Raw genomic sequence first — 56,248 nt, 5'->3', positions numbered from 1 at the left:
ACCGAGGCGGCGACGCAGCTGGAGACGGCGCAGAAGAACGTGTTCGTGCCGCCGCTTGCAATTCCCGAGGTCGACGCGGCCATCGCCGCGCGCAGCCCGGTCCAGGAGGGGCTCTTCCAGCCCAAGGTCGTCGAGGAGACCCGGAACAACGCGGTCGCGGCCTGGCGTGCTCCGATCGTCCCCACCACAATCGTCAACACTCCCTGGGGCAGGATGACGATCGAAGCCTATGTCGCGCGGGCCACCGAGGAGAACCGGAAGGTCTGGGTCACGCTCAACGACGAGGTGACGGCCCAGTCCGACATGACACCGCCCGGGCCGACCGCACTGCCGCCCGCGACCACCGGCGCCGGCGCGTCCTCCCTCGCCGTGGCGGGTCCCACCGGCGGTCCCGCTGTCCCGCCGCCCGCGCTGCCGGGCGCGGGTGCTCCCCCGCCGGGCGCGACAGTTCCTCCGTCGGAGACGGGCACTTCCGCGCCGGGCACCGGCGTCCCATCGCCGGGCACGGGCGCCCCGGCCACGGACGAGGACGGTGCGCTTCGGGGCGGTGGCACGCCGTCGCTGAACGCCGACACCGGCGGCTTCGACCCGGCCGTCTCCCCGGCCGTCCCGGCTGCCGGCGCATTTGGCCCTGGCACGGCCGGTGCCGCCCCGGGTGCTGTCGACCCGCCCGAGTTCGCCGGTACCGGCCTGGCCGGTGCGGGCGCCGGTGCGGGCCTTGGCGGTGTGAGCGGCGCCGGCTCCTCGGGCGGCATTCCGGGCGGGCTCTCCGGCGGCGCCCCGGCCGGCGCCACCACCGGAAGCCCGGCCGGTTCGGTCGGCGGTCTGCCCATCGGCGCCGGCGGTGCGCCCCTCAGCGGCGGCGCAGGTGGCGCACCCGGCCGGCGTGGCATCCCCTCGGTGTCCGCGGCTCCCGGCGTCTCCCCCGTCGCTCCTGCTCACGGCGCGGGCGGGGCGGGCGGCGCCGGGCGGGGCGGAAAGCCGGTCCTGGAGGGCGGCGTCCCGCACGCGGGCGGTGCCGCCGGCCGGCCCGGCACACCCGGTGCCGGCGGTTTCGGGGGCGCGGCCGGGTCGGGTTTCGGCGACGAGGACGAGCACACCACCTGGCTTGAGGAGGACGACGAGAACGTGTGGGGCTACGGCAGCGGCGTCCCCGGCGTGCTGCGCTGAGTCCCGGGCCACCGTTCTGCGGGATGTGGCCGCCAGGGAGGCGCGCGTCTGCGGCCGCTGCCGATCACCCGAGGACCGGCAGCGTACGGGTGGCGCGCAGTGGAGAGCACAGCGCGGGAAGGCAGGCCGCGGTCATCCCGGCCGCGCCGATCCACAGCACCGCGGGCGCGCCGAGCAGGCCACCGAGAGCGCCGCCGAGCAGCCCTGCGACCGGCATCGTTCCCCATTGGATAAAGTGGACGGTGGCGCTCATCCGGCCCAGCAACCGGTCCGGCGTGACCTGCTGCTGCACGCCTGCCTGAGCGATCAGTCTGACCACCCCACCGGCGGAGAGCAGCGCGAGCCCGGCGCCGGCGACCCAGATCGGCAGTCCGTGCGCCGGCATCAGCGCGGCGCCCGGCGCCGTGCACAGTGGAGCGAAGGCGATGACCGGGCCGGGACCTGCGCGGACGATCAGCCGCCGGGCCAGCAGCGCGCCGGTCAGCCCGCCGCAAGCCATCACGGACAGCACCAGCCCGATGCCGAACGAGCTCAGCCCGGCGTGCCGGGACAGGAACACCAGCAGCATCGTCTGGTAGGTGACCAGGAACAGGCTGAACAGGCCATCGGTGACAAGCATCGGCCGCAGCAGGGGGTGACCGAGCACGAACCTCAGCCCCTCCCGCACGAGCCCTCGCTCCGAGGAACTGACGACAACCGCCTCGGGGGTACGGATCCGCAGCACCGCGAGCGCGGACAGGGCCAGCCCGGCGCAGCTCGCGATAAGCGTCAGCGGCGCGCCGAGCCAGGCGACCAGCGGACCGGTCCGCGAGCTGCCCGGCGACGGTGGCGGCGAAGAACAACCGGAAGTCGGACATCTCCGGGACCCTACCGGCTGTGCCGGATCGTCCTAGAGTTCGTGCGGGCCGGCCGCGCAGGATCGAGGGCATGATTCTGGTTACGGGTGCCACCGGCACCATCGGACGGCATGTGGTGGAGTTACTGCTGGCGCGTGGTGTGCCGGTCCGCGCGATGACGCGTGCGCCGGAGCGGGTCGCGGCGGCGGACGGCCTCGAGGTGGTCGCCGCGGACTTCGACGATCCCGCGTCGCTGCGCCGAGCGGCTGACGGGGCCGACGCGGTCCTGCTGATCACTGCGCCCGCGACGCCCACAGAGCGGCACGACCTCGCGATGATCGACGCGGCGCGGGAGGGCGGAGCGGGCCGGGTGGTGAAGCTGTCCGCGATCGGGACCGGCGAGCGGTACGCCGGCGGCGTGATCGGCGAATGGCACCTGCGCGGCGAGGAGGCGCTCCGCGACAGCGGCCTGCCGTGGACGATCCTGCGCCCGTCCGTGTTCGCCTCGAACATGCTGTGGTGGGCGGACGCGATCCAGTCCGGCACGCCGATCGCGGACCCGGTGGACGGCGCACGGCAGGGCGTCGTCGACCCGCGTGACGTGTCAGCGGTCGCGGCCGAGGCGCTCACCGGCGACGGCCACGACAAGGCGCTCTACACGCTTACCGGGCCGGCACCGATCAGCCTCGGCGAGCAGGCGCTCATCCTCGGCGAGGTGCTCGGCCGGGACATCGCGGTGGAGACCGCGCCGCCGCCGGACGCCGCCTGGGCCGCCGGGATCGCCTGGTCGCGCGACGGCCACAACGCGGTGGTCACCGGCGACGTGGAGCGCCTGCTCGGCCGCCCGCCGGGCACCTTCCGCCGCTGGGCAGAGGAGCACCGGGACGCGTTCTGAGCCGCGGCGGCGAACTCGTCCGGGAAGCCGCGCCGGTCAGGCGTCCCAGACCATGTCGATCTGGCGCTGGAACACGCGGTAGCCGGCCCGCGCGAACGCGGCCGCCATCGGCACGTTCCCCACGTCGGTGGCGGCCCGCACGTGCGGCACGCCCTGCGCGGCAAGCAGGCGCGTGCCCTCGGCGAGCAGGTCGTCGATAAGCCCGCGGCCGCGCAGCTCCGGAACCACGCCGAGATACGCGATGATCGGGTTGTAGCCGTTGTGGCCCGGCAGGACGAACCCGGCGGGCGTGCCGTCCGGCAGTACGCCGACCCGCCACCAGGACCGCGGGCTCGGGTAGCGCAGCAGTTCCTCCTGATACTGCGTGCGTGCGGCCTGCTCCGCGGACTGACGGGTCAGTTCGTCGCGGCCGTGCGCGTCGAGCGTGCCGTCCATCACCCGGGTCATCAGCGCGATCAGCTCTTCCGCGCCGCCGGGCTCGCGGAACGTCAGCCGCCCTGAGGAGGCGGGAAGTGGTGCGGTGGCCGGCCAGTGCAGGCGCAGCCGCTCCACGAAGAGGCGGCCGCCGGTCTTCTCGATCGCGTGCATGCGCAGCAGCGTCGGGGCGGGTTCGGCTTCCCGCCAGTCCGGCGCGACGTACCTGGTGAACTCCGGTTTCACGCCTAGCGTCGACTGGGCGCGCTCCAGAAGTCGTACCCCGTCATCGAGATCGTGGTCTTCTGCGACGTCGAAGATGTCGGTGACCATCGGCTCCGGGTCGCCGGGGCGGGACCAGAAACCGGCGCGTGCGACAAGGCGGCCGTCGCGCAGCGCCACCCACAGCCAGTGCGGGTGCCGGCGCCCGGCCTCGAGGTCGGAGGCGACCTCGGCGTTCAGTTGGTACGGCAGGCCGTTGAAGAGGTCAATCTCGTCCGGCCCGGTGATTGTGCGAATCGTGAGCGTCACGGTTCTCCCTGAAGAGATGCCCGTGCCCGTCAGGTGGTCTCCCGGAAAGGCACGAGCGGCATGATCATGCGGAACATCGCTGCGCCTCCCTCCTGGTCGTTGGTGCACCTGTTCTACCCCGTGGCTGCGGCGCCGGCAACCGGTTATCCGGCGCCGCAGGGCCGTGCGCGGATCAGGCCGGTTCCGGTACCGCGCCCGGGTCGCCGCCCGGGTCGTCAGGGGTCGCCTCGATCGGGGGTGGTGGAAGCGTGTCCGGCGTGTCGGGGAGCAGCTCACCGGCATCGTCCGGAGCGGGCTCGAACGGATCGATCAGCGGGAAGGGATCGGGTTGCGCCATGCCCTCAGATGCCCACGGCGCCGCATCACAAACCAGTTCCGTGGTAGCCGCGCTTGATCAGCGCCCGGCGCAGCGACTTCATCGCGTAGAACGTGCGGGATTTGACAGTGCCCTCCGGGATGCCGAGCGCGCCGGCCATTTCGGCCACGGTACGGCCCTCGAAGTATGTGGCGACAAGCATCCGGCGGGAGGTCTCCGGCAGCGACGCCAGCGCGGCGCGCACCTCGAGGCGGTCGATGGCGCGCTGGGCCGCGTCCTCAGTGCGCGCGGTCCGGGCCTCGAGCAGATCGTCACTGACCTCGATGACGCGCACCCGGGCGGCCCGCAGGTGGTCGATCGCGATCCGGCGGGCGACGGTGAGCAGCCACGCCCTGTTCCAGCCGCCCTCGGCGTTGCGCACCTCCGGGTGCCGCCAGGCGCGGATCGCGGTCTCCTGCAGGATGTCCGCGGCCTGATGCACGTCGCCGCCGGTGACGCGTGTGAGCGCGGCCATCAGCGCCGCACCGTGCTCCCGATAAAGAAGCTCGAGGCCGTCTGATATCCGGCGTTCCTCCGAGCCTGCCCGCATTAGCCCAACCTAGGGCGATCATGCGCACGCGTCGTCACCCGAGAGCGGCATATGCACATACCCCTCTGGGGGTACGCGGCAGTCCTTCCACGGGGAGACGCGCCGGGCGATCCACTCGGGATACGGTCGTGACGTGCGGAAATTGTTCCACCCGGTGTGGGCCGACGTGTTGCTGACGCTTGGGCTGACCGTCCTGACCACGGTCAACGTCGTCGCTCAGAGTGACGGCAAGCCGCACTGGCTGGCATGCGTGCTGGCGTTCCTCACCGCGGCGCCGGTGGCGTTCCGGCAGTGGTCGCCGGTCGGCACGTTCGCCGTGATCGTCGCCGCGCTCGCGCTCTACAGCCTGCTCGGGTACGGCGCCTGGCCGAACACCGGGCTCGGCATGGTGGTCGGCCTGTTCACCATCGCGACGTTGTGTTCCCGGACCGCGGCCGCGCTGGCGTTCCTTGTCACGCTGCTGGCCGCGTTTGTCGCGTACCGGACGTTCCCGGTGCCGCTGACGGTCTCGGACATCCTGCAGTACGCGCTTGCGATGTCCGTGGCGTGGGCGATCGGCGACAGCACCCGGCGGTGGGCGCTGCGCGCCGAGCGGGTCGCCTCGAGGGCCGTGGAGGCGGTGGCGGAGGAGCGGGTCCGGATCGCGCGGGAGATGCACGACATCGTCACCCACCACATGTCGGTGATCTCGCTGCAGGCCGGCGTGGCCGAGTATGTGCTCGACACCGACCCGCCGACCGCGAAGGCGGCGATCGCGACCGTGGGCGACGCCAGCCGCGAGGCGCTGTCCGAGATGCGCCGCCTGCTCGACGTGCTGCGCATCGACCACGACGACGAGCCGTTCAGCCCGCAGCCCGGCCTGGCCGACCTCGAGGAGCTGGTGTCGCGTACCAGGGCGGCCGGCCTGGACGTGCAGTTGTCGGTGCGCGGCCGGGCCCGCCCGCTGGCCGCCGGGCCGGACCTGTGCGCGTACCGGGTGGTGCAGGAGTCGCTTACCAACGTGCTTCAGCATGCCGGTCCGGCGACCGCGCGCGTCGAGGTGGAGTACGGCGAGCTGACGCTCACCGTGACGATCTCCGACGACGGCGTGAAGGCGCCCGGACCGCGGCCGTCGCCCGACTCGCACGGCATCCGCGGCATGCGCGAGCGCGCCGAGCTCTACGGCGGTGTGCTCACCGCGGGCCGGTGCGTGGACGGCGGATTCCGCGTGTTGCTACGACTTCCGATGGAGGAAAAGGCATGACCGTGCGGCTCGTTGTCGCGGACGACCAGGCGCTGATCCGGGCCGGGCTGATCGCGCTGTTCACCGCCGCGCCCGGGATCGAGGTGGTCGGTGAGGCGAGCGACGGCGAGCAGGCGGTCGCGGTTGTCGCCCGCACCCGCCCGGACCTGGTCATGATGGACATCCGGATGCCGACCGTGGACGGCATCGCGGCCACCCGCGCGATCCTGGCCGGTGAGCACCGGCCCTGCGTGGTCGCGCTGACCACGTTCGACCTGGACGAGTACGTCTACGCCGCGCTCAGTGCCGGGGCGTCCGGTTTCCTGCTGAAGGACACGCCCCCGCAGCGGATCATCGCGGCCGTGCACACAATCGTGGCGGGTGACCTGTTGATGGCGCCGCGCATCACGCAGCGGCTGATCGAGGCGTACGCGGAGCGCCACAGCTCCCCCGCCGCCGCCGCGCCCCGCCTGGAGAGCCTGACCGCGCGGGAGACAGAGGTGCTGCGGCTGGTCGCGAACGGCCTCTCCAACACGCAGATCGCGGAACGCCTGGTGCTCAGCGAGGCCACCGTGAAGACGCACGTCAAGCGCCTGATGGGTAAGCTGGAACTGGCCAGCCGGGCGCAGGCCGTGGTGGTCGCGTACGAGAGCGGCCTGGTGGTCCCGCATCTACGTTCCCGGTCCTGAACGGCGTCACCATCGCACCGCATCCACAGCACCCGGCCGACGGAGTTCGAGAGGGCGTCCTCCCGTTCTCAGTGCGACGGCCCCACCGGAACGTCGCCCCGCAGCGTGATCCGGTGCATGACCCGGCGCTGGTCGCCGTAGTCGCGGTTGGCGTAGTGGGACGTGCTGCGGTTGTCCCAGATGGCCACGTCGCCGGGCTGCCAGCGGTGCCGGACGATGTGCTCCGGCTTGGTCAGGTGCGCGTAGAGCAGGTCCAGAATGGACCGGCTCTCCGCGTCGGACACGCCGACGATGTGCGACGTGAAGCCCGGGTTGACGAAGAGGCCCTTGCGGCCGGTCTCCGGGTGCACGCGGACGACCGGGTGCTCGATCGGGTCGAGCCGGGTGACGACCTCGCCGTCCCACTCGTTGCCGCGGCCGTTGCGGCGCTGCGCCAGGTAGTAGCCGAACTCGCGGTTGCCGTCGTGGACCGCGGTCAGGCCGTCGACAAGCGTCCGCACGCCCGGGTGCAGCGACTCGTAGGCGAGCTGCGAGTCGGCCCAGTTGGTGTCGCCGCCGCTCGGCGGCAGCGTGACCGCGCGCAGGATCGAGCCCATCGGGGGACGCCGCACGAACGTCACGTCGGTGTGCCAGACGTCCGCGAAACCGTTGTCCGCGCTGTCGATCGCGTAGATCTCCCGATGCTGCTCGCTGAGCGGGCCGATCACCGGGTGCGACGCGGTCAGCTCGCCGAGCCGGTTGCCGAGCCTGATCTGCGCGTCCACGTCGAGCGCCTGGTTGCGGAAGAACAGCACCTTCCGGTCGACAAGCGTGGCCCGGACCGCGGCGATCTGGTCGTCGTCTGCGGTGGCCAGGTCAAGCCCGAGCACGTCCGCGCCGAAGTGCGGGCCGAGCGGGTCGAGCCGAAGCTCCACTGTGGTGGCGGTCATGAGCACAATCCTTTCCTGGGTACGAACGGGGCTGTTCTCAGGCGGCCGCGCGGACGGCGTGCCCGATCTCCGCGCGCAGCGCCGCGTACTCCGGCAGTGCGCGCAACTCCTCCGGCTCGACTCCGCTGCGCGGCAACGGGATCGGCAGGTCAAGCGCGACCCGGCCGGGCCGCGCGGTGAGCACCACCACCCGGCTGCCGAGGAAGATCGCCTCGTCGACGCTGTGCGTGACGAAGACGCTTGTCCGGCCGGTGGCGGCGCTGACCCGGCGCAGATCCTCCTGGAGGCGTTCCCGGGTGAGCGCGTCGAGCGCGGCGAACGGCTCGTCAAGCAGCAGCAGCGGGTTGTCCACCGCGAGCGCGCGGGCGATCGCCACGCGCTGCTGCTGGCCGCCGGAGATCTGCCAGACCCGGCGGCGCTCCACGTCGTGCAGGCCGACGTTGGCGAGCAGTTGCGGCACCCGGGCGACCCGTTCCTCACGAGGGACCTTGGCGTAGCGCAGCGCCAGGTCGACGTTGCCGCCGACGGTGCGCCACGGGAAGAGGCGGGGCTGCTGGAAGACCAGCCCGGCGCCGCGGCCCGGCCGGGGTGGCTCGCCTGATGCGCGTACCGTGCCGGTGGTGGGCTCCTCGAAGCCCGCGATCAGGCGCAGCAGCGTGCTCTTCCCGCAGCCGGACGCGCCGACGAGCACCAGGAACTCGCCCTCCGGCACGGTCAGGTCGACCGGGCCGACCGCGGTGACCGCATCGGAGCCGGTGCCGTAGACGTGCGTGACGCCGTCGATCTCGATCGCGTTAGGAGAGGACACCGGGAAGTCCCTTGACGTAGATCGACTTCTGCACGGTGGCCAGGTCCGGGACCGCGTCGATCTTCTTCTGGTCCGCGAGGAACTGCGCGGCCGCGACCAGGTTGTCGGCCAGCTTGCCGGGCTTGCCCTCGGTGCCGAGCCACTCGTCCGAGGCGAGGTCCGCCGGCTTCAGGAAGACGCCCTGGCCGAGCTGGTTCTGCGCGTCCGCGGGCGTGATGTTGAGTTCGGCGCCGACCGCGGTGGCGGCCGCGGCCGGGTCGGTGGCGATCAGGTCGAGCGCCTGCGACTCGACCTTGCGCCAGGCGTCGACCGCGTCCGGGTGCGCCTCGATGAACGACGTGGCGACCACGCCGAGGTCGAGCGTGGGCTTGCCGGCCGTGGCCAGCTCCCGGCTGGAGATGAGGACCGTGCCGTCCTTCTTCAGCGCGTCGAGCGTGGGCAGCCAGGTGTAGGCCGCGTCCAGGTCGCCGCGCGTCCAGGCGGCCAGGATGTCCTGCGGCTCCAGGTCCACGATCGTCAGGTCCGACTCCTTCAGCCCGGCCTGGTCGAGCGCGGCGAGCAGGCTGTAGTGCGATGTGGACGCGAAGCTGGTCGCGACCTTCTTGCCGCGCAGTCCGGCCACGTCCTTCACACCCGACTCGTTGCGCGCGACAAGCGCCTCGTTGTCACCTGCCACATCCAGGACGAACGCCACCTGGTACGGGATGTTGAGCGGCGCGGAGAGGCCGCGGGCGACCGGGCTGGAGCCGATCGCGGCGATGTCCACCGCGCCGGCCACGAACGCGGTGTTGATGCTGGCGCCGGAGTCGAACTTCGTCCAGGTGATCTCGTAGTCGGGCAGCGCCTTCTCCAGCAGGCCCTGATTCTTGACTATCAGGTCGCCGCTTGGGAACGCCTGGTAGGCGATGCGGATGGTCTGTGCCGAGGAGTCGCCGCGGCCCTGGCTTGCCACACCGTCGCCGCATGCGCTTGTCGCCGCCAGAGTTATCGTCGCAATTGCCACAAAACGCTTGAAGGAGCTCACACTCGTACCCTCTGATCGGTGTTCTGATGGTTTTAGACGCGCCCGCGCCAGGGGACCAGCCGGTCCTCGGCCTGACGCAGCAGCGCGTCGATGAGCAGGCCGGAGATTCCGATGGCGAAGAGCCCGAGCACCACCACGTCGGTCTGGGAGTAACGCTGCGCGTCACGGACCATGCCGCCGATGCCCGGCACGCCGTTGATCGTCTCGGCCGCGACCACCGACGAGTACGCGATGCCGACCGCCAGCCGGATGCCGGTGAAGATCTCCGGTAACGCGTGCGGCAGCACCACGTCGCGCACCACCTCGGCCCGGCCGGCGCCGAGCGCCCTGGCCGCCTCCACCAGCCCGGTCGGCGCCGCGTGCACCGCGGCGGCGGTGGCGACCGCGACCGGGGGCAACGCCGCGATCGACAGCAGCCACAGCTTCGGCGTCTCGTCGATGCCGAACCAGATGATGAACAGGCTGAAATAGGCAAGCGGCGGCAGCGCGCGGACGAACGTGACGACCGGCTCGGCCACCACCCGCACCCAGCGCACGGTGCCCATCACCACGCCCACCACCAGGCCGGCGCCGACTCCGATCAGCGAACCGATCAGGATGCGGCGCAGACTCACACCGAGATGCTCGATCAGCAGATGTCCGCTGTATCCCTCGGTCGAGGTCTTGACCAGCTGCTCCCACACGGCGGCCGGCGACGGGATGAACGTCGGGTTCCGCATGAGCCGGGCGGTCAACTCCCAGAGCAGGAGCAGCACGACGACGGCGAGCAGCCGGAGCGCGAGATGACGCTTCCGGTTCTTCCTCGTGGCCGCGGGCGCGCCGACGGAGGTCGTCGGCGCCGCGGACTCAAGCACAGCGGTCACCCGTATATTCCTATAGGACTACTTGGGATTAGGCAATGGGCGGGTGTGCGAAGCCATCCGGCAGGGTATGCAGGGACCGCCTGCGACCTGGAGGAACACGCACCCATGGAACTGAACGTCCCCGCCGCCTGCGCGGTCGTGGTGAACCCGTCGAAGGTGCCCGACCTGGAGGCCTTCCGGGACACGGTCACCCGCACCCTCGACGCGGCCGGCTGGCCCGCGCCCACCTGGTACGAGACCACTCCCGAGGACCCCGGCCGCGGCCAGGCCACCGAGGCGATGGAGAACGGCGCCGAGGTCGTCTTCGCGGCCGGCGGCGACGGCACGGTCATGGCCTGCGTCACCGCGCTCGCCGAGACCGACGTGGCGCTCGCCATCCTCCCGGCCGGCACCGGCAACCTGCTGGCCGCGAACCTCGGCCTCGCCGCCGACCTGGACACCGGCCTCCGGGTCGCGATCGAGGGCGGGCTGCGCCGGCTGGACGTCGGCCGTACCGAGGGCTCCTGTTTCGCGGTGATGGCCGGCCTCGGCTTCGACGCCAAGATGCTCGACTCCACGTCCGAGACCACGAAGAAGCGGATCGGCTGGCCCGCCTACATCATCGGCGCGGCCAAGCACCTGCGCGACCGCCCGATGCGCGTCACCATCCGCATCGACGACCGCCCGCCGATCCGGCGCCGCGCGCGTACCGTGCTGATCGCGAACGTGGGCCGCCTCCAGGGCGGCGTGCGCCTGCTCGAGGCCGCCGACCCGGCCGACGGCAAACTTGACGTGGCCGTGCTGTCGCCGCGCTCACTGCCGCAGTGGGTGGCGCTGGGCTGGGGCATCGTGCGGCGGAAGGAGCGGGTGCCCTCACTTGAGGTGTTCCGCGCCGCCACTGTCGAGATCATCGCCACGCACGCCGAGCCCCGCCAGCTCGACGGCGACACCATCGACCCCGGCACCCGCCTGCACGCCGAGATCCTCCCCAAGGCCCTCTGGCTGTGCGTCCCCGAGCCCGCCGACCACCCCGACCTGTCCGAGGACGTCGACGCGGTCGCGGAACGCGCGAAGCGGCTCACCTCCGCCGGCTGACAAACTGCGGGGAGGGTCCGGAGCAGGCGGTGGGCTGAGGTCGGATCAAGGACTGAGCGCGCCCGCATCTCTGTCCCGGGCAGAGGGTGGATGCCATGGCTCTCATCGGTGACGGACTCTTCCTGCGCAGTGTGTCCATTGTGAACGGCGAGCGGCTGCTCGCCGTGGCCGACGGCGGACTTACCGATTTCGCGGTCGGCAAGAACATCGCGATCCCGGGCGCGGCCGACCTGACCGCGACGATCACCGCGCTCGATCAGCATCAAGTGGTGCCGGAGGCGGCGATGACCGCGGGCAGCCCGCGGTTCCGGGGCACGATCGTCACCGTCTCCAGCGACGGCACCGTCAACCGGCCGCCGTTCCGGCCCCAGCACGCCGGACGCCGGATCACTGTCGCCGGGGCCGGTCCGGGCGGTGGCGTGCTGGTCACTGACGTGGTGGCGGTGGTCGACGACGGCACGCTCACGCTCGCGCAGGCCGCGTCCGCCGACGTCACAGGTGTGGAGGCGCACCTGAACGCGCCGGAGCGGGCCGGGCTCTCCGGATACGCCAGGCACACCCGCACCGGGCTGACGCTCGGCCTCGGCGATCGCACTGTGACCGACGGTGCGGTGACTGTCGGCGGGCGCGCGGTGGAGAGCGCGACCGCCCGTTTCTCGCACGCGGACCTCGGGAAGACGCTTACCCTGGCCGGCGCGGGCGTGTTCCGGAGCGTGGTCACGGCGGCGCCGTCCCCGGGCAACCGGCTGGAACTGCGCGATCCGGCGCCGCGGGCGGTAAGCGGCGGCCAGGCGGACGTGTGGCGGAACGACAGCCTGCCGGATCTCCAGGCCGCACTGCGCTCCGGCGCCGAGATCGTGCTGCCGCCCGGCGTCTACGACCTCAAGCGGCCCGCGACGCCGGTGCGCAGTGGCGGCGTGCTGCGCTTCGAAGGGCTGCGGAACGTCACGCTGCGTGGTGCCGGGCCGGGCGCGACGATCCTGAGCCTGATGCCCGGCCAGGAGCTCGGCGACCGGGACACGCACGTGATCGAGACGATCGGCTGTGAAGGGCTGCGCTTCCGCGACATGTCCGTCCACGGTGCGTACCTGACGCAGGCCACTGTCAACGAGCAGATGCACGGCATCAACCTCAATCGGAGCACGCGCGACACGATCATCGAGGACGTGCGGTTCTTCCAGACCGCCGGCGACGGGCTGCGCCTGCTCGGCAATCCCGGTGAGCTGGTCGAACAGGTCGTCGTCTCGCACTGCCGGTTCATTCAGAACAAGCGGACCGGCGTCGGCTTCCAGCGCGGCACCCGTGCGGTCTGGGTCCGAGACTGCCACTTCGACGTCAGCGCGCCGAGCACTGACGCGGCCATCGACCTGGAACCGACAGGCGAGGGCGGCCCGGCCGACATCGTGATCGACAGCAATGTGATCGTGCACCGGACGTCCACGGTGGCGGTCGCGCTCTCCGGCGTCTCCGGCCCGGACCCGGCCCGGCGTGTCACGTTCAGTAACAACCGCGTCGACGGCGGCACGCTCTTCAGCACCGACGTACAAGCGATGTCCATCGTGGACAACGTGTTCAGCGGTGTGCTTCCGGCGCGGCCCGTGGTCCACGTGCAGCGGGGCGGCGACACAATCAAGATCTACGGAAACACCATCGGGGGTACGACGAACGCCGCGATCCTGGTCAGCCAGGTCAACGACCGGCCGGTCGACCGCGCGCTGATCACCGGCAACCTCTGCGAGGTGATCACCGGTGTCGGCATCCGCGTCGACTCGAGCGAGGACGTGGCCGTCGTGGACAACCTGCTGATCGCGGCCGGGAACGCCGGGCCCGCGGTCGAGCTGCGTGCGGAGGCCGGCCCGACCGGCGGAGTGTCGGTGCGCGGCAACACGATCGGCGTCCGCGGCACCGGCCGGTGGGAGCAGGGCGTGCAGATCGTCGCGCGGCACCCGCTCGGCCCGGTCTCGGTCACCGCGAACACGATCCGGGGCGCGGCCGCGGCCGTGCACTTCGCCGGCACCGACTTCACCGGCACCCCGGTCTGCGCGCTCAACGACGGCGGCCCGGTCACCGGCCTGACGAACCTGCCCGGCCGCGCGCTGATGGTCAGCGGGGCGGGCGCGCTCGGCGGCGGCCGCGTCCTGGTCGGCGAGGTCGCGCCCGAGGGCGTCGTGCCGGGCCTGATCGGCGACGTCTACCAGCGGATCGGCACCGCGCCCGGACCCCGGCTGTTCGTCAAGGAGTCCGCGGACAAGCCGGAGACCGGCTGGGTGGCGACGTAAGGATCAGTAGGGGCCGACTGACCAGTTGGCGGCCAGCGGCGTGACCGGGGCGAAGTAGCTGATGCCACCGGTGGTGCAGTTGCCGGAGCCGCCGCTGGTCAGGCCGAGGCCGACGGTGGCCGCGAAGAGCGGGCCGCCGCTGTCGCCCGCCTCGGCGCAGACAGTGGTGCGGATCAGCCCGTAGACGGTGCCTTCCGCGTAGTTGACTGTCGCGTTGAGCGCGGTGACCGTGCCGCCGCGCAGGCCGGTGGTGCTACCGGCGCGCTGCACCTGCTGGCCGACGAACGCGGTGCCGAACGTGGTGATCGGCTGGAGCGTGCCGTTGTAGCGGTTGACCGCGCTCGGCGGCCGGGTGACCGAGGACGGCGTGTACCGGACCAGCGCGAAGTCCCGCGAGTCGAGCCGCTGCACCACGGTGCCGATCACGGTGCCGCCGGGGCCGCTGCGGACCGGGCTGCCGACCGCGCCGACGCAGTGGCCGGAGGTGATGAAGTAGTAGACGTTCGGCGTGGCGGGGTTGGACACGTTGAAGCCGATCGTGCACCGGTACGACCCGTTGTAGAGCACGTCGCCACCTGCCCCGTGCCTGGTCCGCACGCCGGGCTCCCGGACGACTGTCACGGCCCGCCGCGCCAGCCTGTCGACATCGCGGGCGGCGACCGAGGCGTCGACCGCGACCATACGGACCCCGGTCGCGGGGTCGGTCCACCACGCGGTGCCGGGCAGCGTGTCCAGGTCGGCGGAGGCGGCGGCAGGGGCGGCAGGGGCGATGATCAGCGTGAGGAGCAGGGCGGCAGCGGCGACCAGTCTCATCCACGCAGCGTGGCACCGCGCTCATGGTGGGCCCAATCCCATCCTCCTCATCCCCGCCACACGATGCCTGGCCGGGCCACCCGCAATGGTGACCACCACCGCGACCGCGACACCTTCCGGAAGGACATCGCCCGCATACGGCGCATCGAGCAGGCGGGCTGGCTCGTCCTCCGATTCACCGCCGACGACGTGTTCCGCACGCCCGCCGACACCGCCCGCACCATCGCCGCGGCCCGCCGGCGGCGCACCGCACTGTCGCAGCGGCGACCGGGCGAGCCTGACCGGGGTGGTGACGCCCGCCGCTCTTGACCTGGCACGACGGGGATGGTGGCCGCGGGAGCCGCGGGACGTGAGTCCGGCGGGAGTGGGACATCGGCCTGTGAATGGTTTCGATGTTGATCTGATTCCGGCACGGAGTTCGCCATCGGATGAATTCCGCGGCTGTCCACCGGACGGTGCACGGCGGGCGTCCGCCCGGCGCGCACGGACGTCGCTTTTGAGGGGTTGGAGCAGGTCAGCAGCGATATGAGTGGGGTTGCGGGATCGCGCTGTGACGATAGCGGGAATACGGTCAGAACGACACTCGCATTAGGTGTCAGCGGCTTGGTAACATGCCGCGGTTCAAGGCCCGTTTCACCGGCGTCTCGTCGGCACGAAGCCGCGCGTATGAGCCCACACGTACGGAGAAGGCCGTGGCTGACAATCGGATGAAGGATCGTGTCAAGGTGATGTTCAACGGCAACGCAATGCCTGACAGCACGACCTCGGAGCACCCCGAGATCATGCCTGCGATGGCAGCCCAGCTCGGCGGCCCCGCCGGCGGCCCGCCCATGCCCGGCCAGGCGCTTCAGGTCCTGACCATGGCGCAGCGCACGGCCGAGGTGCACATCACGAGCGCCCAGGCCCAGGCGGAGAAGATCCGCGCCGATGCGGCCGCCGCGGCGCAGCAGATCGCCGCGGCCGCGGAGCAGCACGCGGAGAACGTGCGCCGGGAGGCCGACAAGGCCGTCGCGGAGGCGCGCAGCGCTGCCGAGCGGATGACCCGCGACTCACAGGCGCGCGTCGACGAGGCGCACCGGATGGCCGAGAAGATCGTCGCGGACGCCCGCGCCTCGGCCAAGACCATCGAGGCGCACGCGGAGCAGAACGCGGAGCACACCCGTCAGCAGGCGCAGCGCCGGTTCGACGACGTGGTCGGCAGTCTCGGCGCGAAGCGCGAGTCGCTGCAGGACCAGATCGAGGCGCTGGAGCAGTTCGACCGCGAGTACCGGGGGCGGCTGACCTCGTTCATGCAGGGCCAGCTGCGCGCGCTGTGGGTGGACCAGCCGCAGGTCGAGGCCGGTCTCACTGAGGACGCGGACTACGACGAGGCCGATGAGGCGGACACCGCGCCGGCCGCCATCCCGTCCCAGGCGCAGCAGGCGGTCCAGGCCGCCCAGGCGCAGGCCGCGGCGCAGGCTCAGGCCCAGGCGGCGCAGCACTCCAACGCTCAGGCCCAGCACGCGCAGCCCCAGCACCCGCTTGCGAAGCCCGTGTCCCAGCACGCCCAGGCGGACGACGAGGACGACGACGAAAACTGACTCTGAGTAACGAGCCCGGAACGCCCTGATCGGCGTTCCGGGCTTTTTTGCTGTATTTACGACACCCTTCGAACGTGAGGCGCCTATCGCTCGTCAACAGGTCGTCAACACCGCGCGGGCCTAATTGCAGAAAGCCCGGCACATTCGCACGAGGAGGAATCGACCGTGCAGCGCATTTCGCTCACTCCACGACCCGCTCCCGCACGGCATGTACCGCCGCCCTCCTCAGCCGGTCTCGGCTGGGCGCTGCGTACCGTCCTGCGTGACTACCTTGCACGCGCCGACGCGGTCCTCGCGACCGCGCCCGGCGGACAGCACGGCTACGAGATACTGGCCGCGGTGTCGGCCGGCGACTACGGCACGCAGATCTCGCTTGCCAACCGCCTCGGCATCCACCGCACAGTGGTCACCGACCGCATCGACGACCTGGAGCGGGCCGGCATGCTTCAGCGGCACCTGTCCGCCGCGGATCGTCGCGTGCGCCGCCTGGTGATCACTGACGCGGGACGCGCCGTGCTCACCGACCTGTCGGCCGGCCTGGAGGCCGCCGAGGAGGAGACGCTTGCGTCGCTCGACGAGGACTCGCGTGAGCAGTTCCTCGGCGCGCTTCACCTGCTGGCGCGCCGACCGGTCGCGGCAGCCTGACACACCTGCACGGGGGGCCTTGCAGATGGGGGGATGATCTAGGGCGGACCGCCCTAGATCGGCCCATGGTTGAATGCGGGATGGCGTATCCCTCGCAGTCGGCCGAGAAGCGATGATCCGTACCCTGGCGATCGAGGGTTATCGCTCGTTGCGTGACCTCACCGTCGAACTGGCGCCACTCACGGTCGTGACCGGCGCGAACGGCAGCGGCAAGTCCAGCCTGTACCGCGCGCTCCGCCTGCTCGCCGAGGCCGCCCGCAACGGCGCGGTCGCCGCACTGGCCCGCGAAGGCGGCCTGAAGTCCACGCTCTGGGCCGGCCCGGGTCGCAGCGGCCCGGTGGCATTGCGGCTCGGATTCGCCGGCGATGACATCGGCTACGCGATCGATCTCGGGCTGCCGGCACCCAGCTCGTCCGAGTTCAGCTCCGACCCGGAGATCAAACGCGAGGCGCTCTGGACCGGCCCGCTGCTCCGCCCATCCACGCTGCTCGTCGACCGCGCCGGCCCGCTGATCTCGGTCCGCAACGGCCGCGGCCGCCCGGAACCCGCGCTCGAAGCGGTGTCGCCGTTCGACAGCATGCTCAGCGAATACGCCGACGCGCACCTGATCATGGCCCGCGAGCGGATCCGCCGCTGGCGCTTCTACGACCACCTGCGCACGGACGCGGACGCCCCGGCCCGGCGCAGCATCATCGGCACCCGCACGCCCGTGCTCGCCCACGACGGCGCCGACCTGGCCGCCGCCCTCCAGACGATCATCGAGATCGGCGTGGCCGCCACGCTGCACGAGGCCGTCGACGCCGCGTTCCCCGGCAGCCACCTCTCGATCAGCCGCGAGGACAGCGGCCTCCTCACGTTCGCCCTGCACCAGCCCGGCCTGCGCCGCCCGCTCAACGCGCCCGAACTCTCCGACGGCACGCTTCGCTACCTGCTCTGGGTCGCCGCCCTGCTCACCCCGCGCCCACCCGAGCTGCTCGTCCTCAACGAACCCGAGACCAGCCTCCACCCCGACCTGCTGGCCCCACTCACCTCCCTGATCACGACGGCGGCGACCCGCTCACAGGTGATCGTGGTGACGCATGCGCGCGAGCTGACCGCACTCGCGGACGACGCGCAGGTGATCGAACTGGTCAAGGAGGAGGGCGAGACACGGGTCGCCGGCCTGGGCCGCTTCGAGGGCCCGCCCTGGCAGTGGCCGAAACGCTGACGGTCCACTCGCCCGATGCCGGCAGTCGGCTGTCACTGAGCGGCGCGCAGCGCCACGTCGGTGAGGTGGGTGAGGAAGCGGCGGACGGTCTCCCGGTCCGGCTCGGGCAGATCGCGGCAGGCCTGGTCGATGGCGGTGATGACCGGGCCCCAGACCTGCTGGGTGACCTGCCGGGCGGTCTCCGTCTCGGTCACGGTGACCCGGCGACGGTCGGTGCCGTCCCTGGTACGGGCGACGTGGCCGGCCCGTTCCAGGCGGTCGACCATGACGGTGGCCGACGCAGAGCGGATGCCGAGGCGGTCGGCCAGCTCGGCGACGCCCATCGGGCCGTTGCGGGTCAGTGCGTCGATTGCGGACATGTCATTCGGGTTCATGCCCATCACATGGGCCATCCGCCCGACGAGTTGCCGGGAGGCGCCGATGAGGTCGCGGACGGCGAGCGTGGTCGGATCGAGCGTGCCGTACAGCCTCTCGTCGTCGGTCATGGCGAGAAGTAAATCACGCAACTAGTTGCTAGTTTCTCTAGCTAACTCTCACCTCCGGTATCTAGTTTATCTAGGTAACTCTCGGTACCGGGATGAGGAGCTGCCATGAGACGATCCCCGTGCGCCGGGAACCGCCCGACGGCGGGTGGTGACGCCGCCCGCGACCACGTCCGGCGGTACCTGCGGGCGCCCTTCCTCGCCGATCTGGCCCGCCGCGCCCGTGTGGCCTCCCACGACGGCGATGTCGTCACTCCCGGTGTCCCGCGCTCGCTGCGGCGGGTCCTGGAGGAGTGGGCGGTGGACGAATCGACTCCGGACGAGGAGATCGCCGAATTCATCGGATGGCCCGTCGACCGCGTACGCGAACACCGCTGAACCCCTGGAGACGCCGATGAGCCGCAGGCCGTTCAATCCCGTCTTCTGGGCACTCGCGCACCTCGGCAGCCGCGTCCGGGTGCCGTCCCCGCGATTCGCCTTGATCGCCGGCGCGCCCGCGCGGGAGACCGTGTCAGTTCCGACCCGGCACGGCCCGGTGCGCTGCGTCGTCCAGCGTCCCGGCGCCGGCGACCCGAACCCGCCGGTCCTCCTCCACCTGCACGGCGGCGGTTTCGTGAACCGGCACCCGGAGCAAGATCTGCACATCGCGCAACACCTGGCGACGCGGCTCGGCGTCGTGGTGGTGCTGCCCGACTACGACACCGCGCCGGCGGTCAGCTATCCGGTCGCCGAGGAGCAGATGCTTGACGTCGCACAGTGGGCGCGCTCCGGCGGTCGGGGGTGGGATGGGCAACGCCTGCTGCTGTCGGGCATCAGCGCCGGGGCGAAGCTCGCGATCAACATCTGCCAGCTGGGGCCGCGGCCGGTGGCGGTCTCCCTGGTCGTACCGTTCACCGACGCCACGCGCGCCGACCGGACCTCCCCCGGGCACAGGGCAGCGATCAGCCCGTTCGTGCAGCGCTTCGTGCAGTGGAGCTACTTCCCGGACGCCGGGCGGCGACGTGAGCCGCTGGCCTCGCCGCGCCATGATCCGTCGCTTGCCGCGCTGATGCCTCCCACGATCATCCAAACCGGCGCGCTCGACACGCTCGCCGCGGAGGGCCGCGAACTCGCCGACTCGCTGCGGGCGGCCGGAGTGCAGGTGGTGTTCCACGAGCACGACGCTGCCGACCACGACTTCTACACGACCCGCAGCGTGCTGCAGGTACTCGATGCGATCGTCGCGTTCTTCGAGCCCCGGCTACCGCGTGCGCGGGAAGAGCAAGGCTTCTGATCGTGGCGCCGCGGGCGGCGGTAGGCTTCGCGGGTGGCGAGGTACTTTGACGTGCATCCGGACAATCCGCAGCCCAGGACCATCCAGCAGGTGGTGGCGATCCTGCGGCAGGGCGGCCTGATCGCCTACCCGACGGACTCGTGCTTCGCGCTCGGGTGCCTGGTGGGCAACAGGGAAGGGCTGGAGCGGATCCGGGCGATCCGCGGGCTCGACGACAAGCACCACTTCACGCTGATCTGCCGGGACTTCGCGCAGGTGGGACAGTTCGTCCACATCAGCAACGCGGTGTTCCGGTCGGTGAAGGCGGCGATCCCGGGCAGCTACACATTCATCCTGCCGGCCACCCGCGAGGTGCCGAAGCGGCTGCTGCACCCGAAGAAGAAGACCGTGGGGGTACGGGTGCCGGCCCACACGGTCACCCAGGCGCTGCTGGCCGAGCTGGGCGAGCCGCTGTTGTCGACCACGCTGCTGCTGCCGGGCGAGGACGAGGCGCCGGTGCAGGGCTGGGAGATCAAGGAGCGGCTGGACCACCAGCTGGACGCGGTGGTGGACGCGGGCGAGTGCGGCGTGGTCCCGACGACAGTTGTGGACCTGTCGGAGGACGTGCCGGAGGTGCTGCGGGTCGGTGCGGGGGATCCGTCACGGTTCGAAGCATGACCGGCTCGCTGGAGCTCACACAAGACGGGCCGGTAGCAACGGTCACGATCACCAACGTGCGCAACCGGAACGCGATGACCGCGGACATGTGGCGCGCGCTCCCACCCCTGCTGGACGGCCTGCGCGAGCGGACCCGGGTGCTGGTGCTGCGCGGTGCGGCGGGCACGTTCTGCGCGGGCGCGGACCTGGCGAACATCGCGGAGGCGTACCCCGGCGGTGAGGACTCGATCGTGACCCGCGCGGAGGCGGCGCTCGCCGCGTTCCCACACCCCACGATCGCCTATGTCGAAGGCTATGCGATAGGCGGCGGCTGCCAGCTCGCCGTCGCCTGTGACCTGCGGTTCTCCGCGCCGGACGCGGTGTTCGGGGTGCCGCCGGGCAAGCTGGGCATCGTCTACCCGTCCGCGAGCACCCGGCGGCTGACCGCGCTTGTCGGCCCGGCCGTGGCGAAGTACCTGATCTTCTCCGGCGATCCGGTCCCCGCGCCGAGAGCGGCGGAGCTCGGCCTGGTCAACGAGCTCGCCACGCCGGAGCGGCTGGCCGAGTTCACCGCGACCGTCGCGTCCCGGTCCCCGATGTCACTTGCCGCCGCGAAGGCGTTCGTGGAGTCGGACGATCCGGCGCTCGTCGCACACTGGCACGAGATCGGCGTGTCCAGCCCGGACCGCGCCGAGGGCGTGGCCGCCTTCCACGCACGACGCCCGGCGGTCTTCTGACGATCGCGGTTCGCCGGGTACTCCACGGCGAACCGATGGTTCCGTCCGGGTCCGGCGGCGTGCAGAATGCATTGATGGTGATCAGGTTGGCGGCCGTCGCCGCGCTGCTCGCATTGAGTGTTCCCGTGCTCGCCGACGATCTGAAGGCTCCTGTCGAAGGGCTGACCGACCGCAACGGGCCCGCGCCCACGGCGTACCGGCCGGTCGTCGACACCTTCGTGATCCGGCTTCCCTGGTCACAGCTCCAGCCCGCGCCCGGCACGCTCAACACGGCCCCGATCGACGCGGCGCTGGCCGGGGGCACCTCGGTCCGGCTGCGGATCACCGCCGGCGTCGACGCGCCCGCCTGGCTCAAGGGCGCCGATCCGATGCCGTGGTACGCGGACGGCGCGCAGATCGGCACGATCGGCCACTTCTGGGAGCCGGCGTTCGATGCGGCCTACCGGGACCTGCAGCAGCGGCTGGCTGCGGCGTATGACGGCGATTCCCGGCTGCGGGAGGTCGCGGTCTCGCGGTGCACGACCGAGTTCGCGGAACCGTACATCCGGCATATCGGCCAGCTCGCGCTGAACCGGGATGCGCTTGAGGACGCCGGGTATACGGCCGCGGCCGACGACGAGTGCCACCGGGACGAGATCGAGGCGCACGCCGTGTGGCAGCGGACGCGCGCCTACCTGGCGTTCAACCCGTTCCAGCGGATCGACGAGACGACCTGGACCGGGCGGGTCGACCTGCCGTTCACCAAGACGATGATCGACTATTGCCGGACGACGCTTGGGGCGCGGTGCGTGCTCGGCAACAATTCGCTTGACCCGGATCGACCCGCGACTTACGTGGAAATGTACGAATATATCGCGGCGAAGGGTGGGCCGATCTCCTACCAGACCGCGACCGCCGCGAAGATCTGCGAGGGACAGTCGCCGTGCCCGGCCGCGCTGTGGAAGGCGACGCTGCAACTCGCGCTCGACTATGGCGCCGGCGCGGTCGAGCTGCCCGACGGGCCAACCGGTTACACCTCCTGGCCGGTCGCCGGCCTGCAGACCTACGACGATCAGCTCACCGCTGTGCCATGATCACCCACTCCAGGTTCGGCGGTCCGGGGCGTCACGCACGTCCCGTACCGTGAAGCCCGCATTCCGCAAAGATCTTTCAAGCTCGTCGAGGGTACGGAACCGGAGCGTCGAATCCGAGGTCAACTCCGCGCCGTCCGGGAAGCGGTAGGTGTACCGGAACGACACAAGCGGCGGCGCCACCTCCGTCACCCACGCTACGACGCCGGTCAGCGGTAGAACGGGTCCGGGGCGTCGGCGGAGGGTGGGCGGGCCAGCGGGAGCGTGCTCAGCGCCCGGCCCAGCTGAGCTGCGGCCGAGTCCGTCACGCGGCCGACCGGGACCGGAGGGACGGTCAGCGGCTCCGGGGAGACCAGCAGCATGGCCGGGGTGGGGAAGTTGCGGTCGCCGACGACCGAGACGGAGCCGAGGACGGCCTCGGTGGGGGCGTCCATCTCGAACTGGTGCCACTCGTCGGGGCGGGGCGCGGGGCGTACCCCCTGGTGGGCCTTTGATCGTCCCAGCCAGGCGATCGACGCGACGATAAGCGGGCCGTCCGGGGCGGACGTGGTGGCCTTGAGGCGCAGGTAGGGGGCGTCGACCTCGCAGAGGACGCGCCACCAGGCCAGGCCGCGGCTGGTCGCGGACGCCACGTAGGCATACAGGCGGTCGGGGGCGGGTGGGGGCAGCGTCGCGGCGTGCGGCGCGGGGGTGGGGACGATCGGGCCGACGTCGGCGAACGCGCGAAGCAGCGGGGCCGGGTCGGGGACGCGGGTGCGCACCTCGGGGACCGCGGGGGCGAGCGCGTCGGGATGGCGGCGGACCAGGTCGCGGAGCACGCCGGCCAGCGCGGGGTGGCGGGCGGCGGCGCTGGTCAGGAGCGTGAGCAGGCGTACCCGCTGATGGTGTGCGGCTCTGGGCACGAAGAGCGCGAGGTCGGCGGCACGCAGTGGGGCGCCGGCGGGCAGCAGCGCGCGGACGACAAGCTCCTCCGCGACCAGGTCGGGCCGGACCTGGCGCCAGCGGCCGCCGCGCTCCGCGGGGTAGAGGTCGGCCAGCCAGGCGTCCACGTCGCCGGCGCCGTGGTGGGATCCGAGCAGCGTGCGGGCCTCGTCCTCGGTGGCGGCGCCGAAGAGCGTGGCGATCGCGACGAGCCGGGTGCGGGCCGCGCGGTTGGGGGCGATCCGGTGGCGGTCCGCGACCCGGTTGAGGTAGCGGTCCTCGTGGCGGAGCAGCGCGGCGAGCGGGTCGTGGTAGTAGCGGCCGGCGTCCGGAAGCGGCCGGCCGATTGCCCAGAGCAGCGCGGCGGCCTGCAGCGTCAGCGCGTGGGCGAACGCGGGCAGGCCCTCGGTCATCGGCCGCGGCGACTGCTCGACCACTGCGGTGTAGGGGCGGCCGGGCATGCCCCTGTCGAAGACCTCGGCGAACGCGCGGGCGGCGCGGCGCTGTTCGGCCGCGCGCAGGGCCGGGTCGGGATAGAGCGGGCCGAGCGCGAGGGTACGGATGCCGGCCAGCCTCGTCCGGTCGGAGAGCCCGGACATCCAGGCGCCCGCGGACCGGGACAGCATCAGCGCGCGCACCCGGGCCCGGCGGCCCATGGCGAGCCGGTCGAGCACCTCGGCGAGCAGCGCGGGCGGCCGGGACTCCGCGTCGTCCACGATGATCAGGGTAGGTGCGATCGGGCCGTCGACCGCGTCCAGCCCGGCGATCAGGCGGCGCAGGTCCCCGGCGACGCCGCCGAGCCAGCCCTGCGCGCGCAGCCGGGTGAGCAGCTCGGCCGCGAGCCGGGTCTTGCCCTCGCCGGACGGCGCGTGCATGAGCATGTGGACCGTGCGGTCCTCCGCGTTGCACCAGGCGGTGAGGTCGCGGATCTCCCGGACCCGGCCGCGGAACGGCACCACCGCCGCCTCCGCGGTGAGCAGCGGCGGGTACGGGCCCTCGGCCGCGCGGGTGACGATCCGGTCCGGGCCGGCGTACGGGTCGACAAGCGCGTACGCCAGCTCGACCGGCTCGGTGACTGCGGGGCGCTTGGCGAACCTGCCCACCGGCCGGGCGAACGTGCGGTCGCGCAGCAGCCGCCAGACCGGGGCCAGCGAGAGCGAGCGGCGGCCCGGCCGGTACGCGTCGTCGGTGATCACGCCGAGTAGCAGACCGTTCGCGAAGACCGGCGCGCCGGCCAGCCCGGGCGGGAGCGGGTCCGTGTCGAGTTCCAGCTGGTAGAGGCCGTCGGAGACGCGGACCCGGCCGGACAGGGCGACCGGCAGCTCCTCGTCCTCGGGCTCGGGCGGCTCCTCCTCGACGTGCTCGTCAAGGTCGAGTTGCAACGCTTCCAGCCGCCGCAGCGCGGAGATCGGGTCCGGTGGCCCGGTCACGATCCGGGTCTGCCGGGTCGGCCCGCCGGCCCACTCCGGCCGTGGTTGGGGTCCTGCGGGCCGGGCGGTCCCGATCGGCCGCACGTTGGCGTCCGCCGCGGTCGGCGCGCGCTGTGCGGGGATCTCCGCGACCGGCGGGCTGAGCGCGAGCGCGGACACGACCAGCTCGGTCCCGGACGACAGCACCCGCCCGAACCTGGTGGCCGGGCAGCCGGTCTCCCCCGCGCTGGCCGGCACCTCGACGAGCGCGACCTCCATCACCGGGTCGGACCAGATCAGCCGGCCCGGCGTCGACCCGGGATGCCCCGGGTAGCCCTCGACCTCCACCGCGTCGTCGAGCCGGCCCGGGTGGTGTTCCGCGGTCAGCACGAGGCCGTCCGCGATCACGTAGCCGAGCGGCCGGTCAGCGGCGCCGATCACCCGGACGAGACGGCTGGGCTCCGCCACTAGACGACGACTCCGCCACGCAACATTCCACGATGGACTATTGCCGGGGCCACGATCGTCCCTCCCACCGCTCCGCACACATCCGCCTACAACATTGTGATCCACCCGACCACGTTTCGCGCCCCGGACACAAGGGACGCTCAGCGGAATATCAGCGGCCGTGCAGCCGACCCGACGCCGACTATGCGAGCGGCACCACCTCGGGGGCGCCCAGCCGGGTCGCGTCGGCGGTCTCGTCGTCGGGCTCCTCCTGGGAGGCGCGTTCGGCCTCGACGCGCAGCCGGTAGTGCTCGATCTCGCGGCGGGTCTGCTCGTCGGTCCAGCCCAGCGCGCCGGCCATCAGCGACGCGACCTCCGGCAGCGCCTCCAGTCCCCGGTCGAACGTCTCGATCGAGATGCGGGTGCGCCGGGTCATCACGTCCTCGATGTGGCGGGCGCCCTCGGCCGTCACCGCGTAGACGACCTCGGCGCGCAGGTAGTCGTCGGCGCCGGACAGCGCCGCGCCGAGCGAAGGGTCGGCCGCGATCAGCGCCAGCACCTCGTGGATCAGTGATCCGTACCGGCCGAGGAGGTGCTCGATCCGGGCGACGTGCAGGCCGGAGGAGGCGGCCAGTCCACGGCGCTGGTTCCACAGCGCGGCGAAGCCCTCGGCGCCGGACAGTGGCACCCGCGCGGTGACGGACCGCGGGATCGCGCCGCCGAGGTTGTGTGCGGCCGCGTTCACCGCATCCGCCGCCATGACACGATAAGTCGTATATTTTCCGCCGGCGACCACGACCAGTCCCGGCTGCGGCGACGCCACAGTGTGCTCCCGGGACAGCTGCGACGTCGACTCCGACTCGCCGGACAGCAGCGGACGCAGTCCGGCATAGACGCCCTCCACGTCCGCGCGTGTCAGCGGCCGGGCCAGCACCCGGTTGACCTCGGCAAGCAGGTAGTCGATGTCCTTGCGGGACGCGGCCGGGTGCGCCTTGTCAAGCGCCCAGTCACTGTCAGTCGTGCCCACGATCCAGTGCCGGCCCCAGGGGATCACGAACAGCACCGACGACGCGGTCCGCAGGATCAGCCCGGTGGAGGACTGGATGCGGTCGCGCGGCACCACCAGGTGGATGCCCTTCGACGCGCGCACGTGGAACTGCCCACGCTCCCCCACCAGTCCCTGCGTGTCATCGGTCCACACGCCGGTCGCATTGATCACCTGCCGGGCACGGATGTCGAACTCGCGGTCGTACTCCAGGTCCCGCACCCGCACGCCCGTCACCCGCGCGCCCTCCCGCAGGAACCCGATCACCCGTGTCCGTGACGCCACGTGAGCGCCGTAGGCGGCAGCGGTCCGGACCAGGAACATCGTGTGCCGCGCGTCGTCGAGCTGCGCGTCCGAGTACTGCAGCGCTCCGACCAGGCTGTCCTTCCTCAGCGCCGGGCAGGTGCGCAACGCCTGCCGCCGGGTCAGGTGCCGGTGCGGTGGCAGCCCGCCGCGGCGCGCAAGCACGTCGTAGAGCAGCACGCCCGCGCCCGCATACGCCCGCTCCCAGGCCCGGTGCCGCAGCGGGTAGAGGAACCGCACCGGCCGCGCCAGGTGCGGGGCCAGCACGGACACGATCAGCCCGCGTTCGCGCAGCGCCTCCCGGACCAGCGCGAAATCGAGCATCTCCAGGTAGCGCAGACCGCCGTGAATCAGTTTGCTCGACCGGCTCGACGTGCCGCTCGCCCAGTCGCGCGCCTCCACCAGCCCGACGCTCAGCCCGCGGGTGACCGCGTCGAGCGCGCACCCGGCGCCGACCACGCCGCCGCCGATCACCACCACGTCGAGTTCCGGCCCGTCGGCAAGCGCTTCGAGCGCGGCCACACGTGCGGCAGGTGACAGATCCGTCATGCTGCAACCACCAATCAAGATCAAAATCTTGCTACGGTACGCCGCTGTCCGTTCCCGGCTCCTGCCGTGCTCACCACGCCGTCCTCGGGGGCGGGCGTTCACCCGCCCCCGGGACCTTCGGATCAGTCCACGTCCACCCAGCCGAGCGTGCGCTCGACCGCCTTCTTCCACCGGCCGTACCCCTGCTCGCGCTGCTCCGCGTCCCAGTTCGGCGTCCAGCGCTGCGACTCGTTCCAGTTCGCCCGCAGCTCGTTGGTGTCCTTCCAGAAGCCGACCGCGAGCCCGGCCGCGTACGCCGCACCGAGCGCTGTGGTCTCCGCGACGACCGGACGGCTGACCGGCACGCCGAGCACGTCCGCCTGGAGCTGCATGCACAGGTTGTTGGCCGTGACGCCGCCGTCAACCTTGAGCACGTCGAGCGTGACGCCGGAGTCCTCGCGCATCGCCTCGACCACGTCGCGGCTCTGGTAGCAGATGGACTCGAGCGTGGCGCGGGCGATGTGCGCGCTGGTGTTGTAGCGGGACAGGCCGACGATCGCGCCGCGCGCGTCCGACCGCCAGTACGGCGCGAACAGCCCGGAGAACGCCGGCACGAAGTAGACCCCGCCGGAGTCGGAGACCTGCGCGGCCAGGGACTCGCTCTCCGCCGCGTTGCCGATGATCCGCAGCTGGTCGCGCAGCCACTGCACGGCCGACCCGGTGACCGCGATCGAGCCTTCCAGCGCGTAGACCGGCGCGGCGTCACCCAGCTGGTACGCCACTGTGGTCAGCAACCCGTTGCTCGACCGGACCAGCTCGGTGCCGGTGTTGAGCAGCATGAAGTTGCCGGTGCCGTAGGTGTTCTTGGCCTCGCCGACGTTGAAGCACACCTGCCCGACGGTGGCCGCCTGCTGGTCGCCGAGGTCGCCGGTGATCTGGACCTCGCCGCCGAGCGGACCGGACACGCGGCACACGCCGTACCCGGACGCGTCCGACGACGGCCTGATCTCCGGAAGCATGGACCGCGGGATGCCGAAGAACCCGAGCAGTTCGTCGTCCCACTGCAGCGTCTCGAGGTTCATCAGCATGGTCCGGGACGCGTTGGTGACGTCCGTGACGTGCCGGCCGCCGTCCACGCCGCCGGTGAGGTTCCACAGCAGCCAGCTGTCAGTGTTGCCGAAGATCGCGTCGCCGCGCTCGGCCGCCTCCCGCACGCCGTCGACGTTCTCCAGGATCCACTGGATCTTGCCGCCGGAGAAGTAGGTGGCCGGTGGCAGGCCCGCCTTCTGCCTGATCACGTCGCCGCGGCCGTCCCGGTCGAGGGCGGAGGCGATCCGGTCGGTCCGGGTGTCCTGCCAGACGATCGCGTTGTAGTAGGGACGGCCGGTGCGCCGGTCCCAGACCACAGTGGTCTCGCGCTGGTTGGTGATGCCGAGCGCGGCCAGGTCCGTCGCGCCGAGGTTCTGCTTGGCCATCGCGGTCCGGGCGACCGCCACGGTCCGCTCCCAGATCTCGATCGGGTTGTGCTCGACCCACCCGGCCTGCGGCAGGATCTGCTCGTGTTCGAGCTGGTGGCGGCCGACCTCGTTACCGCCGTGGTCGAAGATCATGAACCTGGTGCTGGTCGTCCCCTGGTCTATCGCGCCGACGAAATCAGCCATCGGGTGCCCTCTCTGTGAGAATGCGGGGGCGCGCTCCACGTCGTACCCCCGCATGATCTTGATCTTTGCTTGTCAGACGCTCGCACGCTGGGAAGGAACGTCCGGCTCGGCGACCGGCTCGGGCTGCGCGGGCAGGAAGCGGCCGATGAGCGTCTGGTAGAGCCCCGCGCCGAGCACGCCGCCGACAAGCGGGCCGACGATGGGTATCCAGAAGTACAGATAGCCGTTCTGATCGCGGAACGCGCCCTCGTATCCGGTGAGGAACGAGGCCAGCCGCGGGCCGAGGTCACGGGCCGGGTTGATCGCGTAGCCGGCGTCCGTGCCCCAGGCCATGCCGATCGCGACCACGATCAGGCCGACGATGAACGGGGCCAGGTTCGCGGCCGGCGGTGTGTTCGCCACGTCCGTCACGGCCAGGATCAGGAACAGCAGGATCGCGGTGCCGATCACCTGGTCCCGGAACGCGCCCCACTCGCCGACCGGCAGCGCGCCGTTGCCGGGCAGCGTGGAGAACACACCCTGGGTCTTGATCGTCAGGCCGGGGTCGAACGCGTTGAGCACCTCTGAATAATTCCAGCGGACGATGAGCGCGGCGACGAACGCGCCGAGCAGCTGGGCCAGCGCGTACGGCCCGACCTTGCGCCAGGAGAAGCCCTTGAAGACCGCGAGCGCCACGGTGACCGCGGGGTTGAGGTGCGCGCCGCTGATCCGGCCCGCGACGTAGACGCCGAGCGTGACGCCGAGGCCCCATGCCCAGGCGATGCTGTCGTGGTCGCCGATCCCGCCGGCGACGACCTGTGCGACGACGCCGCACCCGAAGAGAATGAGGATCAGGGTCCCGGCGAACTCCGCGGCCAACTCGCCAGTCAGGCCGCCGGGGATTCTGAGTCGCTGTGCCATCCGAACTCCTTTACGGAGACGTTGCGCATCGGTTACCGGTGATGACGCTATGGACGGTCAACATTGATCGTCAACGAAGGCAGGTCGACATTGTCGAACCGCCGTCCATGGGCGAGTCTGTATGCATGCCGGGCCCGGTGCAGTCGATCGAGCGGGCGGCCGCGATGCTGCGACTGCTCGCGACCAGCCCTGGGCGGCGACTCGGCATCGTGGAGATCGCCCGCTCGCTCGACCTGGCGAAGGGCACCGCGCACGGGATCATGCGGACGCTGCAGCGCGTCGGCTTCGTCGAGCAGGACCCGGACGGGAAATATCTGCTCGGCACCGCACTGCTGCACCTCGGCACGTCCCAGCTGGACGTGAACGAGCTTCGCTCCCGCTCGATCAACTGGGCGGACCCGCTTGCCGCGCGCAGCGGCGAGGCGGTCCGGATCGGCACGGTGCGTGAGGGGCACGTGCTCGTCGTGCACCACGTGTTCCGGCCGGACGACACGCTGCAGACGCTCGATACGGGTGCTCTGCTCCCGTTGCATGCCACTGCGCTGGGGAAAGTGCTGCTGGCGTACGACTCGTCGGCGTTTGCTTCTTTGCGCACCTTGGAGGCCTTCACCCGCCGGACCGTGACGTCGCCCCGCGAGCTCGCCCGCTCCCTCACCGCCGTGCGGGACGCCGGCTGGGCGTTCGAGGCCGGCGAGATGACGCCCGGGGAGGCCTCGATCGCGGCGCCGATCCGCGGGCACGGCGGGCTCGTGGTGGGCGCGATCGGGATCTCCGGCGCGGTCGACCGGCTGTGCTCCGCGTCGCTGCGGCCCGACGCCCGGCTTGTCGGATACATACGGGACGCGGCGCGGGCCGTGTCCCGGGATCTCGGGGGCCGGGCATGACCGAGCGGTACGTCGTCGCGATCGACCAGGGCACCACCTCCACCCGCTGCATCGTGTTCGACAGGCGGGGGCGGCTGCACGCGGTGGCGCAGCAGGAGCACCACCAGCACTATCCGCGGCCGGGGTGGGTCGAGCACGACGCGATGGAGATCTGGCACCACGTGCGGAAGACCGCGGCGGCCGCGCTCGGGTCGGCCGGGATCACGCTCGACCAGGTGGCGGCGCTCGGGATCACGAATCAGCGCGAGACGACTGTGCTGTGGGACCGGCACACCGGGCGGCCTGTCGCGCGGGCGATCGTCTGGCAGGACACCCGGACGGACTCGCTTGTGACCTCGCTTGCCGCCGCGCCCGGGGCGGAGAGCATCCCGAAGCGGTCCGGGCTGCCGCTGGCCACCTACTTCTCGGCGCCGCGGATCCGGTGGCTGCTTGACCACACGCCGGGGTTGCGGGCGCGGGCCGAGGCGGGCGACATCCTGTTCGGGACGATGGAGACCTGGCTGATCTGGAACCTGACCGGCGGGTTGCACGTCACGGACGTGACGAACGCGTCGCGGACGCTGCTGATGGATCTCCACACCCTGGCCTGGGACCCGGATCTATCAGCTTTTTTCGGCATTCCTGAGGCTATGCTGCCGGAGATCCGGCCGTCGGTGGGCGTGCTCGGGACCTGCACCGACGTGTTCAAGGGCGTGCCGATCGCGGCCGCGCTCGGCGATCAGCAGGCCGCGCTCTTCGGCCAGACCTGCTTCACCCCGGGCGAGGCGAAGTGCACGTACGGCACCGGCAGCTTCCTGCTGCTGCACACCGGCCTCGAACCTGTCGCCTCCACCCACGGCCTGCTCAGCACGGTCGCCTACCAGATCGCCGGCGAGCCGCCCTGCTACGCACTTGAAGGCTCGATCGCGATCACCGGCTCGCTCGTGCAGTGGTTCCGCGACCAGCTCGGCCTGATCACCACCGCGCCCGAGATCGAGACGCTGGCCCGGACCGTCGCGGACAACGGCGGCTGCTACATCGTCCCCGCGTTCTCCGGCCTGTACGCCCCGCACTGGCGCAGCGAGGCGCGCGGCGTGATCGTGGGGCTGACCAGCTACATCACCAAGGGTCACCTGGCCCGGGCGGTGCTTGAGGCAACCGGCTGGCAGACCCGCGAGGTGGTCGACGCGATGAACGCGGACTCCGGCCTCACACTCACCACGCTCAAGGTCGACGGCGGCATGACCTCGGACAACCTGCTCATGCAGTTCGTCGCGGACGTGCTCGACGTGCCCGTGGTCCGCCCGATGGTCGCGGAGACGGTGGCGCTCGGCGCGGCCTACGCGGCAGGGCTCGCGGTCGGCTACTGGCCGGACCTGGCCGCGCTGCGCGAGCTGTGGCACCGCGCCGGGCAGTGGCTGCCGAACATGAGCCCGGACCTGCGCGAGGCCGAATATTCCAACTGGCGGCGTGCCGTGGCGCACACCTTCGACTGGATCCAGCCGTCGGGAGGTTGACAGACGTCGCTGTGTGACAGGCCTACCGTCAGGTTGACCACAGTGGACGATCTTCGGGGGACGTACCTGTGCTACGCGTGCATTTCACCGCCGCCGACCTGGCCCGTACCACAATCGCCGACCAGCCCGACCCGCTCTGGGAAGTGCTGCTCAGCCTCCATCAGACCCAGACCCGCGACGGACAGCCGACGTTCGGCTCCTGGCGGCGGCGGGCGGCCACCGCACCGCGCGCCGACCTGGCGCTGCTGCGGGAACTGGCGCCGCCGACCGGGTACTCGCCGGACTTCCTCACACCTGGCGCTGCCGGCGACGACCTCGGCACCGCGCTCGACCGCCTCTCCTCCACCCCCACCGCGCGGCTGCACACCGAGCTGGCCTACCTCGCCACCCGTACGCCGGCCACACCGTGGACGCGGGACCTGGGCAGCGGGCGGGCCGAGGCGGTGCGGCGGCTGAGCGGGGCGGTGCGCTCCTACTACGACACGGCGCTCGGGCCGTACTGGCCGTCGATCCGCCGGCACCTCGCCAACGACCGCGCCCGCCGCGTCGACACCATGGCCCGGCACGGCATCGAGGGAATGCTCGCCGGGCTGCACCCACGCATCAGGTGGCGCGCACCGGTGCTGGAGATCCTCGACTTCGCGGACGCCGACCTCCACCTGGACGGCCGCGGGCTGCTGCTGCAACCGTCGTTCTTCTGCTGGGTCGCCCCGACCAAACTGCGCGACCCCACACTGCCACAGACGCTTGTGTACGCGACCGCGCCGCCACCAGGTGCGCTCGACCCCGACACCGGGCCCGCCGGGCTGGCCGCACTGCTCGGGCGGACCCGCGCGCTCGCGCTGGAGGCCACCGCGTCCGGCTGCACGACGAGCGAGCTGGCCCGGCGCTGCGGCGTCTCGCTCGCGTCCGCAAGCCAGCAGGCCGCCGTCCTGCGCGGCGCCGGCCTGATCACCACCCGGCGGGACGGCGGCGCGGTCCGGCACGAGATCACCCACCTCGGGCTCGGCCTGCTGAACGCGAGGTCCTGAGGTTTTTCCCGGCCGGCCACGGATCCCCCGGCCGCGGGAGCGCGCGGAAACGGTCACCGGCGGAGGCGGGAGAAACGTCTTTGACCTGGTCTTTTTCGTCAGGGACGAAATGGTTGGCCGCGCCGCCGCGGGCTGACAGGCTCGTCGGCATGACATTGCGAAGACTGTGGAGTGTGGCGGGGGCCGCGCTGCTGGGTCTGCTTCTCGGCGGCGCCGCCCTGCCCCCGGCGGCTCGGGCGGACGCGTGCGCGCCAATCGGCAGTGGTGGCTCCGCGGCGGCACGGCGGGCGGTCGAGGCCGCGTGTGGCGTCGTCGGGCGGCCTTACGCGTGGGCGGGCGGGCACGACGGACTGCCCGGCCCGTCGCAGGGCGAGGTGGACGAGAGCGACCCGGAGGACAGCGCGCACGACCCCGAGTACTGGAGTTTCGACTGCTCCGGCTTTGTGCGCTGGGCCTGGTACGCCGCGACCGGCGTGGATCTGCTCGGTCCCGGGACGGTGGCGACGCAGCACTCGGTGCAGTCCGCGAAGGCGTCCAACCAGGTGTTCAGCGCCGCGCAGGGCACCGCGCCGCTGCTGCCCGGCGACCTCCTCTACTACAGCGACCTCGGCCACACCACGCTCTACCTGGGTGGCGGCCTGATGGTGGAGGCGCGCGAGTCCGGCGACCTCGTGAAGGTGTCGCAGTGGCGGGCGGACCGGTATCAGGGCGCGATCCGGATCGGCGGCACCCAGCCGGAGCCGCCGTACCGCTACCCCGGCCTGGGCGCGTCGTTCAAGACGTGGGGCTCCCCCAGCTACCGGACCACGCGGACCGGCGGCGCCGCCGCGTTCACCGGCAGCGGGCACTCGGTGCTGGTGCGGGCGCTCTGCCAGGCGGACGGCCAATCGGTGACGGCCGGCGGCTACACCAACCACATCTGGTCCTACCTGGCCGACTACAAGCTCTGGGTCAACAACGTGTACATCCAGGGCGCGGAGGTGCTGCCCGGCGTGCCCGCCTGCACGCAGTACCCGGAGATCGGCGGCGGCTACACCCCGCCGGGCGGGGGCGGGGGCGGTTGTGTCGACGGGAGCGTGCCGGACGGCGCCGGTGCCCGCAGCCCGCGGACGATCACGCTGCTCGGCCGCACGATCGAGCTGCGGTACAGCGACGCCACCGAGTGCGCGTGGGGGCGTCTCACCAACGGCACGGCCGGCGACCAGGTCTGGACCGACCGCAGCTCGGACAACGGCGTCACCTGGACGTCGAAGCTGGGTCTGACCGGCGTCACGTCCGGCACCGACGCGGTCACCACGCAGTGGAACGACTCCGGCGTGGTCATGCGCGCCTGCGGCCTGCCCGCCGGCCGCACGGACTCCGCCTGCACCGGCTGGTTCTGAGCCGCCCGGGGGTTCGGGCCGCTCACGGGGACGGCCCGAACCCCGGTGGCCTAACGGCTCAGGTGCGCGCGGGCCCACTCCGCGAACGGCGTGAGCGGGATGCCGAGCGCCCGCGCGAACTCCGGCCGGGCCGGCTGGCCCGCGACCTGCAGGAACGCGTGGGACAGCGCCGCATAGCCCGGCATGCCGGCGGCGAGCGCCTGTTCCTCGGTCATGTCCGGCGCGACCACCTCGGTGCCGAGCGCGTCGGAGAGCGCCGCCGCGATCTCCGCCATCGTCAGATAGTCGCTGGCCAGCTCCAACTCCACCCGGTCGAACCGTTCCGGCGCGAGGAACGCGGCGGCCGCCGCCCGGCCGATGTCGGCGACCGCGACGAGGGAGAGGTGGGTGGTCGGCTTGAGGACGGTGGCCAGGCCGCCCTCGACGCCACGCGGGAACAGGTAGGCGGTGGCCGGCAGCAGGTTCTCCATGAAGAAGCCCGGCTTGAGCAGGGTGTAGTGCGGGAAGCCCGCGTCGCGTACCGCCGCCTCCGCTCCGATCTTGGCCTTGTAGACCTGGGCCATCGGCGTCCAGCGGCCCTCGGCCCAGCCCGGCGCCTCGGTGTGCCGGCCCGCGCCGGAGACGGACGTGTGCACGAACTGCTCCACACCGGCCGCCCGCGCGGTCTCGATCAGGTTGACGGCCTGGGTCAGTTCGCCGTCGAAGTCGGGTACGCCGTCCGTGAACTCGGGCATCTGCACCGAGAAGACCGCGCGGGCGCCGTCCGCGGCGTCGGCAAGCGAGTCCCGGTCGCGCAGATCGCCGACGCGCAGCTCGGCGCCGTTGCGGGCCAGCTCCCGCGCGCGGCCGGACTCGCGGTCGCGGACCAGCGCGCGGACCGGGACACCGGCCGCGAGCAGCTCACGGGCGGTGGCGCCGCCCTGTTGCCCGGTGGCGCCGACTACCAGAACGGTCATGACAGACTCCTCGCTCCACAAAACGGCGGGGGCCGCCGCTTCGATGAGGTTACGATATGGCGGACCCCGCCGTTTATGCAAGGAGGCGACATGACAGCGCAGCGCGCCGACGCCCGCCGCAACTACGCGCTGCTGCTCGCGGTCGCGTCCGAGGCCGTGGCCACGCACGGCGCCGACGCCTCGCTCGAGCAGATCGCGCGTACCGCAGGCGTCGGCTCCGGTACCGTCCGCCGCCACTTCCCCACCCGGCACGCGCTGCTCGCCGCGGTCTTCCACGACCGGATCGAGGCGCTCTGCGACCGGGCCCGCGAGCGTGCGGAACACGCGCCCCCACGGGAGGCGCTGCTGGAGTGGCTGGGCCTGTTCGCCGCGGAGGCGGCCACCATCGGCGGACTGGCGACCGCGCTGAACCGGGACCGCACCGGCGGCGCACCAGGCGACGTCTACTGCGCGACCGATCAGCTCATCAGCGCCGGCGAGCCGCTGGTCCGGCGCGCGGCGGACCAGCTGACGCCGGGCGCGACAATCACTGATCTGCTGGCGCTCGTCACCGGAATCGCGCTGGCCACCGAGGGACACGCGGCTCCGGCTGCGGAGGCGGAACGGCTGCTCGCGCTTGCGGTGCAGGGGATCAGCCCACAGCGGCGGTGAATCCCCCAAACCCTCCAGACCCTCCAGACCCTGGTCGGCCGTTTCCGCTTCTGAACGCCGGCCGGCAGGATCAGCCCGCGAGCCGCCCGTCCCGTGGGCCGAAGGTGGCGAGCGCCTCACCGTCGCCGGCCGGATCGCGCAGGTTCTCCTCCGCCCACCGCGCCACCCCGGGCAGCCCGGACCCCGCCACCACGGCCGCGACAAGCACGTCCGGGTCGATGAGCGTGCGGCCCATCGAGACGACGCCTGCCGACAGGATCGCCCAGTGCGCGCCCCGGCGGCCGTACGGAAGACCCACGCTGCCCGGGTTCACCACAAGCCGCCCCTCGGCCAGCCGAAGGAACGGCATGTGGGTGTGTCCACACACGACCGTCTGCACCTCGTCCGGCAGGCCGGCGAGCACCTCGCGCCACCGTGCGAGCCGGCTGTCGACAAGCGCGACCTCCTCGTCGTCCCGCGGCGTCGCGTGACAGAAGCGCACCGGGCCGAAGCCGTCCACCTCGAGCGTCACCTGCTCCGGCATCGCGTCAAGCAGCGCCTGATGGTCCGGCCGAAGCTGCGCCGCGCCCCACACGGAGAGCGGATCGTCCGCAAGCCCGACATCGATGCCGCGCGACATCTGGAGCAGTTCCCGGTCCGCGTTCCCGCGCACCAGCACCGCCCGGCCGCCCAGCGACACCAGCAGGTCGAGCACCTCGGCCGGCTGCGGACCCCAGGTGTGGTCGCCGGTGACCACGATCAGATCGGCGCGCGCCACAGCGGGCTCGGCGAGCACCCGCTCAAGCGCGGGCAGCACACCGTGGATGTCGGACAGCACCGCGACAGTGGAGACCATCAGATCATCATGCTTCCTCGAATCGCCGTCCCGAAGCGCTCCCCCCGCTGACGTACCGTGGAGATCTTTGGACGACGACTGACGCGGAGGACCTCGGGGGTACGAGCGCTAGCTCTTGCGGGCGAGGATCAGCAGGCAGCGTGGGGTGCCGTCCGGATAGGACCCGAACGAGGGCAGCGGCTTCGTGTCCACCGCGAAGCCGGCCGCGGCCAGATCGTCGCGCAGCGCCCGCGGCGGCGTCGTGCGGTAGTACATGACGAACGGGGGCCGCCAGACCGCGTTGCGGACGCGCATGACGGTGTCGAAGCCGAGCATCACCCAGTGCGCCGGGTGCAGGATCGGCGGGGGTGTGCCGATGGCGAAGGCGAAGAGGCCGCCGGGATTGAGCGCGCGGTGCACCCCCTCGAACAGTGCCGGCCGCTCGGCGGGAAGGAAGTGGCCGAGCGCCCCGAAGCTGACCGCGAGATCGAAACCGCCGTTGAACGGGAGCGCCCGCGCGTCCGCCCTTACCAGCGTGGCCGCCGGGTGTGCGCTGTGCGCCCGGGCGAGCATGCCGGTGCTGAAGTCGACGCCGGTGATCGGCCCGTCGCACACGGCCGAGAGCACGGAGAGCCCGGCGCCGGTGCCGGTGCACACGTCAAGCGCGGTGTGGAACGGGCCCAGCCCGGTGAGCGCTTCCGTGGTGGCGGTGAGCATCCGCTGCGGCGTACGGAACGGCGTGTGGTCGAACGTGGGTGCCAGCAGGTCGTAACCGCGTTCCACCGAGGTCATCGCCTGGACGCACAGTTCACGAAGTGACGGGCCGTGGGCGGAGAACATCAGCCGAGGTTACCCGCCGGAGGACGCGAAACGGTCCTTCCCGTGGTGGAGAAGGACCGTCGGTCAGGCTTCCTGCCGGCGTTGGTACTGCTGGTTCTGGCGGAGGGCCTCTTCGAGCTGGTCCTCGAGAATGATGATGCGGCAGGCGGCGTCCAGGGGTGTGCCCTGGTCGACCATCTCGCGCGCGCGGGCGGCGAGGCGAAGTTGGTAGCGGGAGTAGCGTCGGTGGCCGCCGCCGGAGCGGAGCGGGGTGATCAGTTTCGCTTCACCGAGCCGGCGCAGGAAGTCCTGCGAGGCACCGGTTATCTCCGCGGCGCGACCCATGGTGTAGGCGGGGTAGTCGTCGTCACCGAACATGTCCTCGGATTGGGTCATATACACATCTTCTCCATGACGAGGGCCCCGGCGCTGCATGCGCCGGGGCCCGGGACTACGGGTGGAAAACACCATCTACCGGCACGTTCGCCGGCTTGTCGTGTCCACGCCCATCGCCTGTGACGGCGTAGGGCGCGAGGATCGCGTATGCGTGACCGGAGACCACCTCTCGTTCGATGGAAACTGCGGTGTCCGCGCCCGTGAGCTGTCGAAGCCTCCCGGTTGCGGGCGATCCAACGGTGTGTTCTGCCCTCCCTTTCCTCTGCGTTCTCTAACTGTGGTGCGGTGTTGCTGCCCGCCGGTGTCGAAGCCCCACGCAACCTCATGGCCTCCACACGTGCGACGCGCGGTCTTGCTTCACGGTCTGACTCGTCAGCCCTGATACAAGGTCTGACTCGTCAGCAGCTTCCCGTGATCTCTTTCTTCAACAGCAGGAACATTAACCACTCCCGGCAAGGATGTCTAGTACACCGGTCATAGATTTTCTCGGCGTGTCGCGAGCTCCTGCAGACCTCGTTCCCAGCGCTCCCGGCGCTCCTCCGGCGTCTGCTCCCACCAGGGGACACCACGCTCACCGAGGGCCACCTTCGCGAGTTGCACCCGGGCGCGCGCCGACGCCGGATCCTGGCCGGCACGCAGTGCGGCGCCGACGTCCCGGCGGGCGGACATCAAGGCTTTGCGCAGCTCCGCACCCACCTCCTCCGGAATGCCGGGGTCGGTGGCCCGCCACCGGCGCCCGGAGATGATGACGAAGTGGCCGTCCTCGGTGCGCTCCTGATCCACCACGGTGATCTACCCGGGCCCGCCCACCCGAATCGTCGATACACGACGATGCGTGGCGGTCCACCCGACCGGCGGTTCCAGCAGGCTTCCGATGCTGACAATTGTCGGCACGCTCGACACCACTGACATCCGGCGGGTGTCGGACCAGCTGGCGTCGCACGGCGCGGAGCAGGTGGTGATCGACGGCGCGGCCCACATGATCAATCTGGACCGGCCGGCGGAGTTCATGGCGGCGCTGCGGGGCTTCCTCGCTAAGGTCTGATCATGGGGATATCCACGTACCTCGCCGGTCTCCGCCGGCGCGTCGGGCACGACATGCTGATGCTGCCGAGCGTCTCCGGTGTGATCGTCAACGACGCCGGTGAGCTGCTGCTTGAGCGCCGCAGTGACGACGGCCGCTGGTCCGTGCCGTCCGGCGTGATCGATCCGGACGAGCAGCCGGCAGACGCGATCGTGCGCGAGGTGCTTGAGGAGACCGGCCTGCACGTGGTGGTGGAGCGGCTGGCCGGGGTGGCGATGCACCCGGTCAGCTACCCGAACGGGGACGAGTGCCAGTACCTGAACCTGTGGTTCCGGTGCCGGCCGGTCGCCGGGAACGCGTTCGTGGCGGATGACGAGTCGCTTGCCGTCGGGTGGTTCGCCGAGGAGGCGCTGCCGGAGCTGAACGACTATGAGCGGCTGCGCATCGAGACCACGCTGCGTGGCGGGGAGACCTCATGGTTCGCGCCGGCCGGGTCGCCGGTGGCCGCGCTCGGGTTCTGACCTCCCGTACCCCCTGCGGCGTTTGACTTTTGATTGGCTAACGGTTATCCATAGGCGGTCTACGGGAAGGAGGCGGGCGGTGCAGGACGTGGTGCTGGCCATGCTGGCGAAGGAGCCGGCGCACGGCTACGAGCTGCGCGCCCGCGTGCGCGACGCGCTCGGCCCGCTCGGCGAGGCGATGAACGCCGGGCAGATCTACGTCACGCTGACCCGGCTCGCCAAGGCCGGCCTCGTCGAGTCCACCCACGACGAAGGGCTGCCCGACCGGCCCGACCGGCGCGTCTACGACCTGACACCGGCCGGGCGGGAGCGCGTCGCCGCCTGGCTGACGGAGGTGACCTGGCCCAAACCGGACATCACCGAGTTCCACCTGAAGCTGGTGGCCGCCGGGGCCGCCCGGCTCGCCGACCCGGTCGACCTGGTGGACGCACAGCGGCGCGAGGTGATGCGCCGCATCCGGGAGGCGCAACGCGCCGCCCTGGACCGCGCGGTCGACCCGATCGCCGGGCTGTTGCTGGAGGGGGTCGTGCTGCGGCTGCGCGCCGACCTGGAGTGGCTGGAGGCATGCGAGCGCATGTGGACGGGACGGACGGCATGACGGCGCTGCGGGCACGCGGACTCACCAAACGGTACGGCTGGAACGACTCCCTGGTCCGCGCGGTCGACGCGATCGACCTGGACGTGCCACCGGGCCAGACCCTGGCGATCATGGGGCCGAGCGGCTGCGGCAAGTCGACGCTGCTTCACCTGCTCGGCGGCCTGCAACGCGCGACGTCGGGCGAGCTGTGGGTGGCCGGGCAGCGCATCGACACGATGAGCGAGCGCAGGCTGGCGAAGCTGCGTCGGCATCAGATCGGGCTGGTGTTCCAGTCGTTCCACCTGATGGACGAGCTCACCGCCGTCGAGAACGTCGAGATGGCGGCGCTGCTCGCCGGCACCGCGCCACGGCAGGCCCGCCGCCGGGCCCTGCACCTGCTCGACCAGGTCGGTCTGGCCGACCGGGCCGCGCACCTGCCGTCCGAGCTGTCCGGCGGCCAGCGCCAGCGGGTGGCGATCGCCCGCGCCCTCAGCAACGAGCCGCACCTGGTGCTGGCCGACGAGCCGACAGGCAACCTGGACACCGCCGCGACGCTCGACGTGTTGCGGCTGTTCGAGGAGATGCGGCTGGCCGGCCAGACACTCGTCGTGGTCACGCACGACGCACGCATCGCGGCGATCGCGGACCGGGTGATCTCCATGCGGGACGGCGCGTTCGCGGACGACAGCATGTTCGCCGACTCCTACGCGCACTGAAGCGCGGCGTCGATCGCTACAGGAGGCGCTCCTGTCGAGGAAGCGTCAGGCGGGCGGTCGTGATGACGGCCTCCTCGTTGAGATCGCGGTCGACCACCTGCGCGTAGGACCGGCCCTGGTTCTGCGTGTTGCGCATGCGGACCACGTTCGGGAAGCGCCCGACCGCGCGCATGTCACCGAGCCCGGACAGGAAGATCAGCTGGATGCCGTTGGCGGCGGCGACCCGGCGCTGGAGGTCGAGGAACGCCACATAGTTCGCCGTGCCGAGCGGGTTGTCCATCGGCAGCGTGCCCAGGCCCGGCACGTCGGAGCCACGGTTCGCCGCACGCAGCCGGGCCAGCATGCAGAAGAGCAGCAGGCTGATGGTGACCTTCTCACCGCCGGACCACTTGCTCATCAGCTCGACCGGCTGGCGCTCCTCACCGAGCGTGGTCGACGGCTTCAGCACCCGCGCCACGAAGTTGCCCTTGCCGACCGCGGCCGACGTCGCCTCCCAGGCGAGCGTCATGCCGTCCGGGATCGGATCCTTGCGCTCGACCAGCTTGTCCACGAGCCGTTCGACGCGCGACCGCAGCACCGCGTCGCCGGTGTCCACGCTTGCGCGCGGGCCCACGTCCAGGAAGCGCCGGTTGGACAGCTGCTCGCCCAGCCCGCTCGGCAGCTGGGCGTGGTTCTGCGCGCGCTGCAACGTCTTCAGCGCCTCCCGCACCTCGGCGCACAGCGCGGTCACGACCAGGTGTTTGTCCTTGTCGATCGCGGACAGTTCGCCACGCAGCCCTTCCCGGTAGTCGGTGAGCCGGGCGGCCAGCGCCTCCGCGTGCGGTGCCAGCTCGTCGACGGTGTTCTCGGTCCGGAACCTGTCGCGCACCTCCGGGCTGACCACTGCGAACCGTTCCTGCGCCGCCCACCGGCCCAGGCGATGGCCGCCCGCGGTGAGCGCGCCGGCCGCGGCGGTCCGCGCCTGTTCCGCCTCGGTCAGCGCCCGACGCGCCGCGCGGACCTCGCGGTCGGCCTCGAACACCTCACCCGCGAAGGGCACGATGCCCGGTGGGTACGCCGTACCGTCGTCGATCAGATCGGTCGCGGCACGGTCGAGGTCCTCGGCGCGGCGGGTGGCGGCCTGGGCACGGTGCTCCGAGGTGGCGGCCGCGGTGGCGTGCGCGTCCGCCTCGCGTTGCTGCCGGTCCATGATGGTGCGCAGGTCACGGGCGCGCAGGTCCGCCTCGCCGGCCGTGTCGGGCGGGGTGATGATCGTGGCGGCGGCTTCCGGGCGGCGGGCCGTGGCGGCGGCGAGCACACGCTCGGCGGACTGGACGTCGGCACGCGCGGTGCCGGACATGATCAGCGCTTCGTCGTAGGCGTCTTTGGCGATGGCGGTGGAGCGCCGGACCGCCACCGGGTCCGCGGCCTCGGGGGTGTCGGCGAGCAGGTCGGCGGCGGCCCGTTCGGCGCGCCCGAAGGAGTCGATCTGGTCGTCAAGCGCGGCGAGCCGGTTGTTGATCTCGGCGATGGTGGCCTCGAGGGCGGACCCGGAGGCCTGTCGAAGGTAGGCCTCGTCCGCCGCCTGATACACGGCCTGGGCGTCCGCGAGCGTCGTCCCGCCCGGGTCCACCGTGCGGTTTCCAGCGGTGCGGCGCAGCTCATCGGCCCGGGAGCGGTAGTCGGCCGCCCGGGACTCCTTCTCCTCCGCGGCCCGGGTGGCCCGGTTCGCCGCGGTCGCGTGGGCCTGCTCCTCGGCGTGCGCGTCCCGCAGCGCCGCCTCCGCCTCCGCACGCGCGGCCGGGAGCCCGTCCCGTTCCGCGCGCAGGCCCGCGGCCACCGGCGCCCGCTGCACGATGTCCGCAAGCACACCCATCCGGATCGCCAGCGTGCGCCGCTCGGCCGCCCGCGCCTGACGGCGTTCCTGCAGCTCGGCGTGTTCGGTGTCAAGCGCGGCCCGGCCGTGCGCGAGCGCGGCAGCGTGGGCGTCCGCGTCGGCCACCTGCTCGTCGAGGCGCGCGATGCTCTCGTCCAGATGCTCCCGGCGCCCCGGCGGACACCTGTCGACAAGGATCAGCAGCCGGTCCTTGAGCGTCTTGTCCCGGTCCCGGCTGTCAGTCAACTCCTGGATCTGCTCACTGCGCGACCGCTGCCCGGCCCGCCGCCGTTCCGCCTCCGCCGCGCCCGCGGTCCGGTCGAACATCGCCTGTGCCGGCGCGATCACGAACCCGTCACCCGGCTCCGGCAGCTCGTCCACCACCTGCTGCAACGCGGCCGTGGTCGAGACGCGCACCGCGCTCGTCGGCCGCAACGCCGCCTTCGCCAGCGCGGCACGAGCCAATTCAAGATCCCCCGCCGCGGGTACGAGGAGGCCGCCGACCAGGTCCGGCGCGGCCGCGATCACCGGCGCCCACCGGCTGGGCGGCACCGCGTCGGCCAGGTGATGCCACCCGGTGATCGCCGGGATCCGCACGGCCGCCAGCACGTCCGTGGCCATCGCCAGATCAAGCGCGGCCGGCAGCAGCCCGCGCGCTGACTCCAGCGCCTGCGAGGCCCGGTGGTCCTCCACGTCCGCGACCGCGAGATCGATCCGCCGCCGGTCCGCGGTCAGGATCTCCTCGGTGAGCAGGTCCGCCAGCCGCCGGTGCTCGCCGATCGGGTCGATCCGGTCCGCCTCGGCGAGGGACAGGAGGCGGTGCTCGGAGGCGAGCGCGTCGATCTCCACGACGAGCGGCTCGCGCTCCGCGATAAGGGCGGCGCGGCGATCGAGGGCGGTGGCGCGGGTGCGGGCCAGCTCGGCGGCCTCGAGGTCCAGCTCCCGGCGGCGGGCGGCCAGCGCCTCGGCGGCGGCGGGGATCGTCTCCTCCAACTCGTGCACGACAGCGGCGTCGGCGTCGCGGGTGGCCTGGTAAGCGTCCTCGATCTCGCGGTCGGTGATCGTGCCGGCGGTGTCCGGGATCGCGCCGAGATGCCCCTCCGCCACCGCCGCTTCGCGCGCGGTCACGAACGCCGCGATCTGCTCGTCGATGGTCAGCAGCCGGGTGTCCAGTCCGCCCAGCAGGCCCTGCACCTCCCCCGCCGCCGCCCGCGCCACCGCGTGCGCCGCCGACGACCGCGCCGCGGACGCCCGGTGCTCGCCGGCCTCGGCGTCAAGCGTCACCGCCACCGCCCGGAGCACCGCGACAAGCAGCGCCGCCGCCTCCGCGCGGGCGACGCGGGCCGGTTCCGCACCGGCCTCGGCCTCCTCCTGGCGCTGCACCGCGCTGGCCAGTCGCCGGCTGGCGGTCAGGTGCTCCGCCAGCAGCGGCACTATCTGCCAGGCCGCGTGGTCAAGCGCGGAGCGCCGCACGTCGTCAAGCGCCTCCGCGTGCGCGCCGGTCGCCTCCGCATGACGCAGATGCGCGGCCCACCAGGCGTACTCCCGGATCTGCGCGTCGCTCGCCGCCACCTGCGCGAGCGCGGCCCGCTCCGATGCGCGATGCCCGGACGCCGCGGCGGACTCGGCGGCCACCCGCGCGCGGGCCTCGGCCGCGGCCGCCCGCAGGGATCCGGCGAGCGTGGCCGCGGCGTCACGGCGCAGTGCCACGGTGCGCTCCGCGTCGGTCACCTCGTCGCGTGCGCCGGCGAGCCGCTCCAATAGTCCGGTGGCCTCGTCGCAGAAGTCGACCTCGGCGCGCAGCCGTGGCTGGCGGGCGAGGCGGTCGCGGGTGGTACGCAGGATCTCGGAGATCTTTCCGGCCGAGCCCGGGTCGGTGACCAGGCTGAGCAGGTACTGCACGAACTCGTCAGCGGTCTTGAACGTGAAGTGGTGCTCAATGCCGCCCTCGGTCGAGTTGATCTTGAGGATGGCGGTGAACAGGCCGGGATCGAGGCCACGGTCGGTCAGCGCGCCGGCCCACCGCTCCTGCTTGGTGACCACGACCGGGTCGAGGTCGAGCGGCAGCGCCTCCAGCTCCTTGACGAACTCCTTGAAGTCCGCCGGGCGCCCGTCGCTCCTCGTGAACGGCAACGTCTCGATCTGGGTCGCGACGTCGATCGGGCTGAACGCGTACCAGCACTGACGCAGCCGGTCGTGCGCCGCGTTCGGGTCGGCGGGCTGTACGCGGTCGGCCCACTCGTAGACCGCGCCGGTGATCAGCCGGCGGCCGGACGGGTCCGCCCACTCGACCACCACGTGCGCGGTGTCCGCGCCGAGGATGCAGTCCTCCAGGTGACGGCCGGTGGTCGCGGTGGCGAGGAAGTCCCGGCGGTCCGGCCTGATCAGCGCGCAGACAAGCGCGATCAGCGTGGACTTGCCGCCGCCGTTGCGCATCCAGAGGATGGTGTCGAGCGGCGTGCCGTCCCGGCCGGTCAGCTCGATCGTGACGTCACGGAAGCGGGCCGCGGGCGAGCCGATCCGGTCGAGGACGATGCGGCGCATCTGCCAGAGGCGCGCGGGGGCCGCCATCAGGCCGCCTCCTGCCGCCGCCGGTCGCGCAGCGCCGCTAGCGCCTCGCCACCGGCCACGTCCGCGACCAGAAGACGAAAACGATCAGTCAGCTGGTACGACGTGGGCCCCATCTGCGGCATCACCCGGGCGGCGCCGCGGTCGACAAGCCAGCCCAGCACCTCGGCGATCGCGAACTGGGTGCAGCCGCGCGCCGGTCCGGGCTGGCGGTCCTTGGGTTTGAACGACGGCATCCGCTGGTAGACAGTGGCCGCGATCCGGGCCTGCCCGTCGACAGTGCCCTCGTCGCCGGGCAGCGCCGCGACCTGCTCGATCGAGTCCCGGACGAACGCGTCGAGCGCCGCCACCTCGACGAGTTTCACGTCCGTGCTGTCCAGGTCGAGCTGACGGGGGAACGCGTACGCCGCGATGCCGAGCACGATCAGCCCGGCGACAAGCTTGTCGTCAGCGGTCATGGCGGTGCTGCGCAGGTCGCTCATCCGGACCGCGAAGACGCTGTGCGGCTGGGTGGTGAGCACGATGCCGCCACGGCTCGGCGCGCCGAGCACGGTCAGGCCGAGCCCGCCCGCGACCGCCTCGACCGTGTCGCGGAAGTCGGTGTTGCTGCGGAAACGTTCCAGCAGCACGCCGTAGGGGTTCGCGTCCGTGGGCCGGGCGCCGGCACGCAGCCCGTACGCGACCAGCTCCGCGGCCGCGCGCACGTCCTCCAGCGGCACCGTCACCGCGGGTCCTCCTCGCTCAGGGCTTCTTCGTTCGGGGCTTGGTTCAGGGCTTCGTTCGGGGCTTCGCCAGGCGTGAACCGGACGAGCAGGTCGTCGCCCCAGGCCACCGGCGTGTCGATGGTGGCGCCGCTGTGCTCCACGGTGAGCGACGCGACAAGCGCGGTCAGGCCGCCGTCGTCCTCGTCGCCAGGCGTATCCGCGGCACCGTCCGGCGCGTACGCCCACAAAGCGGACAGCAAGATCAACTCTATCGCATCCCGGGCCTCGTCCCCCGGCAGGTCCACCGCGGACACCAGCGACGACAGCGACGCGGGCCGGTCACCGGCGGTGCGCAGGATCCGCTCCGCGGCCGCGATGACCACCGGCGGGTACGACTGCAGGTCCACGCCGTCGGCCTCACCGGGGCGCTCCGGGTCGAACTCGTCCGGCTCCGGCGCCCGCGGCGGCGCGAGCAGCGCGTCGACCAGGCCGTCCAGGTGCAGCAGCCGGGGCACGCGCAGCCCGAGCACCCGGTCCCCGAACGCCTCGGTCACCGGCGCCGCATCCACGTCCGGCAGGCGCAGCACGGGGTGGAACAGTTCCTTCTCCGGGTCAAGCAGGCGCAGGTGGACCGGGCGGGCGAACACCTGGCTGAGCTGCGCCTGGATGAAGACGGTGTGCGCGCTGCCGACCCGGGAGGCGAGGTCCAGGTGCACCTGACGGATGCGGCGCAGCGTCTCCACAAGTTCGCCGGACGCCTGCCGTACCGCCGCGTCGGTTTCGGTGTCGATTCCGGCCGCGACGTGGTTGAGCACGTCCGCGTCCTCGGCGACCCGTGACTCCACGTGCTCGCGGGCGCGCTCCAGCCGGCGCGGCACGTCGACGCTCCAGTCGACGGCGCGCACGTCCCGCCGGGTCGCGTCCATCAGGTCCGTCAACGACGCTGCCATCGCCACCGACACGCGCTCGGCCTGCGCGGCCGTCCGGCCCGCCGCCTCGAACCGCCGGTCCCGCAACTGGCGCCGCAACACCACCGAGAACGCGGCTTCGGCGTCGTCCACGTCCAGGTCGAGCCCGCTCAGGTAGAGCATCACCGCCTGCGGCGTGGCCTGCACAATCGCGCCGTCCGGACTGTCCTGCAGCTGGAGCAGCCGGAACGCGAAATCCTCGCGCCTGCCGTCGTCGTCAGTGAACACGTAGACGAACGCCCGCTGCCCCTCCGCGTCGTTGAGCAGCCCCTTGATCACCCACCGGGCCGCCTCCGCACACGCCTCCCGCGGCGCGCCCGGCACCATCCGCACCGCCAGGTCAGCGATCGACTCCAGCAGCTCACCGAGCGTCACCTGCCGCGCGAACCCCATCGACGCCACCGCGATGTCCACCGCCGCAAGCGCAAGCTGCCGCAGATCGAACCGCCGGTCGTCAACGTTCGCAAAAGCTGCGTTCCGCACCAGCCGTGCCACCGGATCGGTCAACACCAGCGCCCGCCACCGCCCCCGCCGCGACGCCTCCGCCGAGGGCGACCGCCGCGCCCCCGGGTCCCGCTCCCCCGCCTCCACCAGCACCGACATCCCTCACCCCCGGTCACCGTCCACGCCAGCCGACCAGGCTAGCCGAGCCACGACGCCCCGGGTCAGCGGCGTGCCGCCGGCCGGCCCTCAGGGCGTCGGGCACACCATTCGACACCTACGACATCGCCGGCCGCCACCGGCACGTGCACTACCCGCCACGATCATCGTGGAATGAGGTACTCCGCACCGCACGCCTCCGCGAGCGACGCACCGAAGAGACCCGTCGGGGTGTAGGCGCCCGGCCGCCCCTCCCCCGCCAGCAGCCTGCGGACCACCTCGGCCGGGACCGCACCCGTCCAGGACTGGGCCTCGCCGAGGCGGAGCCAGCCCTCCCTGGTGGTGCCGTCCGCCCAGCGCACGACCGCGTGGCCCCACGAGTACTCACGCGGGCGCGGGCGGGCGCCGAACCGTACCGCGGCCAGCCGGCGCTTCACGGCGTTCCGCAACGGGCCGATCCCCAGCAGCGTGGTGACAAGCGGCAACACAGCACGCACGGCCGGGGACGACGGCGCCTCGCTGGACGCGGCGACCACGTCGGGCGCGCCGCTGGCCCGCTGGGCGGCCAGTAGCTCGCCGAGCGGCATGCTCGCGGTCGTGACCGTCACGCCGTCCGGCAGCGTCAGCCGGGCCGCATCGCCGGCGAGCCACGTGGGAACCAGCCGCCCGCCGCGGTAGGCGCGGCCCTTGCGCAGGCCGCCGCCGGCCAGCCCGTCGAGGATGGTGGCGGCCAGAGCCTCGCCGAACACTCCCGCCTCAAGCGACAGCGACGGCACCATGTCGACCCGGACGCGCACGGGCGCCGGGCGGTCCTCGCAGAGCTTCACGACGACGCTCTCGGTCGCGGTGACGCCGAATCCGGCACCGGTCACCACCGTGCGGCCGGCCTCGGTGGCCGCCGCGCCGAGCGCGAGCGTGGCCGCGACCGCGTCCAGATCGTTCGCGATGTCGACATAGTGACTGAACGGCAGACACGCCCGGATCAGCGTCCCGGCCGTGCCGGCGAACGGCCCCGCCGTGTTGACGACCACGGTCGGCCGCTGCCGCCTGATCTCCGCCGCCATCTCCTCGATCGACCCGGTCACGATCACCCGATCCCCTCCGCCGGCCCCAGCGGCATTCCCGGTCCCACCGGCGTTCCCGGCCCCAGCGGCGTTCCCGGCCCCAGTGGCGGCGCCGGCGCCGCGGTTGCTCAGGACGGCCGCAGTGCCTCCCGCAGCCTCGGCCGCCGCGGCCAGCCGACCGGCGTTCCGCCCGACCAGCACCGGCCGGATGCCGTGCCCGCGTAGCGCGTCCGCGATCGCCCGGCCACTGCGGCCCGCGCCGCCCAGAATCCACACCTCGGTCATGAACATCCCTCTTCGCAGTGACGACATGCAGTGTCGTCACCGTACCGCTAACGACACGAGATGTCATCACTAGACTGGCACGGTGAGCAGATGGCCATCGGACGGGCGGGAACGCCTGCGGCAGGCGGCGCTCGAACTCTTCGCCGAGCAGGGCTTCGCCGCGACGACAGTGCCGGAGATAACCGCCCGGGCCGGGCTGACCACGCGCACGTTCTTCCGTCATTTCCCGGACAAGCGCGCGGTCCTCTTCGTCGACGAGGACGAGATCTCCGAAATGGTGGCCCGGCTGATGGCCGAGGCGCCCGCCGCCGTCGAGCCGATGGCGCTGATCCGCGACGGCCTGCGCGTGCTCGCCGAGACCCGCTTCGAGGGACGCAGACCGGAACTGCGGGCCCGGCGCGCGCTTGTCGCCACCGACGCCGGCCTTCAGGAACGCGACCTGCGCAAACGCGCCGCCATGGCCGAAGCGATCCGCACCGGCTTCCTCACCCGGGGCATCGACGCCTCCCGGGCCGCACTGCTTGGCGAGGTCTGCGCGACAGTCCTGAGCCTCTCCATCGAGGAGTGGCTGGACAGCGACGACCCCCGCACGCTCGACCACGTCGTCCAGGCCACCTTCGACACGCTGCGCGCGGAGCTGGGCTGATCCGGCCCCGCCCACCAGCGGGTCACGAAAGACCAGACATCAAAGGCTTCTCTTCCCACCCTGTGGGTGGTGCTGCCCGCACGCTCCCGCGGGCACCGGCCCCGCCGCTGGTCACCAAAGACCCCCGGCGACAACCGCCCGGTGGCGGGGATTGAGCTGCCGCCACGCGCCGGCGCAAGATCCTTAACCGAAGACCCCGCTCCCCCAGCGACACCGCCCGGGGGTAGGCAACGACATGCCGCCACGCGCCAGCACAAGATCCTCGCGGCTCCAGCAGCCCCTATTACTGTCCACAAAGGGCCCCCAGAGCCGCAAGGATCTTGAAGCCACGCCACGCGCCGCCTTAATGCCACGCCACGCGCCCGCCTTCTGGAGTCTCGGGTTGGAGTGCGAGTCAGGCACTCCGTGCCCGAAATTTCGTTGTATAGAAGCTTCTAACGCACCCTCACCCTGACCGCGGAAGGTCAGTTAACGCCACGCCACGGGTGCGGACCGAGGTAACTGCGGACCGAGGTAACTGCGGCGTGGGTGGGCGCAAGGGCCGGCATCGAGGCCGCGAGTTCCGCAGGTGTGCGGGTCTGTCGCGGCACTTCGGCAGGTCTCAGGGCCGGGCATGAACGCGGAGCTGTACCGGATCCGCATATGTCAGGACACGGCTCGCGCTCGCGACCCGCGTCAGGTGGAGATCCGCGATAAGTGCACAGGCTCGTGCGCTACGCGCCGGATATTTCCTTATTTGAGTGCCTTCCTGTGCGTTCTTCCTGACGCCGAAGGGTCAGGAAAGGCCCACGTCAAGATCCTTGCGGCTCTGGTGGCCCTTATCCGAGCGCAATAAGGGCCACCAGAGCCGCAAGGATCTTGCATCCCGCCAGATGGACGCGAGATCCCACACAACGAACCCATCTCGGCGCGGAGCGCCCGAGCTGCCGTGACCCCGGCCCGGCGACACGCGAGAGCCAAGATCGACTGATCCTTCGGCAGCTCCCGGCTTCGCTGCCGACCCTTGCGGCCACCCAGACCGAGACCAACCGCCCCACCCGCCAGCCCTCAGCCTCGGTGCCAGCCCTTGCGACCGCCCAGACCGCCGCCGCCCAGACCAGCCACCGCTCAGACGATGACCGTGCTGCCCCCGCGTGCCGCGAGACCGCCGACCAGCCGGAACGCCCCGGGCGGTGCCACCTTCGGCGACCTCGATCCGATCGCGGCCTCGGAGGTGCTGCGCGAGGCCCACCGCCTGGCGGGCTAGGGTCTGTTTCCACAGCACCGGAGGAGGATCGTGTCCCGCTTCGCGCCCGTGCCGCTGCCGTCCGGCAGACCCGAGCTGATCACCGCCGAGGTGCGGGCGTGGCTCACCGCCCCGCCGCTGCGTGAGCTGGTGGCGGCGTTCGGCGGGGATCTTCCGGACGCCGGGGTGGAGACGTGGCTTGACGACTTCTCCGCGCGGCACTGGGACTTCCGCCGCGCCGGGAACGTCGAGCGTGACCAGGTCCGCCCGCCGGATTTCGATCACCTGACGGCCGCCACGGTGCGGGCGGCCGCTACCGCGCTGGGGCTGGCCACGGCCCGGCCGCCGTCCCGGGGGCACTACGACCACGTGCTCATCCTCGGTGGTCTGGGCCGCGCCTGTCTGCAACGGGTGGCGTACACGGCGGCGCTGTTCGAGGCCGGGCTCACCGCGGGCCAGGTGGCCGCGCTCGGCAGCTTCCGGCCGCTGTCCGGCGCCGAGCGTGCGGAGCCGGGCCTCGCGGACGCCACACACGAGGTGGACGCGATGGAGGTCGCGGTGCGAGCCGCGTTCGGCGTCGCGCGGCAGCCGGAGGTCGAGTGCGAGGACGGCGTGTTCGGGCACGATTCGTGGGCGGTCCGGACGTTCGGCGGCGCGCCGGAGGTGCACGTGCTGGCCGCGCCGTCGAGCGACCCGGAGAGGCGGCGGGCGCACACGCCGGACACCTACGACTTCTGGGCCCGCCGCTTCCGGGTCGACGCCGGGCAGCACGTGCTCGTCGTGACCTCACCGATCTATGTGCCGTTCCAGCACTGCGACGCGATCCGCATGCTGGGCCTGCCGTACGGCTGCGTGGTCGAGACCATCGGCTTCGACCCGGTGCGGGCCGTGCCGCCGCAGCCGCCGGCCGCGTCCGGCACGGACCGCTACCTTCAGGAGATCCGTTCCGCGGTGCTGTCCATGGGGCGCCTGCTCAACGCCGGCTGATCAGCACTCCTTGTAGATGTAGGTCCCGCTGCCCGGCGCGGTGACAAGCTTGTCGCGGCGGACGACGGAGATCTTGGAGCCGACCGCGCTGCACGCGGCGGAGTATGCGGAGTCCTTGTATTCGATCGCGACCACGTTCGCGCCGTACACGTCCGTGTAGTCCTCGCACTCGCTCCACTCGCCGCACTGCTCCGCGACCGCGAAGTCGAGCCCGGCCGCCTTGCCCGCGGTGCCGAAGGCTGTGGTGTTCTTCTGGGCGATCGCCAGGCCCTTGGTGTGTGCGCGGGTGGCGATCAGCTTGATGAAATCGAGTGCGTTCTGCTTGGTGAGCAGGTTCTCGGAGCGGTCGTAGGAGTCCTGGTTGTCCGGCTCCACCGCGTTGAAGCCCTTTGTCGCGCAGCCGTCGATCCAGCCGCCGACGATGTTCGCGACCGCGGTGCGCTTGGCGGAGGTGGACACGTCGAGCAGGATCTCGTCCCACTCACCGTCCACGACGTACTGGCCGGACTTCTTGAGCAGCAGGTCGTCGTGGTTCGACTTCCACCACTCGGCCTCGCTCGGCTGGGTCTGGAACGCGTTGACGTAGCAGATGTTGTAGAGGCCGGTGGCGGGCGCGGCCTCCCGGTCGCGGCTGACGACCTTCACGCCGCTCGGGGGCTCGTAGACGCCGCCGATCTGGTAGTCGAACTTCGCGTTCGCAGTGGGCGGCGTGATCGCGGCGGCGGACGCGTCAGGCGCGCCGGCGACGACGAATCCGGTGGTCACGGCCGTGGCGGCGGTGACGGCGAGCGCGCCGAGAAGACGCGCGCGGGTGGTGATGGCCACTGGTAGATCTCCAGATGGTCGGTGGCGGTCCGCCCCGCCTCGGACGCGTTGCGCCCTGGCGACCTGGTGCCGGACTTGTGCTTATTACCGGCTGAGCAAGACCGCACTTCTACCGATATTTCACGCTATCGACCGCAAACATGTCAATAGTTCGTATTCGGACTAATGCCCTCCACCCCTTCAACGCGGTGGGCCCGGCCTGCTGCTGCACCGGCCCGGACACAAAAAAATCCGGCCCGCGGATCCCTGAGGGACCCACGGGCCGGAGCCCTTCGTCACCTACCGCATGCCGAGACGACTACGCACCTGGCTGGTCATCGACGGCTTGCCGCCGCCCAGCCGGCTCATCATCGACGGCTTCTTCCGGGACGGCATCCGCGACGGAAGACCGCTCACCGCCGCACGCACCTTCTGCACCCGCGTCTGCGGCTTGCGGGCCGCACGCATGCGCATCACGACCGCGGCCGCACCGGCGAGGGCGATCGCCACGGCCGCCACCGGCGCCGGGTTACGGCGCACAGCCTCACCGGTCTTGCGAGCCGCCTCCGGCGTGGCGGCGACGGCCTGGCTGACACGGCTCGAGTCGGCCTTCCCGTTCATCGCGGGGATGTCGTGGACAAGGCTGCCGTTGCTGGTCATCACTTACCTCCACGGTGAATTGTGCTCTGCCGGAACTCTTTCCCGATCTCGCGCATTCCAACCGTGAGCCGGCCCTCAGATCATGAACGGGTGGCCTCGATGGCCTCCCGGAACACCCGCGAGCGGTGTGCGAAGTTGTCGTAGCGGCCGTAGCTCGCGGCCGCGGGCGACATCAGCACCACGCCGCCGGCCGCGGTCCGCTCACGCCCGAGGCGTACCGCGTCATGCATGTCCTGGGCTTCGACAGTGGAGATCGTCGGCACGTCCGCGACCAGGGAGAGGATCATCGGGCCGCTGTCCGGAATGCCGATCAGCGTGGCGTTGACCTTGTTCTCCAGCAGGTAGTCGCGCAGCGGCGTGTAGTCCACACCACGATCGTCCCCACCGACGATGACGCTCAGTGGCCGGTCCGCGAAGTTCTCGATCGCGTGGATCGTCGACTGCGGGATCGTGGAGAGCGAATCGTCCACGAACGTCAGCCCCGACGGATCCTCGATCGGCTGCAGCCGGTGCTCCAGCCCGGCGAACCCGCGCAGCGCCGCCGCCAGCTCCGCCCGGGACGCGACACAGTCGACACCCGCCGCCTCGAGCGCCGCGAGCGCCACACACAGGTTGCTCTCGTTGTGCCGGCCGAGCAGCGCCAGATCCGCACGCGGGAACAGCGCGTCACCGGCCCGGAAGAACCAGCGCTCACCGTCCGGCCCCGGCGCGACGTGGAAGCCGTCCGGCAGCCCGGCCGCGACAAGCGGCAGCCCGGCCCGCCGCCCGAACTCGTCGACAAGCCGCGCGTCCTGCCCGTTGAAGACGACCGCCTCCGCGCCGTGCATCGCAATGTTGAGCTTGCCGCGGAAGTAGGCGGCCTCGCCGCCGAACCAGTCCAGATGCTCCGGGAACAGCGAGGTCACCACCGCGACCCGCGGAGAATCATCAAGATCTGCACATTGGTACGCGCTGAGCTCCATCACATAGGCCGGCGCCTCCGGCATGGCCAGCGCCGCGATGCCGATGTTGCCGCCCAACTCGTTCGGCCGGCCCGCACCGGCCAGCAGCGCATGGATCAGGCTCGACGTGGTGCTCTTGCCCTTGCTGCCGGTCACACCCACTGTCACGCTCTTGTTCGCGGACATCCACAGCGCGGTCCCGCTCGTCACCACGCCACCTTTGGCCCGATGCGCGACGATCCACTGATGCACGTCCGGAATGCCTGGCGAACGCACGATCACGTCGATCTCCGCCAGCTCCCGGAGCGCGTCCTCACCGGAGAAGAGCGGCGCGACCTCCGCAAGCGTCCCGGTCCAGTTCGTGGCCAGGTAGTTAGCGGTGTCCTGCACGGTGATCAGCCGCTCCGGCCCGGCCGGCGCGATGGCCTCGACCGCCGCGATCCCCTCCCGCCCTGTCCCCCAGACCGCCACCCGGCGTCCCCGCAGCTCCCGCAGCTCCACGTCACTCCCCAGCGCTGTTCCGCACCCCCGGATCTCCCGAGGCGATCCTGCTGAACATAGGACATGCCCCGCCCACCCCACCGCAGCAGCCCTCCGCACACCTCGCCCGCCGCTTCCCATCCGTTCCGAAAGACGCGAAAGCAGGATCAAAAGCGCAGGTCAAACGCTATTTTCCCACTCTGCGGATGGTGCGGCCCGCACGCTCCCGCGGGCACCGGTCGTCGCCCAGGGCTCCTCCCTTCCGGCCCCGCCGCCGGCCGGCCTTCAACCAGGCGCCGCGTCACGGCGCGGCGAGGAGCAACAGCGTCCGGGCTTCAACCGTGCGACTACCACCGCGGGTAATGCGACTACCACCGTGGGTAAGAGGCGCCGCGACGCCGCTTCAACCGCGGCTCTCACGGCGCGGTGAGGAGCACTGCCTCCGGGGTTAGTGTGAGTGCGGCGCCTGCCTCCGCCGAGGCGGAGACCTCACCGTCGGTGACCGTGACAAGCGTCAGCGTGCTGCGGGAGAGGCCAGCAGCGGCAAGCATCGTGGGATTGCCCTGGTCGGCGGCGGCCGGGACGGGGGTGGTGGCGCCACCCCGAACGGCCACCTCTCCGGTGCCCGCGCCCTGAGCGGTGACACGCAGGAACGCCCCGCCGATCCGATCGAACGGAACACCGGCCAGACCGGCCGCCGGGATCACGGTCAGCTTCTCCGCCTCCGCGCCGACGTCCTCACCCGACACGCCCCCGTCACCCGCGCCGCTCGGACCGGCCGTGCCGCTCTTGTCAGCCGCATCGGTCCTGTCAGCCGCACTGCTCGGGACACCCGCACCACTCGGACCGGTCGTGCGGCTCGGGTTACCCACGCCGTCAGGGCCGGCCGCGCCACTCGGGCTCGCCGACTCGCTTGGGTTGGGCGATTCGCTTGGGCTGGGCGGGGGGACCAGGACGATCAGGCCCTCGGCCGACTGCGGGGCGTCGGGGCCGGTCACGTAGCCGACCAGGTCGGCGCGGAGTTCCGTACCCGCCTCGTAGTGGATTGTGATCTTGTCGCCGTCGAGGGGGACGAGCATCAGGCCGCCGCGGGTGCGGTCGGCGCCCTTGGTTGCGGACCAGAAGAGCTCCTGGCGGTCCTCGTCGCCGGCGCGGACGAAACCGCCGTCGACGCCGACGTCCGCGGCGACCTGGAGCAGCACGGCCGAGACGGACTTGCCGGAAAGTTCGAGGACGGCGTCGAGCGCGAGTTCCTTCTCATGACCCTCGGTCGCCTTGACCAGGCGGAAGATCTCGCGCGACGGGACCGGGACCACCCGGCCGTCCGTCGCTGAGAACGACGGTGTCAGCGTGCCGGCCAACTGGACCACGAGCCGGCCGCCGGCCTCGTCGCGGACGCGGAGCGCACCGTCGCCGGCGATCGGGACGATAAGCGTGCTGCTGGTCTGGCCGCCCGGGCCGGCCAGCCGCATCGCCGGAATCGTGCCCGCCGACGACGTCACGGTCACGGCGCCGGCCCGGGTCGCGTCAAGCGCGGAGACGGCAAGCACGACGGCCGTGCTCGCCTCCGCCACGTCGAGCAGGGACACGTTGACCTCGGCGCCGGGTTTCAGCGGCTCGCTGGACCGGTTGTCGAAGAGGGACTGCGGGCCTGCCGGTTCGAGCCGGTTGGAGGCGATCGCCCGTGCTGCATTGGTCAGCGGAACGTCCGGATCGCGGCCGTTCTCCTGACCGGCGACCGGGGGTGCACCGGTGCGTGCGCTGTCGTCCGCGAGCAACAGGCGGGTACCGGCCAGCGCCACCCCCGCGCCGACCAGCACCGCCACCCCCACACCCACGATCCGTACCGTCACCCGCCGCACCATGAACCGCCTCCGCCTCGCCGTGCCGCGAACCCC

Annotated in this window: 54 protein-coding genes and 1 pseudogene (1 of these 55 cut by a window edge); 27 read left to right on the top strand and 28 right to left on the bottom strand. The window is 71.9% G+C overall.

The window, feature by feature from the left end:
* On the top strand, window positions 1–1,170 hold the 3' portion of the coding sequence (locus ACIA8K_RS18800; protein ID WP_396060515.1) for a WXG100 family type VII secretion target. 285 nt of this gene lie to the left of the window's left edge; the window shows 1,170 of its 1,455 coding nt (coding positions 286–1,455); the start codon falls outside the window, past its left edge; the stop codon is at window positions 1,168–1,170.
* 64 nt (window positions 1,171–1,234) lie between these two features.
* Here the strand turns inward: ACIA8K_RS18800 and ACIA8K_RS18795 are convergent.
* Window positions 1,235–1,969 (bottom strand): annotated as a pseudogene (locus ACIA8K_RS18795) (MFS transporter); the annotation flags it as partial.
* A 128-nt stretch (window positions 1,970–2,097) separates the two neighbouring features.
* On the opposite strand from ACIA8K_RS18795, the gene ACIA8K_RS18790 reads away from it, so the two are divergent.
* Entirely contained in the window at window positions 2,098–2,901 is an 804-nt protein-coding gene (locus ACIA8K_RS18790) for an NAD(P)H-binding protein (protein ID WP_396060513.1), read from the top strand.
* Between the two features lie 36 nt (window positions 2,902–2,937).
* On the opposite strand, the gene ACIA8K_RS18785 is transcribed toward ACIA8K_RS18790, so the two are convergent.
* From ACIA8K_RS18785 to ACIA8K_RS18775, 3 genes are all read right to left on the bottom strand, one after another.
* Window positions 2,938–3,846 (bottom strand): GNAT family N-acetyltransferase, encoded by a 909-nt coding sequence (locus ACIA8K_RS18785; protein ID WP_396060510.1) that lies wholly within the window; start codon window positions 3,844–3,846, stop codon window positions 2,938–2,940.
* Between the two features lie 172 nt (window positions 3,847–4,018).
* Window positions 4,019–4,183, bottom strand: a complete 165-nt coding sequence (locus tag ACIA8K_RS18780) for a hypothetical protein (RefSeq protein WP_396060508.1) — start codon at window positions 4,181–4,183, stop codon at window positions 4,019–4,021.
* A gap of 25 nt (window positions 4,184–4,208) precedes the next feature.
* The gene (locus tag ACIA8K_RS18775) at window positions 4,209–4,751 is read right to left on the bottom strand and encodes a sigma-70 family RNA polymerase sigma factor (RefSeq protein ID WP_396060506.1); all 543 of its coding nucleotides are present in this window, start codon (window positions 4,749–4,751) and stop codon (window positions 4,209–4,211) included.
* A 133-nt stretch (window positions 4,752–4,884) separates the two neighbouring features.
* On the opposite strand from ACIA8K_RS18775, the gene ACIA8K_RS18770 reads away from it, so the two are divergent.
* Both ACIA8K_RS18770 and ACIA8K_RS18765 read left to right on the top strand, forming a co-directional pair.
* On the top strand, window positions 4,885–5,994 hold the full coding sequence (locus ACIA8K_RS18770) for a histidine kinase (RefSeq protein ID WP_396060502.1): 1,110 nt from the start codon (window positions 4,885–4,887) through the stop codon (window positions 5,992–5,994).
* Entirely contained in the window at window positions 5,991–6,662 is a 672-nt protein-coding gene (locus ACIA8K_RS18765; protein ID WP_396060499.1) for a response regulator, read from the top strand. Before ACIA8K_RS18770 ends, ACIA8K_RS18765 begins: the two co-directional genes overlap by 4 nt.
* A gap of 68 nt (window positions 6,663–6,730) precedes the next feature.
* On the opposite strand, the gene ACIA8K_RS18760 is transcribed toward ACIA8K_RS18765, so the two are convergent.
* The 4 genes from ACIA8K_RS18760 to ACIA8K_RS18745 all read right to left on the bottom strand — a co-directional run bounded on the left by ACIA8K_RS18760 (window position 6,731) and on the right by ACIA8K_RS18745 (window position 10,286).
* Window positions 6,731–7,591 carry a TauD/TfdA dioxygenase family protein gene (locus ACIA8K_RS18760; protein WP_396060496.1) on the bottom strand — a complete coding sequence of 287 codons (861 nt, stop codon included), beginning with the start codon at window positions 7,589–7,591 and terminating at the stop codon, window positions 6,731–6,733.
* A gap of 37 nt (window positions 7,592–7,628) precedes the next feature.
* Entirely contained in the window at window positions 7,629–8,399 is a 771-nt protein-coding gene (locus tag ACIA8K_RS18755; RefSeq protein ID WP_396060493.1) for an ABC transporter ATP-binding protein, read from the bottom strand.
* Window positions 8,386–9,351, bottom strand: coding sequence for an ABC transporter substrate-binding protein (locus tag ACIA8K_RS18750; RefSeq protein ID WP_396060490.1), 966 nt, complete (start codon window positions 9,349–9,351; stop codon window positions 8,386–8,388). The genes ACIA8K_RS18755 and ACIA8K_RS18750 overlap by 14 nt, the downstream gene beginning before the upstream one ends.
* A 104-nt stretch (window positions 9,352–9,455) precedes the next feature.
* On the bottom strand, window positions 9,456–10,286 hold the full coding sequence (locus tag ACIA8K_RS18745) for an ABC transporter permease (protein WP_396060487.1): 831 nt from the start codon (window positions 10,284–10,286) through the stop codon (window positions 9,456–9,458).
* Between the two features lie 105 nt (window positions 10,287–10,391).
* Between ACIA8K_RS18745 and ACIA8K_RS18740 the strand changes: the two genes are divergently transcribed.
* Both ACIA8K_RS18740 and ACIA8K_RS18735 read left to right on the top strand, forming a co-directional pair.
* Window positions 10,392–11,360 (top strand): diacylglycerol/lipid kinase family protein, encoded by a 969-nt coding sequence (locus tag ACIA8K_RS18740; protein WP_396060485.1) that lies wholly within the window; start codon window positions 10,392–10,394, stop codon window positions 11,358–11,360.
* A gap of 95 nt (window positions 11,361–11,455) precedes the next feature.
* Entirely contained in the window at window positions 11,456–13,639 is a 2,184-nt protein-coding gene (locus ACIA8K_RS18735; protein WP_396060482.1) for a hypothetical protein, read from the top strand.
* A 3-nt stretch (window positions 13,640–13,642) separates the two neighbouring features.
* Here ACIA8K_RS18735 and ACIA8K_RS18730 read toward each other — a convergent pair whose 3' ends face one another.
* On the bottom strand, window positions 13,643–14,452 hold the full coding sequence (locus tag ACIA8K_RS18730) for a S1 family peptidase (protein WP_396060480.1): 810 nt from the start codon (window positions 14,450–14,452) through the stop codon (window positions 13,643–13,645).
* 63 nt (window positions 14,453–14,515) lie between these two features.
* On the opposite strand from ACIA8K_RS18730, the gene ACIA8K_RS18725 reads away from it, so the two are divergent.
* The 4 genes from ACIA8K_RS18725 to ACIA8K_RS18710 all read left to right on the top strand — a co-directional run bounded on the left by ACIA8K_RS18725 (window position 14,516) and on the right by ACIA8K_RS18710 (window position 17,884).
* The gene (locus ACIA8K_RS18725) at window positions 14,516–14,761 is read left to right on the top strand and encodes a DUF559 domain-containing protein (protein WP_396060477.1); all 246 of its coding nucleotides are present in this window, start codon (window positions 14,516–14,518) and stop codon (window positions 14,759–14,761) included.
* Between the two features lie 383 nt (window positions 14,762–15,144).
* Complete coding sequence (locus ACIA8K_RS18720) at window positions 15,145–16,032, top strand: hypothetical protein (RefSeq protein ID WP_396060474.1); 888 nt, start codon at window positions 15,145–15,147, stop codon at window positions 16,030–16,032.
* 165 nt (window positions 16,033–16,197) lie between these two features.
* Window positions 16,198–16,677, top strand: a complete 480-nt coding sequence (locus ACIA8K_RS18715) for a MarR family winged helix-turn-helix transcriptional regulator (RefSeq protein ID WP_396060472.1) — start codon at window positions 16,198–16,200, stop codon at window positions 16,675–16,677.
* A gap of 112 nt (window positions 16,678–16,789) precedes the next feature.
* On the top strand, window positions 16,790–17,884 hold the full coding sequence (locus tag ACIA8K_RS18710) for an AAA family ATPase (protein ID WP_396060469.1): 1,095 nt from the start codon (window positions 16,790–16,792) through the stop codon (window positions 17,882–17,884).
* A 32-nt stretch (window positions 17,885–17,916) separates the two neighbouring features.
* Here the strand turns inward: ACIA8K_RS18710 and ACIA8K_RS18705 are convergent, their stop codons facing one another.
* Window positions 17,917–18,369, bottom strand: coding sequence for a MarR family winged helix-turn-helix transcriptional regulator (locus tag ACIA8K_RS18705; protein ID WP_396060467.1), 453 nt, complete (start codon window positions 18,367–18,369; stop codon window positions 17,917–17,919).
* 105 nt (window positions 18,370–18,474) lie between these two features.
* On the opposite strand from ACIA8K_RS18705, the gene ACIA8K_RS18700 reads away from it, so the two are divergent.
* The 5 genes from ACIA8K_RS18700 to ACIA8K_RS18680 all read left to right on the top strand — a co-directional run bounded on the left by ACIA8K_RS18700 (window position 18,475) and on the right by ACIA8K_RS18680 (window position 22,085).
* The gene (locus ACIA8K_RS18700) at window positions 18,475–18,744 is read left to right on the top strand and encodes a hypothetical protein (protein ID WP_396060464.1); all 270 of its coding nucleotides are present in this window, start codon (window positions 18,475–18,477) and stop codon (window positions 18,742–18,744) included.
* 16 nt (window positions 18,745–18,760) lie between these two features.
* Entirely contained in the window at window positions 18,761–19,639 is an 879-nt protein-coding gene (locus ACIA8K_RS18695) for an alpha/beta hydrolase fold domain-containing protein (RefSeq protein ID WP_396060462.1), read from the top strand.
* Window positions 19,640–19,672: 33 nt separating this feature from the next.
* Entirely contained in the window at window positions 19,673–20,296 is a 624-nt protein-coding gene (locus ACIA8K_RS18690) for an L-threonylcarbamoyladenylate synthase (RefSeq protein ID WP_396060459.1), read from the top strand.
* Window positions 20,293–21,012: an enoyl-CoA hydratase/isomerase family protein gene (locus tag ACIA8K_RS18685; RefSeq protein WP_396060456.1), complete on the top strand. Its 720-nt coding sequence runs from the start codon at window positions 20,293–20,295 to the stop codon at window positions 21,010–21,012. Before ACIA8K_RS18690 ends, ACIA8K_RS18685 begins: the two co-directional genes overlap by 4 nt.
* A 74-nt stretch (window positions 21,013–21,086) precedes the next feature.
* Complete coding sequence (locus ACIA8K_RS18680) at window positions 21,087–22,085, top strand: hypothetical protein (protein WP_396060454.1); 999 nt, start codon at window positions 21,087–21,089, stop codon at window positions 22,083–22,085.
* On the opposite strand, the gene ACIA8K_RS18675 is transcribed toward ACIA8K_RS18680, so the two are convergent.
* The 5 genes from ACIA8K_RS18675 to ACIA8K_RS18655 form a co-directional block, all read right to left on the bottom strand.
* Window positions 22,086–22,274, bottom strand: a complete 189-nt coding sequence (locus ACIA8K_RS18675) for a hypothetical protein (RefSeq protein WP_396060451.1) — start codon at window positions 22,272–22,274, stop codon at window positions 22,086–22,088. It abuts the gene before it with no gap.
* A gap of 17 nt (window positions 22,275–22,291) precedes the next feature.
* A complete protein-coding gene (locus tag ACIA8K_RS18670) occupies window positions 22,292–24,880 on the bottom strand; it encodes a hypothetical protein (protein ID WP_396060448.1) in 2,589 nt (862 codons plus the stop codon).
* 181 nt (window positions 24,881–25,061) lie between these two features.
* Entirely contained in the window at window positions 25,062–26,756 is a 1,695-nt protein-coding gene (locus tag ACIA8K_RS18665; RefSeq protein WP_396060445.1) for a glycerol-3-phosphate dehydrogenase/oxidase, read from the bottom strand.
* 122 nt (window positions 26,757–26,878) lie between these two features.
* Window positions 26,879–28,396 carry a glycerol kinase GlpK gene (glpK, locus tag ACIA8K_RS18660; protein WP_396060442.1) on the bottom strand — a complete coding sequence of 506 codons (1,518 nt, stop codon included), beginning with the start codon at window positions 28,394–28,396 and terminating at the stop codon, window positions 26,879–26,881.
* A 72-nt stretch (window positions 28,397–28,468) separates the two neighbouring features.
* Entirely contained in the window at window positions 28,469–29,296 is an 828-nt protein-coding gene (locus ACIA8K_RS18655; RefSeq protein WP_396060439.1) for an MIP/aquaporin family protein, read from the bottom strand.
* A gap of 125 nt (window positions 29,297–29,421) precedes the next feature.
* Between ACIA8K_RS18655 and ACIA8K_RS18650 the strand changes: the two genes are divergently transcribed.
* The 4 genes from ACIA8K_RS18650 (at window position 29,422) to ACIA8K_RS18635 (ending at window position 34,089) form a co-directional block, all read left to right on the top strand.
* On the top strand, window positions 29,422–30,180 hold the full coding sequence (locus tag ACIA8K_RS18650; protein WP_396060436.1) for an IclR family transcriptional regulator: 759 nt from the start codon (window positions 29,422–29,424) through the stop codon (window positions 30,178–30,180).
* The gene (gene glpK / locus ACIA8K_RS18645; protein ID WP_396060433.1) at window positions 30,177–31,676 is read left to right on the top strand and encodes a glycerol kinase GlpK; all 1,500 of its coding nucleotides are present in this window, start codon (window positions 30,177–30,179) and stop codon (window positions 31,674–31,676) included. The genes ACIA8K_RS18650 and glpK (ACIA8K_RS18645) overlap by 4 nt, the downstream gene beginning before the upstream one ends.
* A gap of 68 nt (window positions 31,677–31,744) precedes the next feature.
* The gene (locus ACIA8K_RS18640; protein WP_396060430.1) at window positions 31,745–32,707 is read left to right on the top strand and encodes an ArsR/SmtB family transcription factor; all 963 of its coding nucleotides are present in this window, start codon (window positions 31,745–31,747) and stop codon (window positions 32,705–32,707) included.
* Window positions 32,708–32,856: 149 nt separating this feature from the next.
* Complete coding sequence (locus tag ACIA8K_RS18635) at window positions 32,857–34,089, top strand: NlpC/P60 family protein (RefSeq protein ID WP_396060428.1); 1,233 nt, start codon at window positions 32,857–32,859, stop codon at window positions 34,087–34,089.
* Window positions 34,090–34,139: 50 nt separating this feature from the next.
* On the opposite strand, the gene ACIA8K_RS18630 is transcribed toward ACIA8K_RS18635, so the two are convergent.
* Window positions 34,140–35,045, bottom strand: a complete 906-nt coding sequence (locus tag ACIA8K_RS18630) for an NmrA/HSCARG family protein (RefSeq protein ID WP_396060425.1) — start codon at window positions 35,043–35,045, stop codon at window positions 34,140–34,142.
* Between the two features lie 90 nt (window positions 35,046–35,135).
* Here ACIA8K_RS18630 and ACIA8K_RS18625 point away from each other — a divergent pair, with 90 nt between their 5' ends.
* The gene (locus ACIA8K_RS18625) at window positions 35,136–35,696 is read left to right on the top strand and encodes a TetR/AcrR family transcriptional regulator (protein WP_396060423.1); all 561 of its coding nucleotides are present in this window, start codon (window positions 35,136–35,138) and stop codon (window positions 35,694–35,696) included.
* A 70-nt stretch (window positions 35,697–35,766) separates the two neighbouring features.
* Here ACIA8K_RS18625 and ACIA8K_RS18620 read toward each other — a convergent pair whose 3' ends face one another.
* The 4 genes from ACIA8K_RS18620 to ACIA8K_RS18605 form a co-directional block, all read right to left on the bottom strand.
* A complete protein-coding gene (locus ACIA8K_RS18620; protein ID WP_396060421.1) occupies window positions 35,767–36,531 on the bottom strand; it encodes a metallophosphoesterase family protein in 765 nt (254 codons plus the stop codon).
* A gap of 108 nt (window positions 36,532–36,639) precedes the next feature.
* A complete protein-coding gene (locus tag ACIA8K_RS18615; protein ID WP_396060418.1) occupies window positions 36,640–37,350 on the bottom strand; it encodes a class I SAM-dependent DNA methyltransferase in 711 nt (236 codons plus the stop codon).
* A 63-nt stretch (window positions 37,351–37,413) separates the two neighbouring features.
* On the bottom strand, window positions 37,414–37,725 hold the full coding sequence (locus ACIA8K_RS18610; protein WP_396060415.1) for a MerR family transcriptional regulator: 312 nt from the start codon (window positions 37,723–37,725) through the stop codon (window positions 37,414–37,416).
* A 474-nt stretch (window positions 37,726–38,199) separates the two neighbouring features.
* Window positions 38,200–38,511, bottom strand: a complete 312-nt coding sequence (locus ACIA8K_RS18605) for a hypothetical protein (RefSeq protein ID WP_396060413.1) — start codon at window positions 38,509–38,511, stop codon at window positions 38,200–38,202.
* 88 nt (window positions 38,512–38,599) lie between these two features.
* Between ACIA8K_RS18605 and ACIA8K_RS18600 the strand changes: the two genes are divergently transcribed.
* From ACIA8K_RS18600 to ACIA8K_RS18585, 4 genes are all read left to right on the top strand, one after another.
* On the top strand, window positions 38,600–38,770 hold the full coding sequence (locus ACIA8K_RS18600) for an alpha/beta fold hydrolase (protein ID WP_396060411.1): 171 nt from the start codon (window positions 38,600–38,602) through the stop codon (window positions 38,768–38,770).
* 2 nt (window positions 38,771–38,772) lie between these two features.
* On the top strand, window positions 38,773–39,270 hold the full coding sequence (locus tag ACIA8K_RS18595; protein WP_396060409.1) for an NUDIX hydrolase: 498 nt from the start codon (window positions 38,773–38,775) through the stop codon (window positions 39,268–39,270).
* Between the two features lie 79 nt (window positions 39,271–39,349).
* The gene (locus ACIA8K_RS18590; RefSeq protein ID WP_396060406.1) at window positions 39,350–39,868 is read left to right on the top strand and encodes a PadR family transcriptional regulator; all 519 of its coding nucleotides are present in this window, start codon (window positions 39,350–39,352) and stop codon (window positions 39,866–39,868) included.
* On the top strand, window positions 39,835–40,563 hold the full coding sequence (locus ACIA8K_RS18585) for an ABC transporter ATP-binding protein (RefSeq protein WP_396060403.1): 729 nt from the start codon (window positions 39,835–39,837) through the stop codon (window positions 40,561–40,563). Before ACIA8K_RS18590 ends, ACIA8K_RS18585 begins: the two co-directional genes overlap by 34 nt.
* Window positions 40,564–40,579: 16 nt before the next feature.
* On the opposite strand, the gene ACIA8K_RS18580 is transcribed toward ACIA8K_RS18585, so the two are convergent.
* The 4 genes from ACIA8K_RS18580 to ACIA8K_RS18565 form a co-directional block, all read right to left on the bottom strand.
* A complete protein-coding gene (locus tag ACIA8K_RS18580; RefSeq protein ID WP_396060401.1) occupies window positions 40,580–44,989 on the bottom strand; it encodes a hypothetical protein in 4,410 nt (1,469 codons plus the stop codon).
* Window positions 44,989–45,711, bottom strand: a complete 723-nt coding sequence (locus ACIA8K_RS18575; RefSeq protein ID WP_396060398.1) for a hypothetical protein — start codon at window positions 45,709–45,711, stop codon at window positions 44,989–44,991. The genes ACIA8K_RS18580 and ACIA8K_RS18575 overlap by 1 nt, the downstream gene beginning before the upstream one ends.
* Window positions 45,708–47,261, bottom strand: a complete 1,554-nt coding sequence (locus tag ACIA8K_RS18570; protein ID WP_396060395.1) for a hypothetical protein — start codon at window positions 47,259–47,261, stop codon at window positions 45,708–45,710. Before ACIA8K_RS18570 ends, ACIA8K_RS18575 begins: the two co-directional genes overlap by 4 nt.
* A gap of 161 nt (window positions 47,262–47,422) precedes the next feature.
* Window positions 47,423–48,607, bottom strand: a complete 1,185-nt coding sequence (locus ACIA8K_RS18565) for a hypothetical protein (protein ID WP_396060392.1) — start codon at window positions 48,605–48,607, stop codon at window positions 47,423–47,425.
* Window positions 48,608–48,689: 82 nt separating this feature from the next.
* Between ACIA8K_RS18565 and ACIA8K_RS18560 the strand changes: the two genes are divergently transcribed.
* The 3 genes from ACIA8K_RS18560 (at window position 48,690) to ACIA8K_RS18550 (ending at window position 51,465) form a co-directional block, all read left to right on the top strand.
* Window positions 48,690–49,253, top strand: a complete 564-nt coding sequence (locus tag ACIA8K_RS18560; RefSeq protein ID WP_396060390.1) for a TetR/AcrR family transcriptional regulator — start codon at window positions 48,690–48,692, stop codon at window positions 49,251–49,253.
* 1,114 nt (window positions 49,254–50,367) lie between these two features.
* Window positions 50,368–50,499: a hypothetical protein gene (locus ACIA8K_RS18555; RefSeq protein ID WP_396060387.1), complete on the top strand. Its 132-nt coding sequence runs from the start codon at window positions 50,368–50,370 to the stop codon at window positions 50,497–50,499.
* Between the two features lie 30 nt (window positions 50,500–50,529).
* Window positions 50,530–51,465, top strand: a complete 936-nt coding sequence (locus ACIA8K_RS18550; RefSeq protein ID WP_396060383.1) for a hypothetical protein — start codon at window positions 50,530–50,532, stop codon at window positions 51,463–51,465.
* On the opposite strand, the gene ACIA8K_RS18545 is transcribed toward ACIA8K_RS18550, so the two are convergent.
* The 4 genes from ACIA8K_RS18545 to ACIA8K_RS18530 form a co-directional block, all read right to left on the bottom strand.
* Window positions 51,466–52,290, bottom strand: coding sequence for an endo alpha-1,4 polygalactosaminidase (locus ACIA8K_RS18545; RefSeq protein ID WP_396060380.1), 825 nt, complete (start codon window positions 52,288–52,290; stop codon window positions 51,466–51,468). It abuts the gene before it with no gap.
* A gap of 279 nt (window positions 52,291–52,569) precedes the next feature.
* Window positions 52,570–52,929, bottom strand: a complete 360-nt coding sequence (locus ACIA8K_RS18540; RefSeq protein WP_396060377.1) for a hypothetical protein — start codon at window positions 52,927–52,929, stop codon at window positions 52,570–52,572.
* Window positions 52,930–53,009: 80 nt separating this feature from the next.
* Window positions 53,010–54,371, bottom strand: coding sequence for a UDP-N-acetylmuramoyl-L-alanine--D-glutamate ligase (murD, locus tag ACIA8K_RS18535; protein ID WP_396060374.1), 1,362 nt, complete (start codon window positions 54,369–54,371; stop codon window positions 53,010–53,012).
* 395 nt (window positions 54,372–54,766) lie between these two features.
* On the bottom strand, window positions 54,767–56,215 hold the full coding sequence (locus ACIA8K_RS18530) for a hypothetical protein (protein WP_396060371.1): 1,449 nt from the start codon (window positions 56,213–56,215) through the stop codon (window positions 54,767–54,769).
* Window positions 56,216–56,248: the final 33 nt, after the last annotated feature.

This window comes from Catenuloplanes sp. NPDC051500 (assembly GCF_044454585.1).
GTDB lineage: Bacteria > Actinomycetota > Actinomycetes > Mycobacteriales > Micromonosporaceae > Catenuloplanes.
The sequence above is the reverse complement of the archived record's forward strand: the minus strand, read 5'-3'. Positions and strand labels throughout refer to the sequence as shown.

Coding starts and splice junctions, on each gene's coding strand:
- ACIA8K_RS18685 (WP_396060456.1), top strand. CDS start 20,293: ATGACCGGCTCGCTGGAGCTCACACAAGACGGGCCGGTAGCAACGGTC.
- ACIA8K_RS18705 (WP_396060467.1), bottom strand. CDS start 18,369: ATGACCGACGACGAGAGGCTGTACGGCACGCTCGATCCGACCACGCTC.
- ACIA8K_RS18600 (WP_396060411.1), top strand. CDS start 38,600: ATGCTGACAATTGTCGGCACGCTCGACACCACTGACATCCGGCGGGTG.
- ACIA8K_RS18740 (WP_396060485.1), top strand. CDS start 10,392: ATGGAACTGAACGTCCCCGCCGCCTGCGCGGTCGTGGTGAACCCGTCG.
- ACIA8K_RS18580 (WP_396060401.1), bottom strand. CDS start 44,989: ATGGCGGCCCCCGCGCGCCTCTGGCAGATGCGCCGCATCGTCCTCGAC.
- ACIA8K_RS18570 (WP_396060395.1), bottom strand. CDS start 47,261: ATGTCGGTGCTGGTGGAGGCGGGGGAGCGGGACCCGGGGGCGCGGCGG.
- ACIA8K_RS18530 (WP_396060371.1), bottom strand. CDS start 56,215: ATGGTGCGGCGGGTGACGGTACGGATCGTGGGTGTGGGGGTGGCGGTG.
- ACIA8K_RS18680 (WP_396060454.1), top strand. CDS start 21,087: ATGGTGATCAGGTTGGCGGCCGTCGCCGCGCTGCTCGCATTGAGTGTT.
- ACIA8K_RS18615 (WP_396060418.1), bottom strand. CDS start 37,350: ATGTTCTCCGCCCACGGCCCGTCACTTCGTGAACTGTGCGTCCAGGCG.
- ACIA8K_RS18565 (WP_396060392.1), bottom strand. CDS start 48,607: ATGACCGAGGTGTGGATTCTGGGCGGCGCGGGCCGCAGTGGCCGGGCG.
- ACIA8K_RS18725 (WP_396060477.1), top strand. CDS start 14,516: ATGCCTGGCCGGGCCACCCGCAATGGTGACCACCACCGCGACCGCGAC.
- ACIA8K_RS18765 (WP_396060499.1), top strand. CDS start 5,991: ATGACCGTGCGGCTCGTTGTCGCGGACGACCAGGCGCTGATCCGGGCC.
- ACIA8K_RS18595 (WP_396060409.1), top strand. CDS start 38,773: ATGGGGATATCCACGTACCTCGCCGGTCTCCGCCGGCGCGTCGGGCAC.
- ACIA8K_RS18555 (WP_396060387.1), top strand. CDS start 50,368: ATGACCGTGCTGCCCCCGCGTGCCGCGAGACCGCCGACCAGCCGGAAC.
- ACIA8K_RS18710 (WP_396060469.1), top strand. CDS start 16,790: ATGATCCGTACCCTGGCGATCGAGGGTTATCGCTCGTTGCGTGACCTC.
- ACIA8K_RS18585 (WP_396060403.1), top strand. CDS start 39,835: ATGCGAGCGCATGTGGACGGGACGGACGGCATGACGGCGCTGCGGGCA.
- ACIA8K_RS18780 (WP_396060508.1), bottom strand. CDS start 4,183: ATGGCGCAACCCGATCCCTTCCCGCTGATCGATCCGTTCGAGCCCGCT.
- glpK (WP_396060433.1), top strand. CDS start 30,177: ATGACCGAGCGGTACGTCGTCGCGATCGACCAGGGCACCACCTCCACC.
- ACIA8K_RS18610 (WP_396060415.1), bottom strand. CDS start 37,725: ATGACCCAATCCGAGGACATGTTCGGTGACGACGACTACCCCGCCTAC.
- ACIA8K_RS18695 (WP_396060462.1), top strand. CDS start 18,761: ATGAGCCGCAGGCCGTTCAATCCCGTCTTCTGGGCACTCGCGCACCTC.
- ACIA8K_RS18635 (WP_396060428.1), top strand. CDS start 32,857: ATGACATTGCGAAGACTGTGGAGTGTGGCGGGGGCCGCGCTGCTGGGT.
- ACIA8K_RS18730 (WP_396060480.1), bottom strand. CDS start 14,452: ATGAGACTGGTCGCCGCTGCCGCCCTGCTCCTCACGCTGATCATCGCC.
- ACIA8K_RS18775 (WP_396060506.1), bottom strand. CDS start 4,751: ATGCGGGCAGGCTCGGAGGAACGCCGGATATCAGACGGCCTCGAGCTT.
- glpK (WP_396060442.1), bottom strand. CDS start 28,396: ATGGCTGATTTCGTCGGCGCGATAGACCAGGGGACGACCAGCACCAGG.
- ACIA8K_RS18650 (WP_396060436.1), top strand. CDS start 29,422: ATGCCGGGCCCGGTGCAGTCGATCGAGCGGGCGGCCGCGATGCTGCGA.
- ACIA8K_RS18655 (WP_396060439.1), bottom strand. CDS start 29,296: ATGGCACAGCGACTCAGAATCCCCGGCGGCCTGACTGGCGAGTTGGCC.
- ACIA8K_RS18630 (WP_396060425.1), bottom strand. CDS start 35,045: ATGACCGTTCTGGTAGTCGGCGCCACCGGGCAACAGGGCGGCGCCACC.
- ACIA8K_RS18665 (WP_396060445.1), bottom strand. CDS start 26,756: ATGACGGATCTGTCACCTGCCGCACGTGTGGCCGCGCTCGAAGCGCTT.
- ACIA8K_RS18620 (WP_396060421.1), bottom strand. CDS start 36,531: ATGGTCTCCACTGTCGCGGTGCTGTCCGACATCCACGGTGTGCTGCCC.
- ACIA8K_RS18790 (WP_396060513.1), top strand. CDS start 2,098: ATGATTCTGGTTACGGGTGCCACCGGCACCATCGGACGGCATGTGGTG.
- ACIA8K_RS18700 (WP_396060464.1), top strand. CDS start 18,475: ATGAGACGATCCCCGTGCGCCGGGAACCGCCCGACGGCGGGTGGTGAC.
- ACIA8K_RS18735 (WP_396060482.1), top strand. CDS start 11,456: ATGGCTCTCATCGGTGACGGACTCTTCCTGCGCAGTGTGTCCATTGTG.
- ACIA8K_RS18760 (WP_396060496.1), bottom strand. CDS start 7,591: ATGACCGCCACCACAGTGGAGCTTCGGCTCGACCCGCTCGGCCCGCAC.
- ACIA8K_RS18540 (WP_396060377.1), bottom strand. CDS start 52,929: ATGACCAGCAACGGCAGCCTTGTCCACGACATCCCCGCGATGAACGGG.
- ACIA8K_RS18625 (WP_396060423.1), top strand. CDS start 35,136: ATGACAGCGCAGCGCGCCGACGCCCGCCGCAACTACGCGCTGCTGCTC.